The sequence below is a fragment of the Methylopila henanensis genome, from assembly GCF_042681025.1.
Taxonomy (GTDB): Bacteria; Pseudomonadota; Alphaproteobacteria; order Rhizobiales; family Methylopilaceae; genus Methylopila; species Methylopila henanensis.
The window spans coordinates 320,418-375,456 of the sequence record NZ_JBHUER010000002.1 but is presented as its reverse complement, the minus strand read 5'-3'; the positions used below and the strand labels follow the sequence as shown (position 1 = coordinate 375,456).

At 71.1% G+C, this 55,039-nt stretch carries 58 protein-coding genes and 1 pseudogene (1 of these 59 running past the window's edge); 41 read left to right on the top strand and 18 right to left on the bottom strand.

The window, feature by feature from the left end:
- The 7 genes from pbfA to ACFSCV_RS04400 all read right to left on the bottom strand — a co-directional run.
- Positions 1-1,057 carry the 5' portion of a (R)-1-hydroxy-2-aminoethylphosphonate ammonia-lyase gene (pbfA, locus tag ACFSCV_RS04430; RefSeq protein ID WP_378797364.1) on the bottom strand. 323 nt of this gene lie to the left of the window's left edge, so only the first 1,057 of its 1,380 coding nucleotides appear in the window; its start codon is at positions 1,055-1,057; its stop codon lies beyond the left edge, outside the window.
- Positions 1,054-2,775 carry a putative 2-aminoethylphosphonate ABC transporter permease subunit gene (locus ACFSCV_RS04425; RefSeq protein WP_378797363.1) on the bottom strand — a complete coding sequence of 574 codons (1,722 nt, stop codon included), beginning with the start codon at positions 2,773-2,775 and terminating at the stop codon, positions 1,054-1,056. The genes pbfA and ACFSCV_RS04425 overlap by 4 nt, the downstream gene beginning before the upstream one ends.
- The gene (locus ACFSCV_RS04420; RefSeq protein ID WP_378797361.1) at positions 2,772-3,872 is read right to left on the bottom strand and encodes a putative 2-aminoethylphosphonate ABC transporter ATP-binding protein; all 1,101 of its coding nucleotides are present in this window, start codon (positions 3,870-3,872) and stop codon (positions 2,772-2,774) included. Before ACFSCV_RS04420 ends, ACFSCV_RS04425 begins: the two co-directional genes overlap by 4 nt.
- 164 nt (positions 3,873-4,036) lie before the next feature.
- Positions 4,037-5,056, bottom strand: coding sequence for a putative 2-aminoethylphosphonate ABC transporter substrate-binding protein (locus tag ACFSCV_RS04415; protein WP_378797359.1), 1,020 nt, complete (start codon positions 5,054-5,056; stop codon positions 4,037-4,039).
- Positions 5,057-5,177: 121 nt separating this feature from the next.
- Positions 5,178-6,632 (bottom strand): phosphonoacetaldehyde dehydrogenase, encoded by a 1,455-nt coding sequence (phnY, locus tag ACFSCV_RS04410; RefSeq protein WP_378797477.1) that lies wholly within the window; start codon positions 6,630-6,632, stop codon positions 5,178-5,180.
- Entirely contained in the window at positions 6,632-7,876 is a 1,245-nt protein-coding gene (phnA, locus tag ACFSCV_RS04405) for a phosphonoacetate hydrolase (RefSeq protein WP_378797475.1), read from the bottom strand. The genes phnY and phnA overlap by 1 nt, the downstream gene beginning before the upstream one ends.
- 150 nt (positions 7,877-8,026) lie before the next feature.
- A complete protein-coding gene (locus ACFSCV_RS04400; RefSeq protein WP_378797357.1) occupies positions 8,027-9,169 on the bottom strand; it encodes a 2-aminoethylphosphonate--pyruvate transaminase in 1,143 nt (380 codons plus the stop codon).
- A 109-nt stretch (positions 9,170-9,278) separates the two neighbouring features.
- On the opposite strand from ACFSCV_RS04400, the gene ACFSCV_RS04395 reads away from it, so the two are divergent.
- Positions 9,279-10,154: a LysR substrate-binding domain-containing protein gene (locus tag ACFSCV_RS04395; RefSeq protein ID WP_378797355.1), complete on the top strand. Its 876-nt coding sequence runs from the start codon at positions 9,279-9,281 to the stop codon at positions 10,152-10,154.
- 1 nt (position 10,155) lies between these two features.
- On the opposite strand, the gene ACFSCV_RS04390 is transcribed toward ACFSCV_RS04395, so the two are convergent.
- Positions 10,156-10,764, bottom strand: coding sequence for a TetR/AcrR family transcriptional regulator (locus ACFSCV_RS04390; RefSeq protein ID WP_378797353.1), 609 nt, complete (start codon positions 10,762-10,764; stop codon positions 10,156-10,158).
- A 94-nt stretch (positions 10,765-10,858) separates the two neighbouring features.
- Here ACFSCV_RS04390 and ACFSCV_RS04385 point away from each other — a divergent pair, with 94 nt between their 5' ends.
- Complete coding sequence (locus ACFSCV_RS04385) at positions 10,859-11,689, top strand: oxidoreductase (RefSeq protein WP_378797351.1); 831 nt, start codon at positions 10,859-10,861, stop codon at positions 11,687-11,689.
- Between the two features lies 1 nt (position 11,690).
- Here the strand turns inward: ACFSCV_RS04385 and ACFSCV_RS04380 are convergent, their stop codons facing one another.
- The 4 genes from ACFSCV_RS04380 to ACFSCV_RS04365 all read right to left on the bottom strand — a co-directional run bounded on the left by ACFSCV_RS04380 (position 11,691) and on the right by ACFSCV_RS04365 (position 16,578).
- Positions 11,691-12,536 carry an EamA family transporter gene (locus ACFSCV_RS04380; protein WP_378797349.1) on the bottom strand — a complete coding sequence of 282 codons (846 nt, stop codon included), beginning with the start codon at positions 12,534-12,536 and terminating at the stop codon, positions 11,691-11,693.
- Between the two features lie 256 nt (positions 12,537-12,792).
- A complete protein-coding gene (locus ACFSCV_RS04375) occupies positions 12,793-15,267 on the bottom strand; it encodes a GcvT family protein (RefSeq protein WP_378797347.1) in 2,475 nt (824 codons plus the stop codon).
- Between the two features lie 75 nt (positions 15,268-15,342).
- Positions 15,343-16,119 (bottom strand): DeoR/GlpR family DNA-binding transcription regulator, encoded by a 777-nt coding sequence (locus ACFSCV_RS04370; RefSeq protein ID WP_378797345.1) that lies wholly within the window; start codon positions 16,117-16,119, stop codon positions 15,343-15,345.
- 267 nt (positions 16,120-16,386) lie between these two features.
- A complete protein-coding gene (locus ACFSCV_RS04365; protein WP_378797343.1) occupies positions 16,387-16,578 on the bottom strand; it encodes a DUF2735 domain-containing protein in 192 nt (63 codons plus the stop codon).
- Between the two features lie 457 nt (positions 16,579-17,035).
- On the opposite strand from ACFSCV_RS04365, the gene ACFSCV_RS04360 reads away from it, so the two are divergent.
- The 7 genes from ACFSCV_RS04360 to ACFSCV_RS04330 all read left to right on the top strand — a co-directional run bounded on the left by ACFSCV_RS04360 (position 17,036) and on the right by ACFSCV_RS04330 (position 23,211).
- A complete protein-coding gene (locus tag ACFSCV_RS04360; RefSeq protein ID WP_378797342.1) occupies positions 17,036-18,073 on the top strand; it encodes a glutamine synthetase beta-grasp domain-containing protein in 1,038 nt (345 codons plus the stop codon).
- Between the two features lie 157 nt (positions 18,074-18,230).
- A complete protein-coding gene (locus ACFSCV_RS04355) occupies positions 18,231-18,656 on the top strand; it encodes a DUF2147 domain-containing protein (protein WP_378797340.1) in 426 nt (141 codons plus the stop codon).
- A 120-nt stretch (positions 18,657-18,776) separates the two neighbouring features.
- Entirely contained in the window at positions 18,777-19,409 is a 633-nt protein-coding gene (gene queE / locus ACFSCV_RS04350) for a 7-carboxy-7-deazaguanine synthase (protein ID WP_378797338.1), read from the top strand.
- Positions 19,406-19,762: a 6-carboxytetrahydropterin synthase QueD gene (gene queD, locus ACFSCV_RS04345; protein ID WP_378797336.1), complete on the top strand. Its 357-nt coding sequence runs from the start codon at positions 19,406-19,408 to the stop codon at positions 19,760-19,762. Before queE ends, queD begins: the two co-directional genes overlap by 4 nt.
- Complete coding sequence (queC, locus tag ACFSCV_RS04340) at positions 19,759-20,463, top strand: 7-cyano-7-deazaguanine synthase QueC (RefSeq protein ID WP_378797334.1); 705 nt, start codon at positions 19,759-19,761, stop codon at positions 20,461-20,463. Before queD ends, queC begins: the two co-directional genes overlap by 4 nt.
- A 187-nt stretch (positions 20,464-20,650) precedes the next feature.
- Positions 20,651-21,823: a hypothetical protein gene (locus tag ACFSCV_RS04335; RefSeq protein WP_378797332.1), complete on the top strand. Its 1,173-nt coding sequence runs from the start codon at positions 20,651-20,653 to the stop codon at positions 21,821-21,823.
- Complete coding sequence (locus ACFSCV_RS04330; protein WP_378797330.1) at positions 21,820-23,211, top strand: hypothetical protein; 1,392 nt, start codon at positions 21,820-21,822, stop codon at positions 23,209-23,211. The genes ACFSCV_RS04335 and ACFSCV_RS04330 overlap by 4 nt, the downstream gene beginning before the upstream one ends.
- Before the next feature lie 67 nt (positions 23,212-23,278).
- Here ACFSCV_RS04330 and minE read toward each other — a convergent pair whose 3' ends face one another.
- From minE to minC, 3 genes are read right to left on the bottom strand one after another with little or no spacing between them, the layout of a single operon-like run.
- Positions 23,279-23,548, bottom strand: coding sequence for a cell division topological specificity factor MinE (gene minE / locus ACFSCV_RS04325; protein ID WP_271201914.1), 270 nt, complete (start codon positions 23,546-23,548; stop codon positions 23,279-23,281).
- On the bottom strand, positions 23,545-24,360 hold the full coding sequence (gene minD / locus ACFSCV_RS04320) for a septum site-determining protein MinD (RefSeq protein ID WP_378797328.1): 816 nt from the start codon (positions 24,358-24,360) through the stop codon (positions 23,545-23,547). Before minD ends, minE begins: the two co-directional genes overlap by 4 nt.
- A gap of 37 nt (positions 24,361-24,397) precedes the next feature.
- Entirely contained in the window at positions 24,398-25,114 is a 717-nt protein-coding gene (gene minC, locus ACFSCV_RS04315; protein ID WP_378797327.1) for a septum site-determining protein MinC, read from the bottom strand.
- 389 nt (positions 25,115-25,503) lie between these two features.
- On the opposite strand from minC, the gene ACFSCV_RS04310 reads away from it, so the two are divergent.
- The 7 genes from ACFSCV_RS04310 (at position 25,504) to ACFSCV_RS04280 (ending at position 31,709) form a co-directional block, all read left to right on the top strand.
- Positions 25,504-26,406 (top strand): hypothetical protein, encoded by a 903-nt coding sequence (locus ACFSCV_RS04310; RefSeq protein WP_378797326.1) that lies wholly within the window; start codon positions 25,504-25,506, stop codon positions 26,404-26,406.
- A 7-nt stretch (positions 26,407-26,413) separates the two neighbouring features.
- The gene (locus ACFSCV_RS04305) at positions 26,414-27,592 is read left to right on the top strand and encodes a glycosyltransferase (RefSeq protein WP_378797325.1); all 1,179 of its coding nucleotides are present in this window, start codon (positions 26,414-26,416) and stop codon (positions 27,590-27,592) included.
- A 129-nt stretch (positions 27,593-27,721) separates the two neighbouring features.
- Positions 27,722-28,822, top strand: coding sequence for a phytanoyl-CoA dioxygenase family protein (locus ACFSCV_RS04300; protein ID WP_378797324.1), 1,101 nt, complete (start codon positions 27,722-27,724; stop codon positions 28,820-28,822).
- A 4-nt stretch (positions 28,823-28,826) separates the two neighbouring features.
- Positions 28,827-29,873 (top strand): FkbM family methyltransferase, encoded by a 1,047-nt coding sequence (locus ACFSCV_RS04295; RefSeq protein ID WP_378797323.1) that lies wholly within the window; start codon positions 28,827-28,829, stop codon positions 29,871-29,873.
- Positions 29,874-29,972: 99 nt separating this feature from the next.
- Entirely contained in the window at positions 29,973-30,578 is a 606-nt protein-coding gene (locus ACFSCV_RS04290) for a hypothetical protein (RefSeq protein ID WP_378797321.1), read from the top strand.
- Positions 30,575-31,138, top strand: coding sequence for a hypothetical protein (locus ACFSCV_RS04285; RefSeq protein WP_378797319.1), 564 nt, complete (start codon positions 30,575-30,577; stop codon positions 31,136-31,138). The genes ACFSCV_RS04290 and ACFSCV_RS04285 overlap by 4 nt, the downstream gene beginning before the upstream one ends.
- Positions 31,128-31,709 (top strand): hypothetical protein, encoded by a 582-nt coding sequence (locus ACFSCV_RS04280; RefSeq protein ID WP_378797317.1) that lies wholly within the window; start codon positions 31,128-31,130, stop codon positions 31,707-31,709. The genes ACFSCV_RS04285 and ACFSCV_RS04280 overlap by 11 nt, the downstream gene beginning before the upstream one ends.
- On the opposite strand, the gene ACFSCV_RS04275 is transcribed toward ACFSCV_RS04280, so the two are convergent.
- Entirely contained in the window at positions 31,706-33,001 is a 1,296-nt protein-coding gene (locus ACFSCV_RS04275) for a hypothetical protein (RefSeq protein WP_378797315.1), read from the bottom strand. The genes ACFSCV_RS04280 and ACFSCV_RS04275 overlap by 4 nt on opposite strands.
- 183 nt (positions 33,002-33,184) lie before the next feature.
- Here ACFSCV_RS04275 and ACFSCV_RS04270 point away from each other — a divergent pair, with 183 nt between their 5' ends.
- Both ACFSCV_RS04270 and ACFSCV_RS04265 read left to right on the top strand, forming a co-directional pair.
- On the top strand, positions 33,185-33,658 hold the full coding sequence (locus tag ACFSCV_RS04270; RefSeq protein WP_378797313.1) for a hypothetical protein: 474 nt from the start codon (positions 33,185-33,187) through the stop codon (positions 33,656-33,658).
- A complete protein-coding gene (locus ACFSCV_RS04265) occupies positions 33,579-34,934 on the top strand; it encodes a DNA-packaging protein (protein ID WP_378797311.1) in 1,356 nt (451 codons plus the stop codon). Before ACFSCV_RS04270 ends, ACFSCV_RS04265 begins: the two co-directional genes overlap by 80 nt.
- Positions 34,935-34,937: 3 nt before the next feature.
- On the opposite strand, the gene ACFSCV_RS04260 is transcribed toward ACFSCV_RS04265, so the two are convergent.
- Complete coding sequence (locus ACFSCV_RS04260; RefSeq protein WP_378797310.1) at positions 34,938-35,285, bottom strand: hypothetical protein; 348 nt, start codon at positions 35,283-35,285, stop codon at positions 34,938-34,940.
- 148 nt (positions 35,286-35,433) lie between these two features.
- Between ACFSCV_RS04260 and ACFSCV_RS04255 the strand changes: the two genes are divergently transcribed.
- From ACFSCV_RS04255 to ACFSCV_RS04175, 17 genes and pseudogenes are all read left to right on the top strand, one after another.
- On the top strand, positions 35,434-36,591 hold the full coding sequence (locus ACFSCV_RS04255; RefSeq protein ID WP_417568601.1) for a phage portal protein: 1,158 nt from the start codon (positions 35,434-35,436) through the stop codon (positions 36,589-36,591).
- 73 nt (positions 36,592-36,664) lie between these two features.
- On the top strand, positions 36,665-37,069 hold the full coding sequence (locus ACFSCV_RS04250) for an antitoxin Xre-like helix-turn-helix domain-containing protein (protein WP_378797306.1): 405 nt from the start codon (positions 36,665-36,667) through the stop codon (positions 37,067-37,069).
- On the top strand, positions 37,066-37,746 hold the full coding sequence (locus ACFSCV_RS04245) for an RES family NAD+ phosphorylase (protein WP_378797304.1): 681 nt from the start codon (positions 37,066-37,068) through the stop codon (positions 37,744-37,746). Before ACFSCV_RS04250 ends, ACFSCV_RS04245 begins: the two co-directional genes overlap by 4 nt.
- Before the next feature lie 82 nt (positions 37,747-37,828).
- Positions 37,829-38,419, top strand: coding sequence for an HK97 family phage prohead protease (locus tag ACFSCV_RS04240; protein WP_378797302.1), 591 nt, complete (start codon positions 37,829-37,831; stop codon positions 38,417-38,419).
- 5 nt (positions 38,420-38,424) lie between these two features.
- A pseudogene (locus ACFSCV_RS04235) lies at positions 38,425-39,693 on the top strand (phage major capsid protein).
- Positions 39,694-39,814: 121 nt separating this feature from the next.
- Positions 39,815-40,348, top strand: coding sequence for a head-tail connector protein (locus ACFSCV_RS04230; RefSeq protein ID WP_378797300.1), 534 nt, complete (start codon positions 39,815-39,817; stop codon positions 40,346-40,348).
- Positions 40,345-40,680, top strand: coding sequence for a phage head closure protein (locus ACFSCV_RS04225; RefSeq protein ID WP_378797298.1), 336 nt, complete (start codon positions 40,345-40,347; stop codon positions 40,678-40,680). Before ACFSCV_RS04230 ends, ACFSCV_RS04225 begins: the two co-directional genes overlap by 4 nt.
- Complete coding sequence (locus ACFSCV_RS04220; RefSeq protein ID WP_378797296.1) at positions 40,677-41,090, top strand: DUF3168 domain-containing protein; 414 nt, start codon at positions 40,677-40,679, stop codon at positions 41,088-41,090. The genes ACFSCV_RS04225 and ACFSCV_RS04220 overlap by 4 nt, the downstream gene beginning before the upstream one ends.
- A 14-nt stretch (positions 41,091-41,104) precedes the next feature.
- A complete protein-coding gene (locus tag ACFSCV_RS04215; RefSeq protein ID WP_271201896.1) occupies positions 41,105-41,515 on the top strand; it encodes a phage major tail protein, TP901-1 family in 411 nt (136 codons plus the stop codon).
- A 131-nt stretch (positions 41,516-41,646) separates the two neighbouring features.
- Positions 41,647-42,009, top strand: coding sequence for a gene transfer agent family protein (locus tag ACFSCV_RS04210; RefSeq protein WP_378797294.1), 363 nt, complete (start codon positions 41,647-41,649; stop codon positions 42,007-42,009).
- Positions 42,006-42,191 carry a phage tail assembly chaperone gene (locus tag ACFSCV_RS04205; RefSeq protein WP_378797473.1) on the top strand — a complete coding sequence of 62 codons (186 nt, stop codon included), beginning with the start codon at positions 42,006-42,008 and terminating at the stop codon, positions 42,189-42,191. Before ACFSCV_RS04210 ends, ACFSCV_RS04205 begins: the two co-directional genes overlap by 4 nt.
- Positions 42,184-42,726: a phage tail tape measure protein gene (locus ACFSCV_RS04200; protein WP_378797292.1), complete on the top strand. Its 543-nt coding sequence runs from the start codon at positions 42,184-42,186 to the stop codon at positions 42,724-42,726. The genes ACFSCV_RS04205 and ACFSCV_RS04200 overlap by 8 nt, the downstream gene beginning before the upstream one ends.
- A gap of 3 nt (positions 42,727-42,729) precedes the next feature.
- The gene (locus ACFSCV_RS04195) at positions 42,730-43,353 is read left to right on the top strand and encodes a phage distal tail protein, Rcc01695 family (RefSeq protein WP_378797290.1); all 624 of its coding nucleotides are present in this window, start codon (positions 42,730-42,732) and stop codon (positions 43,351-43,353) included.
- A gap of 136 nt (positions 43,354-43,489) precedes the next feature.
- On the top strand, positions 43,490-44,362 hold the full coding sequence (locus tag ACFSCV_RS04190; protein WP_378797289.1) for a DUF2163 domain-containing protein: 873 nt from the start codon (positions 43,490-43,492) through the stop codon (positions 44,360-44,362).
- Positions 44,355-44,816 carry an NlpC/P60 family protein gene (locus ACFSCV_RS04185; protein WP_378797287.1) on the top strand — a complete coding sequence of 154 codons (462 nt, stop codon included), beginning with the start codon at positions 44,355-44,357 and terminating at the stop codon, positions 44,814-44,816. Before ACFSCV_RS04190 ends, ACFSCV_RS04185 begins: the two co-directional genes overlap by 8 nt.
- Positions 44,817-44,845: 29 nt before the next feature.
- A complete protein-coding gene (locus ACFSCV_RS04180; protein ID WP_378797285.1) occupies positions 44,846-48,784 on the top strand; it encodes a baseplate multidomain protein megatron in 3,939 nt (1,312 codons plus the stop codon).
- A 35-nt stretch (positions 48,785-48,819) separates the two neighbouring features.
- Positions 48,820-50,334, top strand: coding sequence for a DUF2793 domain-containing protein (locus ACFSCV_RS04175; protein WP_378797283.1), 1,515 nt, complete (start codon positions 48,820-48,822; stop codon positions 50,332-50,334).
- Positions 50,335-50,341: 7 nt separating this feature from the next.
- On the opposite strand, the gene ACFSCV_RS04170 is transcribed toward ACFSCV_RS04175, so the two are convergent.
- The gene (locus tag ACFSCV_RS04170) at positions 50,342-50,611 is read right to left on the bottom strand and encodes a hypothetical protein (RefSeq protein ID WP_378797281.1); all 270 of its coding nucleotides are present in this window, start codon (positions 50,609-50,611) and stop codon (positions 50,342-50,344) included.
- Between the two features lie 82 nt (positions 50,612-50,693).
- Between ACFSCV_RS04170 and ACFSCV_RS04165 the strand changes: the two genes are divergently transcribed.
- From ACFSCV_RS04165 to ACFSCV_RS04140, 6 genes are all read left to right on the top strand, one after another.
- Positions 50,694-51,035, top strand: a complete 342-nt coding sequence (locus tag ACFSCV_RS04165; RefSeq protein ID WP_378797280.1) for a hypothetical protein — start codon at positions 50,694-50,696, stop codon at positions 51,033-51,035.
- Positions 51,032-51,517, top strand: a complete 486-nt coding sequence (locus ACFSCV_RS04160; RefSeq protein WP_378797278.1) for a hypothetical protein — start codon at positions 51,032-51,034, stop codon at positions 51,515-51,517. The genes ACFSCV_RS04165 and ACFSCV_RS04160 overlap by 4 nt, the downstream gene beginning before the upstream one ends.
- 72 nt (positions 51,518-51,589) lie before the next feature.
- Complete coding sequence (locus tag ACFSCV_RS04155) at positions 51,590-52,144, top strand: PepSY domain-containing protein (protein ID WP_378797276.1); 555 nt, start codon at positions 51,590-51,592, stop codon at positions 52,142-52,144.
- Positions 52,145-52,172: 28 nt separating this feature from the next.
- A complete protein-coding gene (locus ACFSCV_RS04150; RefSeq protein WP_378797274.1) occupies positions 52,173-52,841 on the top strand; it encodes a response regulator transcription factor in 669 nt (222 codons plus the stop codon).
- Positions 52,838-54,280 (top strand): ATP-binding protein, encoded by a 1,443-nt coding sequence (locus ACFSCV_RS04145; RefSeq protein ID WP_378797272.1) that lies wholly within the window; start codon positions 52,838-52,840, stop codon positions 54,278-54,280. The genes ACFSCV_RS04150 and ACFSCV_RS04145 overlap by 4 nt, the downstream gene beginning before the upstream one ends.
- 101 nt (positions 54,281-54,381) lie before the next feature.
- The gene (locus ACFSCV_RS04140; RefSeq protein ID WP_378797270.1) at positions 54,382-54,858 is read left to right on the top strand and encodes a glycine zipper 2TM domain-containing protein; all 477 of its coding nucleotides are present in this window, start codon (positions 54,382-54,384) and stop codon (positions 54,856-54,858) included.
- The last annotated feature ends 181 nt before the right edge of the window (positions 54,859-55,039 follow it).

Sequence of the window (55,039 nt, the reverse complement as noted above, 5' to 3'; positions counted from 1 at the left end):
CCAGCCCTTCGTCCTCGATGATCTCGATGGTGGTGAGCGCCGCCCGCGTCGTGACCGGGTTCTTCTCGTGGGTGTAGTGGCCGAAGGCCCAGTCCTGCGCGACGTCGAGCTTCGGCCGCGCGACCAGCGCCGCGATCGGCAGGACGCCGCCGCCGAGCGCCTTGCCGAGCACGAGAATGTCCGGCGTGACGCCGTCATGCTCGCAGGAGAACATCCTGCCCGTCTTGCCAAGCCCGGTCGGGATCTCGTCGAAGATCAGCTTGACGCCGTGCCTGTCGCAGATCCCGCGCACGCTCGCCCAGAAGCCGGGCGGGGCGATGTAGGGCACCGCGCGGGTCGGCTCTGCGATCAAGGCGGCCACGTCTGGGTCGCGCGAAAGCACATAGTCGATCATGCGGGCGCAGGCGGCGCCGCTTTCTTCCGCGCTCCCGGTTCCGTAGGGGCAGCGGTAGCCGCCGAAGGGCGCCACATGCAGAGCGCCCGCCACCAGCGGAGCGGCCGGCCCTGAGCGGAACAGCGTCTCGCCCGACAGCGCCCCCGCGCCGACGCCCGCGCCATGGAAGGCGTCCCAGAACGACAGCGTCTTGAACCGGCCGGTCGCGATGCGCGCCATCTTGACTGCGAGTTCGATCGCGTCGGAGCCGCCGGTGGTGAACAGGACCTTGGACAGCGTCCCCGGCGTGATCTTGGCCAGCTTCTCGGCCAGCAGCGTCGCCGGCTCGCAGGCGTAGCGCCGCGGGGCGAAGGGCAGGGCGTCCATCTGCGCGGCGATCGCCTGCTTCAGGCGCGGATGGCCGTAACCGACGTGGTGGACGTTGTTGCCGTGGAAATCCATGTAGCGGCGGCCGCCGACGTCCTCGATCCAGATCCCTTCCGCCTTCGCGATGGCGTTGAGGCATGGGGTCGAGACCGATTGGCGCAGGAAGGCGCGTTCGTCGCGCGCCAGCAGGGAGCGGGTCGGCTCGTCCAGCGCCGCCTTCTGCCAGGCGGCGCGCCGGTCGGTCAGGTTGGTGTCGCTTTCCGATTCCGCGACCAGACGGAGGGACGAGCCGCTCATCGCCGCCGCCACCGCTGTAGCCGGCCGAACACGAGCGCGGTCAGCGCCACGTGCAGCGCCTTCACGCCGATCGCGGTCGCCATGATCACCGTGCCCATGGCGGCCGCGGAGGCGACCGCGCCGGCTTCGTCCATATGCACGATCGAGATCGAGGCGAGCTTGGTGTCCGCGCCGTAGAGGAAGATCACGGCGGACACCGTCGTCATGGCGTTGACGAACATGTAGACGGCGATGTCGAGGATCGTCGGCGCGCAGATCGGCGCGGTGACGCGGCCGAAAAGCGTCCAGAACGGCCTCTTGAGCGAGGCCGAAACCGCCTCGAACTCGTGGTCGAGCTGCTTGAGGCTCGTCAGGGCGGTGATGTGGGCCACGGTGTAGTAATGCGCCACCGTGTTGATCACGAGCACGGTCAGCGTGCCGTAAAACACATTGAGCGGGTTCCACGACGCGTTGAAGAAGAACACGTAGCCGAGGCCCAGCACGAGGCCGGGCACCGCCATCGGGAGCATGGCGAGGAAATGCGCGAAGCCGCGCAAGGCCCGGTAGGGCTTGATCTTCTCGATAAGGTACGCGCCGACGAAGACGAGCGTGGTGCCGAGGACCGCGGTGAGCGCGGCGAGCTTCAGCGAGTTGAAATAGCCGCCCCAGCCGGTCGGCTCGACCTCGGCGAAGTCGTAGTTCGCGAGCGTCAGCGAGAGGTTGTAGGGCCAATAGCGCACGAACGAGCCCCAGGCCGCGACGCCGTAGGTGGCGACGATGGCGACGGCGACGAGGCATGAGAACGCGAACAGGGCGGCGTCGCGCTGGCGGTCGGGCTTCGGCTCATAAGGGACCGCGCGCGCCGAGAGCAGGGCGGTCTGGCGCTTCTGCGCCCGGCGGTCGACGAAGAAGGCGGCGACCGCCGGCAGCAGCAGCACGATGCCGACCACCGCGCCCATCGGGAAGTTCTGCTGGCCCACGACTTGGCGGTAGGCGTCGGTCGCGAGCACGTCGAACTGGCCGCCGATCACCTTGGGGATGCCGAAGTCGGTGATGACGAGCGTGAACACCACGAAGGCCGCGCTGACGAGGCCATAGCGGGCGCCAGGCAGGGTGATGGTCCAGAAGATGCGCCGCCGGGTCGTGCCCATGGCGTCGGCCGCTTCGCGCAGCCGCCCGTCCGACAGCGACAATGCGGTGGTGATGATCAGCAGCGCGTGCGGGAACGCATAGAGCGCCTCGGCCGCGACGATGCCGATCGGGCCGTAGAGCGAATTGCCCATCATCCACGAGCGGAGCATGCCTTGGTTGCCGAAGAGATAGATCAGCGCGAGCGCCGAAAGCAGCGAGGGCGCAAAGATCGGCAACAGGGCGGCCGCGGTGAACAGGCCCTTGAGCGGCATGCGGCTGCGCGTCAGCGCGTAGGCGTAGACGAACGCGATCGGGATCACGATCGCCGTGGCGAGGCCGGCGACCCACACGCTGTTGACGAGCGAGGCCATCAGCGTCGGCGTCGAGGCGTAGGTGACGAAGTTCTGCAGCCCGACGAAACGGCCATCCACGGACTGCAGGCTTTTCGACAGCAGCGCCCAAAGCGGCAGCGCGATGATCAGAACGAGAACCGCGGCGACGGCCGCGATCAGAAGGCCCGCGACCTGGGTCTCGCCGATCGCGAAGCGGCGGCCGGCCGCAGCCCGCGGGGCGGCTGCGGCCGGGATGGCGTCGACCGCCTCGCTCATCGCGGCGCGTCCGCGAACACGCGCAAAGCCTCCGGCGGGAAGGCGACGGCGCGGACCTCGCCTTCGGAGATGCCGAGGTCCCGCATGGCGTTGGCCGAGATGTCGGCGGCGATCGGCGCCGATCCGTCGGCGACCGGCGTGAGGTGGGCGCGGCAGAAGGCGCCGAGGAACGACAGTCCGCCGACCTTCGCCTCGAAGCGGTTGGGCGCGTCGGGCGCGACGCTGCGGGTCTGCACGGCCTCCGGGCGGAGCGCGAGCCGCACCGCCGCGCCGACGGGCGCGCCGGCGTCCTCCGCGACGACGAAATCGAGCGGGCCGACCTTCACGCTGCGCGGGCCGGTCACCACGGCGTCGAGGAACGTCATGTGGCCGACGAAGTCGGCGACGAAGGGGGTCGCCGGCCGGTGATAGATCTCCTCGGGCGTCCCCACCTGCTCGATCACGCCGTGGTTCATCACCACGATGCGGTCGGCCATGGCGAGCGCCTCCTCCTGGTCGTGGGTGACCATGATGGTGGTGACGCGCAGCCGCTGCTGAAGTGCGCGCATCTCGGCCCTGAGGCGGATGCGGACCTTGGCGTCGAGCGCCGACAGCGGCTCGTCGAGCAGCAGCAGGCTGGGGGAGGTGGCGAGCGCGCGGGCGAGGGCGATGCGCTGCTGCTGGCCGCCCGAGAGCTGGCTGGGAAACTTCGCGCCCTGGTCGGGCAGGCCGACGAGCGCGAGCAGTTCGTTGACGCGCTCCTCGATCTCGCGCCGCGGGCGCGAACGGTTGACGAGGCCGTAGCCGACGTTCTTCGCGACCGTCAGGTTGGGGAACAGCGCGTAGGACTGGAATACGATGCCGAAGTCGCGATCGGACGGCGGCGCGTGGGAGACGTCGCGGCCGCCGATCAGGATCGTCCCTTCGTCCTGCGGGTCGAGGCCGGCGATCGCGCGCAGCAGCGTGGTCTTCCCGCAGCCGGAGGGGCCGAGGAAGCAGACGAACTCGCCGCGCGGCACCTCAAGGTCGATGTCTTTCAGCGCGGTGAAGCCGCCGAAGCTCTTCTTCAGGTCCCGCACCTTCAGGAAGGGCGGATCGATCGTCGGAGATGAGGTCATCGAACCCTCCGGTGTGCCTGGCGTATCGGCCCGACGCCTTGTCCCGGCCTTGAGCCGGGACCTAGAACCGCGACGGTCCGGAAAAACCCTTGGTCCGTCGCGGTCGGGTCTGGAAGCGCAGCGCGTCTGGGTCCCGGCTCAAGGCCGGACAAGACGCGGGCCGCTCACTTCTTCGGCGCGGCCTTGGACTCGTAGCGCCGGGACCATTCGGCCAGCACGCGCTCGCGGTTGTCCGCCATCCAGCCGAGATCGTTCTTGATCATGGCCTTGTCGGCCCCCGCGGGATAGTTCGCAGGCGGGTTGTCCGCGCCGGGATAGGCGACCACGGCGTAGGTCTTGGCGAAGAGCTTGTTGGCGTCCTCGGTGGCGACCCAGTCGGCGATCTTCTTAGCGACTTCGAGATTCTTCGAGCCCTTGACGACGGCGCTCGCCTCCATCTCCCAGCCGACGCCTTCGGTCGGGAAGATCACCTCGATCGGCGCGCCCTTGGTCTTCTCGGAGGCGCCGCGCATGTCGAGGGCGAGGCCGACGAGCTGCTCGCCGCGGGCGGCCTGTACGCAGGGCGCGCTGCCGGAGTGCAGATAGGCCGCGATGTTGTCATGGAGCCCGTCCATGAATTTCCAGCCTTCCTCCTCCCCCATGCCCTGGAGCCAGCCCGCCACCAGCAGGTACCCAGTGCCGGACGAGGCGGGATGCGGCATCACGATCTTGCCCTTGAAGCCGGGCTGCAGCAGGTCCTTCCACGACTTCGGCGCCGCGAGGCCGCCGGCCTCGGCGGTGTTGAAGCAGACGGCGCCGAGGAAGGCGTCCATGCCCGTCCAGGTGTAGGGCTCGGTGTTGTCGCGGAAGACCTCCTTGAGCTTGTCGACGCCGGCGGGCTTGTAGGTCTCGAGCAGGCCGGCCTTCTCGAACATCAGCAGCGAGGAGGCCGCGAGCCCGACCACCATGTCGGCGCGCGGATTGTCTTTCTCAGCGAGGAAGCGGGCGGTGATGACGCCGGTGGAGTCCCGGACCCAGACCACGTCCGCCTCGGGCACGGCGGTCTCGATCGCAGCCTTGAACGGCTTGAGCTGGTCGTTTTCGAGGGCCGTATAAACCGTCACCTTGGTCTTGTCGGCCAGCGCGACGCCCGGCGTCGCAAGAGCAAAAGCAGCCGCTATACCGGCCGTGAGCCAAGTCTTCACCGTCTATCCCCTTGCGCGAGCGCTAGCCGTTTTAGGCTGTTATCAAAATCGACGTCCTTTTATATTTGACAGGCGTGACATTTCATTGACAAGAACTGATTTTCGCCACTGGCGCCTAAACTTAAGTCGCCCAGGGCATCGACCAGGTGCGGACGTTGGTGAAGCTCTTCATCGCCTCGACGACGCCTTCCTTGTAGCCGAGACCGGAATCCTTGATTCCGCCGAAAGGCGACATCTCGATCCGGTAGCCCGGCACTTCCCAGACGTTGACGGTGCCAACCTCGAGCTCGGCGACGAAGCGCGCCACATAGTCGAGCCGGTCTGTGCAGACGCCCGAGGACAGGCCGTAATCGGTCGAGTTCGAGATGCGGATGACCTCCGCGATGTCGTCAGGGCAGCGCACGATCGGGATCACCGGGCCGAAGGTCTCCTCGTGCACCAGCTCGCAATCGTACGGCACGCGGTCGACGACCGTCGGGGCGAATAGCGCCCCCCGGCGCGGCGCGCCGTGCAGAACCTCGGCGCCCCTGGCCACGGCGTCGTTCACCCGGGTCTCGAACAGGATCGCGGAGCGCTCGTTGATCACCGTGCCGACGTCCGTCGCCGGGTCCATCGGGTCGCCGGACTTGAGCTTCTTCGCCTTCTCGACGACGAGCTTGGAGAATTCGTCCGCGACCGCGCTAACCACGAGGATGCGCTTCACCGCCGTGCAGCGCTGGCCGGAGTTCTTGGTCGCGCCGGCGACCGCAAGCTCCGCGGCCTTGTCGAGATCGGCGTCCTCCATGACGATCAGCGGGTCGTTGCCGCCGAGCTCCAGCACGATGCGCTTGTAGCCGGCGGTGTTGGCGATGTGCTTGCCCACCCGCACCGATCCGGTGAAGGTCACGAGATCCGCGTCCGGGTCGGTGATCATGGCGTCGCCCATGGTGGACGGGTTGCCGGTCACGACCGAGAGCATCTCCGGCGGCAGGCCCGCCTCGTAGAGCACGTCGGCGAGCGCGAGCGCGGTCAGCGGCGTCAGTTCGGTGGGCTTCAGCACCAGCCGGTTGTTGGTGGCGATTGCGGGCGCGAGCTTGTGGCTCACCATGTTGAGCGGGTGGTTGAACGGCGTGATCGCCGAGATAACCCCGAGCAGCGGCGTGCGCGTCGTGAAGATCTTGCGCGCCTTGCCGTTCGGCGAGATGTCGCAGGAGTAGATTTCGCCGTCGTCCTTGATCGTGAGCTGCGCCGCGAAGGACCAGACGTCGTAGGCGCGGGACGCCTCGTAGAGCCCGTCCTTCCAGCAGAGGCCGGTCTCGGCGACGATCAGGCGCGCGAACTCTTCGCGACGGTCGCGCAGCAGTTCGGCCGTCTTCTGTAGGATTTGCTGGCGCTCGTAGCGGGTGAGCTTCGGCTTGAAGGCGCGCGCCTTGGCGAAGGCCTCTCGGACGTGTTCGGCGCGGGCGGCTGGAACAGTGCCGACGACCGAGTTGTCGTACGGATTGAAGACCTCGACGAAGTCGTCCGTCTGGACGAGCTTGCCCGCGATCCGCATGGATTCCTTGCGGAAGGGCGGCTTGACGTTGGCGTTCATGATCAGCGCACCAGGTTGAGCGCGACGTCGAAGACGTCGAAGTTTCGGAGCGTCCGGCCGGCCGGAACCTCGATCGCGCGGTTCGCGATCATCGGCACCGTCTGCTCGGTGAGCCCGCCATGGCTGCGCAGCGGCTCCGTCAGGCCGGAAAGATCGTGCTTCGCCGCAGACGTGCCGAGCACCTTGTGGCGGTCCGAGAGCACCACGACGTCGCCGATGCGGTCGGCCGGCAGCTCGAAGCGGTCGCAGGCTTCCGCCGCCGTGATCGCGACGGTGACGCCATCGATCGCCTTGGCGATGTCGATGACGGCAGGCGCCGTGTCGGCGTCCACATAGACGGTGGCGAACGAGCCCAGCGCGCCGTGATGGGCGACGTAAGGATCGGTGATCGGCAGGATGACGCGGGCGACGCCGGCGCCGAGCTTCTCGTCGAGGATCTCCTGAAGGTAGATCACGTCGGGCGAACCGTCGGCGAGATGCTTGTCGTTCATGCCGTGGTCGGCGGTCATGACGAGCGTGCAGCCGGCGGCGTCGAGCGCGCCCACATAGACGTCGAACATCGCATAGAAGCTGTTCGCGACCTCCGATCCCGGCGCCGCCTTGTGCTGCACGTAGTCGGTCGTCGACAGGTACATCACGTCCGGGCGGAAGCTCCGGAGCAGCTCGACGCCGGCGGCGAACACGAACTCGGACAGGTCGGCGGAGTAGACCTCCGGCAGCGGACGATCGACGAAGTCGAGCACGTTCTCGATGCCGTTCTCGGCCATGTTCGCCTTGTCGGCCTTCTCGGAGGAGAAGGCGATCGCCGTTCCGCTCGTGAAGTCGAGGCCCTTGCCGAGCAGGGTCCGGAGCTTGTCCTTCGCAGTCACCATGGCGACCTTGAGCCCGGCCTTCTGGAACTCGGCGAGGATGGTCGGGGCGCGCAGAAACTTCGCGTCGTTCATCATGACTTCGACGCCCGCCTCGCGGTCGTAGAAGAAGTTGCCGGCGATGCCGTGCACGGCCGGCGGGCGGCCGGTGATGATCGAGAGGTTGTTCGGGTTGGTGAAGCTCGGGATCACCGAGAGCGCGGTGGTGTTGGCGCCTGTTTTCATCAGCCGGTCGAGGTTCGGCGCGAGGCCTGCCGCGATCGCCTCCTCGATGTAGCCGGGCTCGGACCCGTCGATGCAGATCACGACGACCGGCTTTTCGGGCCTCCGGTAGCTCCGGCCGTTGACGACCACGTCCGCGCCGACGTTCACGTGCATGTTCATGGGGCCTTGTCCCTCTGGCCTCGCCCGTCATCCCGTACGGCCGCAGGCCGGGTCGGGATCGTCTTCCGGGAGAAGCGTCCAATCCTGCTCACGATCCTGGCGCGCCGCGGCTGACGCCGCTGTCGCCGGGACGACGCCATTGCCTCACGCCGCTGACTTCAGGCCGACGCCCATGTCCTTCAGCACCTCGGACACCACGCCGACGAAGGCCTTCATGTCCTTCGCGTGCAGATCGCCGATGCAGCCGATGCGGAAACTGTCCGCCACCGTCAGCTTGCCGGGGTAGATCACATAGCCGCGGTCCTTCAGCGCGTCGTAGAAGCGCTGAAACGCGAAGGCCGGGTCCTTGGGCATGTGAAAGGTCACGATGATCGGGGCCTGCCGCGCCTCGGGCAGCAGCGGTTCGAAGCCGAGCGCCCGCATGCCGTCGATCAGGATGCGGGCGTTGTCGGCGTAACGCTCGCCGCGCCCGGCCACGCCGCCCTCGGCCCAGAACTCCTTGAGCGCCTCATGAAACGCGACGATGACGTGGATCGGCGGCGTGAAGCGGTACTGGCCGGTCGTCGAGATCGCCTGGTGCTGGTCATGGAGATCGAGCACCAGCGTGGTGGCGTTGCCCTTGGTCTCCGCCAGCGCCGTCTTTCGGGCGAGCACGAAGCCCAGTCCCGGAACGCCCTGGATGCACTTGTTCGAGGAGGCCGCGACCGCGTCGAAGGCGACCTCGCGGGCGTCGAGCGGCAGCGCCCCGAAGGCGCTCATGGCGTCGATCAGCAGGCGGCGGCCGTGCCGGGCGACCAGCGCCGCGATCGCCTCCACCGGGTTGCGGATGCCGCTCGTGGTCTCGCAGTGGACGGCGAAGACATGGGTGATCGCGGGATCGGCCTCGAGAATCCGCTCGATCTCCGCGAGGTCCGGGGGCGTGTCCTCGGGCGTCTCGTGCATCACGCTGGCGCGCCCGGCGACGTCGAGGATCTTCTTGGCGCGCAGGCCGTAGGCGCCGTTCACCAGAACGAGGACCTTGCCGGAGCGGGGCACGAAGGTCGTCAGCATCGCCTCGACCGCGAAGGTGCCCGAGCCCTGCATCGGCACGGTCACGAACTCCGCCTCGCCGTGGATGATCTTCGGCAAACCGTCGAGCACCGCTTTGTTGATCGCGATGAAGGTTGCGTCGCGCGAGCCCCAGTCGTGGAACATGACTGCTTTGACGGCCTTGGAGGTCGTCAGCGGGCCGGGCGTCAGCAGCAGCGGGTCGCCGGTTTCGGATCGGGCGATGGAGGCGGAGGCCATAAGCGTCTCGTCCAGCTCGTCGTTGATGACGAGAGGGAGGCTAGCCGCTCGGTCTCGAATAGGTCCAATATGGAGTTTGCATCGCATCTATAGATAGGATCTATGCACTGTGGCGATCAGTTCTTCTGGCCTCGCCGCCTTCCACGCCGTCGCCCAGGCCGAGAGCTTCACCAAGGCGGCCCGCGCCCGCAACGTCAGCCAGCCGACCCTGTCCGCCCAGGTCCGGGCGCTGGAGGAGGCTTACGGCGTCCGCCTGTTCGACCGCGTCGGGCGGAGCGTGAAGCTGACGCCGCTGGGGCAGAGCCTGTTCGTCATCACCGCGCGCCTGTTCGCCGCCGAGGACGAGGCCGAGGCGCTGCTCGCGGGCGTCCGCACGCTGTCCCGCGGGCATCTCCGGATCGCGGCCGACAGCGCCGCCCATGTGATGCCGGCGCTCGGCCGCATCCGCGAGCGGCATCCCGGCCTCACCTTCTCGCTCTCCATCGGCAATTCGTCCGACGTGCTGAGCCAGCTGATCGACTACGCCGCCGACGTGGCGGTGACGGCCAAGCAGACCTCCGACCCTCGCATCCGCAGCGTGCGGCTGAGCGCGGACCGCCTCGTGGGCTTCGTCCGCGCCGACCACGCCTTCGCGGGCCGGCCGTCCGTTCCGATCGAGGCATTCGTCGGACAGGACGTGGTTTTGCGCGAGCGGGGCTCCGTGACCCGCGAGGTGTTCGAGCTGCGGCTGGCGGAGGCCGGCGTGCGGCCCGGCCATCTGCTTGAGGTGCAGACCCGCGAGGCGGTGCGCGACGCGGTCGCCACCGGCTTCGGGATCGGCGTGATCTTCGGCGCCGAGTTCCGCGACGGCGAAGGTCTCGCCCGCGTCGAGATCACGGGCGCGGACCTCGCCGTCGCCGAATACGCCGTGTGCCTGGAGGAGCGCCGCCGGATCCCGTTGGTGCGCAGCTTCATGGAGGCGGTGCAACAGATGGACGAGCGCTGAGTCACGGATCGGAGGCGCCGGACGCAGCTTCGAGAAGCGCCAGAAGCTCGCGCCGGCCGTCGCGCTCGACGAACCCGAGAAGCACGGCCGCCGCCGCGGCGCGGGCGCGTCGTGTCAGTTCGGCGGCCGGAATTTCGCCCGCCGTCCAGAACGACAGCACGCCGCGGAAGGCGACGGCGAGCTGATCCGGGAGCGCGGCGATCGCGACAAGCCTCGTCCCGGCGGCCAGCCCGGCGCCTGCGCCAAGCGCCTCGGTCCAATAGGCGCTCGAATTCGAAGACACTCCGCCCGGCTCGGCGCCCGGCGAGCCGATCGCCGCCATCACGGCGCGGTTCACATCCGGCGCGCCGAGCATGACCTCGACGGCGATATCGACCGCGACGAGAACGCGCCCGCCCGCGTCGTCAGGCAGCGCGGCCGTCGCGAGACGCTGGCGCATCGCGTCGATGCGGCGCGCCGACAGCGCGAGCATGATCGCGGCCTTGCTTCCGAACTGGTTGAAGGGCGTCGCGAAACTCACGCCGGCCTCCTCCGCGAGGTCGCGCATCGAGAACGCCGCGGCGCCGCGCCCGAGGAGGCGCTCGGCGGCGTCCAGGACGCGCTCGCGCATGTCCGGCTTCGGCCGCTCTGGTCGAGGCTTGTTTTGAACCATGGAATTTTATATCTTGATATAAATCATAGGTCGATCGCCAAGCGAGGCTTCCATGGCCAGATCAAAAACCTTTCTCATCACCGGCGTCAGCTCCGGCCTCGGCAAGGCCTTCGCCGCAGCCGCTCTCGCCGACGATCATCGCGTCATCGGCGTCGTCCGTCGACACGAGGATGCGGCGCGCTTCGGCGCATCCGACGGCGCGTTTCCGCTCGTGCTCGACGTGACGGACTACGCGGCGGTCCCGGCGGCGGTCCGCGCGGCGGAGCGTGAGGCCGGTCCGATCGACGTGCTGGTCAACAACGCCGGCTACGGCCACGAAGGCGCTTTGGAGGAGTCCTCGATCGACGATCTGCAGCGGCAGTTCGCCGCCAACGTCTTCGGGCCGGTCGCGATGATGAAGGCCGTCCTGCCCGGCATGCGCGAGCGGCGGAGCGGCCACATCATCAACGTCACGTCGATGGGCGGATTCGTGGGCGTGCCCGGCGTCAGCTTCTATTGCGGCAGCAAGTTCGCGCTCGAGGGCATCTCGGAGTCTCTCGGCAAGGAGCTGGCGTCGTTCGGCGTAAAGGTGACCGCGCTCGCGCCCGGGCAATTCCGCACGGATTGGGCGGGCCGCTCGATGGATCGCACCGCCCGCAGCATCGACGACTACGACATGGTCATGGACCCGCTTCGCGCGGCGCGCCGGGCGAAAAGCGGGAATCAGCCGGGCGATCCCGACAAGGCGGCGCAGGCGCTGCTTCGGCTGGTCGAGGCCGACAACCCGCCCTCGCGCCTGTTCCTGGGCGAGGACGCGCTCGGCCTGGTCGCGCAGAAGCTCGAACAGCTGAAGGCGGAGATGACGGAATGGGACGCCGTTTCGCGCTCGACGAATTTCGCCTGAGCTAGCCCATCCGCATCAGCGCCAGCGCGCCGACGATAAGCACGGCGGAGACCGCGCGGCTCCACTGCAGCGGCTCCTTGAGCAGGACCACCGCGATCAGGGCCGCGAACAGCACGCTCGACTCCCGCACCGCCGCCACCAGCGGGATCGCGGCCACCGTCATCGCCCAGATCGCGATCCAATAGGAGCCGAGCGACATCGCCCCGCCCGCGAGGCCCTGCAGCAGGTACGGCCGCATGGGCGCGAGGCCCGAAAGGCCGCGCCGCCAGAGCGCGAACAGCAGGAGCGGGAAAGCGTCGATCACGAACAGCGTCGCGGAATAGGCGTGCGGATCGCCCGAAACCCGCGCCCCGACGCCGTCGACCAGCGTGTAGCCGCAGATCATGAGCGCGGTCAGCCCGGCGTAGCCGAGCGCGACAGGATCGAACGCCGCGCCCTTCCGGCGGCCGAGGACCGAGATCATCATCACGCCGCCGCCGAGCGTCGCGACGCCCGCGATCTGCAGCGGGGAGAGACTCTCGCCCAGCAGCAGCAGGCTCGCGGTGACGGTGAGCAGCGGCGCGCCCCCGCGGGCGATCGGGTAGACCTGGCTCATGTCGGCCCGCTCGTAGGCCTTGGTCAGCGCGATGTAGTAGCCGAGGTGCAGCGCGATCGAGCCCAGCAGCCACGGCCAGGCTTCGAGCTTCGGAACGCCGAGGAACGGCCAGACCGGCAGAGCCACGAGCCCGGCGCCCGCGGTGACCAGCGTCATCGCGAGGAAGGGCTCGATCCGGAGCTTGAGAAACGCATTCCAGCCGGCGTGCATGGCGGCCGCGGCCAGCACGGCGAAGAAGACGTGGAGCTCCATCAGGCGGGCCAAGCGACGAAGGAGGAGGCGCATGACAACCCGTCATGCCCGGCGAAGCCGGGTATCCGCGACGTGGACGTCAAACGCGTCCCATCGTCTTGGATACCCGCGCGAATGCGCGGGCATGACGGCGCGCTTGATCCAAACCTGTCGGGCTTAGGATGCCCCGGAGAGGCCGGGGCATGACGAGCTTTATCCTGCCAAGGTCGCGGGTCTGGGTCCCGACTCGAGGCCGGGACAAGAAGGACGGCGCGTCTCATCCCACGCGCCTCAAAACGTCGGGCGTGGAGGTCTCAACGCCTTGCGGACCGAGGAACGGCGTCAGGCTCGCCCGCACCGGCAGCCTCTCCCCGCCAGCGTCGATCGTGAGCCGCAGCGCGTCCAGCGCGCCCTGGTCCGGCGCGCGGCCGGCGTCGATCCACGCGAGCGCGACCACGCCGCCAAGCGTCGCGCCATAGGCGGCGGAGGTGACCTCGCCGACGGCGACGTCGTCCGCCAGCAGAAGCTCGCCGCCCCAGGCCATCTGCGCGCCCGGCTCCGGACCAAGCAGCGAGACGAGGCGCCTCGTCGGCGCAGGCCCTGCTCGAGCGGCGAGCACCGCGTCGCGGCCGATGAAGTCGCCCTTGGCGAGGTCGATCACGCAACCGAGGTCGCAGGCGTCGGGCGTGAGGTCCGGCGACGTCTCGCGGCCCCACGCACGGAACCCCTTCTCGATGCGCAGCGCGTCGAGGGCGTAGTAGCCGGCGTCGCGCAGGCCGAAGGCTGAGCCCGCGGCGGTCAGCGCGTCGTAGACGCCCGCTGCGAACTCGGTCGCGACATAAAGCTCATAGCCGAGCTCGCCGGCGTAGGAGCGGCGGGCGGCGAGCACGGTCGCGAAACCCACCGCCATCTCCCGCACGGCGTTCGGCGGAAACGCCGCGTCGTCGAGGGCGGCGTCGGTCAGCGTCGCCAGCAGGTCGCGGGAGCGCGGCCCCATCAGGCCCAGCACGGCGTAGGCCGAGGTGACGTCGGTCAGCGTCGCCCGCGCGTCGTCAAGGTGTCGGCGGATCCAATCGGCGTCCCGGACCGGCTGGCCGGACCCGGCGACGATAAGGAAGGCCTCGGGGCCAAGCCGCGCGACGGTGACCTCCGCTTCGATCCCCCCGCGGACATTCAGCATCGGCGTATAGGCGCTGTCGCCGACGGCGAGCGCCACGTCGGCTGCGCAGAGACGCTGCAGCGCGGCCTCGGCGTCGGGACCCTCCAGCCGTAGCTTGGCGAAGGAGGTCATGTCGAACAGAGCGACCGCCTCGCGCGCCGCGCGCTGCTCCGCGGCGCAGGCCTCCAGCCAGTTCGGCCGGCCGAAGCCATAGGCGATCTCGCGGTCGTGGGGGCCGGTCGCAAAGTAGTTCGCGCGCTCCCATCCCATCTTGGAACCGAACACCGCGCCTTTCGCCTTCAGCCGCTCGTAGACCGGCGAGGTGCGGAACGGCCGCGCCGTGACGAGCTCCCGGTTCGGCCAAGGCATGGCGTAGTGCAGGCCGAGCGTCTCCTTCACGCGCTCCTTCAGCCAGACTGGGTTGGCGTTGAAGGCGGCGAAGCGGCGGATGTCGACCGGCCAGAGGTCCTGCGTCGGCTCGCCCGCGACGATCCATTCCGCGAGCGCCCGCCCCGCTCCTCCCGCGGAGGCGATGCCAGCGGAGTTGAAGCCGGCGCCCACGAACAGGCCCCGGACCTCCGGCGTCTCGCCCAGCAGGAAGTTGTTGTCCGGCGTGAAGCTCTCGGGGCCGTTGACGGTGGTCCGGATCGCGGCGGTCTCGAGCGCCGGCACGCGCGTCAGCGCGTTCTCCATCAGGATCTCGAACTGATCGTGGTCGTCCGGCAGCAACTGGAACTCGAAGTCGTCCGGAATCCCGCCCATGCCCCAAGGCTTCGCGTCCGGCTCGAAGCCGCCCATCACCAGGCCGCCGACCTCCTCCTTGAAGTAGATGAAGCCGTCGGGGTCGCGCATGACGGGCAGGTCGGGATGCACGCCCTCGATGCGCTCGGTGACGAGGTAGAAGTGTTCGGCCGAGTGCAGCGGGATCGAGACGCCGCACATCTTGCCGAACTGGCGCGACCACTGCCCGGCGCAGATTGCGACCGTCTCGCAGGCGATCGCGCCGCGCGAGGTCGCGACGCCCCGGATGCGGCCCTCGGTGATGCTGACGCCGGTCACCCGCGTCTTCTCGAAGATCCTGGCCCCGCCGGTCCGCGCGCCGCGCGCCAGCGCTTGGGTGAGGTCGGTCGGGTTGGCCTTGCCGTCGCCCGGCAGCCAAACGCCGCCGACGAGGTCGTCGGTGCGCATGACAGGCCACTTCTCGCCGGCCTCGGCGGCCGAGAGTTCGTGAATCTCGACGCCCTGCGCCCGCGCCGAGGCGATGGTGCGGCGGAGCTGTGTCATGCGGTCGGTCGTGCGGGCGACGGACACCGAGCCGCACTGCTTCCAGCCCGTGCCGAGTCCTGTCTCGGCCTCGAGCCGCGAATAGAGCTCGGTGGAATAGCGGATCAAACGGGTCATGCTGGCCTGCGCGCGCAGCTGCCCCACGAGCCCCGCCGCGTGCCAGGTCGTCCCGCTCGACAGCCGCCCCTGCTCCAGCACCACGACGTCGCGATGCCCGAGCTGCTTCAGATGGTAGGCGAGCGAGCAGCCCACGATGCCGCCGCCGATGACGACGATTTCAGCCTGGGTCGGGAACGGCGCGAGCGACATGGGGAACCTCCAGCGTAGGGAGGACGCTAGCGGCGGCGAGCCTCGCGATCAAGCAAAAAACCACAAAAAATCACATTATGCCTCGTCGGCGACGAGGCAGGCGACGCCCTTGGCGCGCAGCGCGGCCTTAAGCTTCGGCGGCGGCGCGACGTCCACCAGCAGCGCCGCGGGCGGACGCGTCCAGGGGATGCGGGCGGGGCCGGCGCGGCCGAACTTGGCGTGGTCGGCGACGAGGTAGCCGGCCCGCGCCGCGTCGAGCATCACCGCCCGCGTCTCAGCCTCGACGCGTGAGAACACGGTGACGTCGCCCTCCGGCGTGACGCCGCCGACGCCGACGAAGGCGAGGTCGAGCCGGTAGCGCGGCAGCATGGCGAGCACGTCGAGGCCGACCGTCGCCTCGTCGTCCGGGTCGACCTCGCCGCCGAGCATGGTGACCTTCACGCCCGCCCGCACCAGCGTCAGCGCGTCGGCGAGCGAGGTGGCGCATATGGTGACGCCCTTCGGCGGACGCGCGGCGAGCGCCGCGGCGATGGCGTGGGTGGTGGCGCCGGAATCGAGCAGGACCACCATGCCGTCCTCCACCATGGCGGCGGCGGCGCGGCCGATCGCGGCCTTGCCCTCGGCGTTCTCGCGGGCGCGCTCGGCGAAGGGCGGATCGCCCACGCCGCGCTTCAGCGCGCCGCCATGGGCGACGTCGAGCCGTCCCTGCGCCGCGAGCGCCTTGAGGTCGCGCCGGATGGTTTCGCGCGAGACGCCGAAGCGCGCGGCGAGCTCCTCGACGCTGGCGCTGCCGGCGGCTTCCACGCTCTCCAGGATTTCGTGCAGGCGCCGGGCGGCGATCGGGCGGGCCATGAAGCGTCCGTGAGCGGTGAGGGCGACAGAACATGCGGAGGCGCGCCGCGGGTGGCAAGAACGCGGTCGGATGGCGATGATGGAAAAGGGGGGGCGGCTCTACGCGCTGCGGCGCGGCTCTTGCCCGAAACGCTTCGGTCGAGACCAAGCGAAGATTGTCGGCTGGTACAAAGAATTCGGACGGGGGCGCGGCTCAATCGAGCGCGTTGTCCCTCGTCCGCAGGTCATGCTGGATCGGAAGAATTACGCTGGCCGTGTCGTCCGATGTCACCGGGTGCGCGCCGGCTGCGTGCTGGACACCGCTTCGGCGTGGTACCAGGCTCCGGCGTCGACCACCGGCAAGGATGCGGTCGCAAGCGCTGCGGCGAGCGCGCCGTTATGGGGATTGGAGGACGCGAAACGCCCCCGGGCGGGGAAGGCCAGGATCGTCGCCGATCCCGTGGTCTGGACTGTCTGCATCGGTCTGCTCCTTTCAGTGATGCCTTGACGCTCTAATGTAGCAGACGGTGCGCTCTTTTTAAGCGATCTGCCTAGTAAAAAAGCACAAATCGCTCACAATATCAGCATTGCCCCTGGCGCCGATTTGCGCGCCAAGTCGCCGGCTTCTCGTGCGGGGCGGGTATGCGCTGGTCGCCCGTCGGCGCGCGGCGCGGGACCCGCGCCGCGTGCGTCGGCGCCGCGGCGGGCTGGCCTCGTCCGCAGATTTCACGGTCGGCAGGCCTCGCCGGTGCCTCGGATTTCCGCATGCCTGGGCGGACGGCCGCGGCCCGGCGCCGTGGGTAGTCACGCGCCTAGAGGGCTATCTGGCACGAGACATGCTTTTGGCAGGCTGGCGGTTGCGCGCGGAGCTGATCCGGCGTCAGGCGCCGCCGACCGGATTTTCCCCGCAGCTCGGATCCACGCTGAGAGAGACGCGATGACGAAGTACAAGCTCGAATACATCTGGCTCGATGGCTACACGCCGGTGCCGAATCTCCGCGGCAAGACCCAGATCAAGGAATTCGAGTCGTTCCCGACGCTCGAGCAGCTGCCGCTCTGGGGCTTCGACGGCTCCTCGACGATGCAGGCCGAGGGCCACAGCTCGGACTGCGTGCTGAAGCCCGTCGCGGTCTATCCCGACCCGGCCCGCACCAACGGCGCGCTCGTGCTGTGCGAAGTCATGATGCCGGATGGCGTCACGCCGCATTCCACCAACAAGCGCGCCACCATCCTTGACGACGAAGGCGCCTGGTTCGGCTTCGAGCAGGAATACTTCTTCTACCAGAACGGCCGCCCGCTCGGCTTCCCGGAGCAGGGCTACCCGGCCCCGCAGGGCCCGTACTACTGCGGCGTCGGCTACGCGGCCGCCGGCGGCATCGCGCGCGAGATCGTCGAGGAGCATCTCGACCAGTGCCTCGCGGCCGGCATCAACCACGAGGGCATCAACGCGGAAGTCGCGAAGGGCCAGTGGGAGTTCCAGATTTTCGGCAAGGGCTCCAAGAAGGCCGCCGACGAGATGTGGATGGCGCGCTACCTGCTGCAGCGCCTGACCGAGAAGTACGAGATCGACATCGAGTATCACTGCAAGCCGCTGGGCGACACCGACTGGAACGGCTCGGGCATGCACTGCAACTTCTCGACCGAGTATATGCGCACGGTCGGCGGCAAGGACTACTTCGAGGCCCTGATGGCGGCCTTCGACAAGAACCTGATGGACCACATCGCCGTCTACGGCCCGGACAACGACAAGCGTCTGACCGGCAAGCACGAGACCGCGCCGTGGAACAAGTTCTCCTACGGCGTCGCCGACCGCGGCGCGTCGATCCGCGTGCCGCACTCCTTCGTTAAGAACGACTACAAGGGCTATCTCGAGGATCGCCGCCCGAACTCTCAGGGCGACCCCTACCAGATCGCCTCGCAGGTGCTGAAGACGATCTCGGAAGTTCCGACCGAGAAGGCCGCCGCCGCGGCCTGATCCGGGAGCTTCTGCTTTTCGACGCCCGGGCCTTGCGCCCGGGCGTTTGCGTTTCCGCACGCCGCCATGGACTTTCTTTCGCCGCGGACCGCTCCTACTTGGGCCTTGAGACCAAATGCGGCGTTTCCGCGCCGCGACCCGTGGAGACGCTTCGCCGATGATCCGCCTCGCCGCCCTCGCTTTCGCAAGCCTCGTCACCGCAGCCTCGGCGCAAGCCACGCCGGTTCCCGAGGGCCTGTGGAGCCTGTCCAAGGGCAAGGTCCAGGTGCGGATCGTCGCCTGCGGCGAGGCGCTGTGCGCCACTGTGGCCGGCCTCGCCAAGCCGAACGACAAGCAGGGCCGTCCGAAGGTCGACAAGCGCAACCCGAACCCGGCGCTGCGAGAGCGCCGAGTGATCGGCATCTCGCTGCTGTCCGGCATGAAGGCGGACGCCGGCGGCTGGTCCGGCAATTTCTACAATCCTGACGACGGCGAGACCTACGCCGGCCGTATCGAGCAGGGCGGCGACGGCAAGCTCCGGCTTAAGGGCTGCGTTCTTGGCGGCCTGATCTGCAAGACGCAGGTGCTGACGCGCATCAGCTGACGACGGCGGGAGCGACCGCGCCCCGCACTTGAGCCGGGGCGGGAACTGGCGTATCGCGCCCGCTTCAGGCCTCGTGGGTCCGCGCGACGCGGGCCGGGGCTTTCCGGCATCCGGAACGGCATGGCGTACGCGGTCAAGGAAGTCTTCAAGACGCTGCAGGGCGAGGGCGCGCAGGCGGGCCGCGCGGCGGTGTTCTGCCGTTTCGCGGGCTGCAATCTCTGGTCCGGTCGCGAGCAGGACCGCGCGACGGCCGCCTGCCGCTTCTGCGACACCGACTTTGTCGGGCTCGACGGCGAGGGCGGCGGCCGCTTCGCCGACGCCGATGCGCTCGCCGACGCCATCGCGGGCTGCTGGGGTCCGGCGCTCGAAAGCCGCTTTGTGGTGTTCACCGGCGGCGAGCCCCTGCTGCAGCTCGACGACGCGCTGCTCGCGGCCGTCCGGGAGCGCGGTTTCGAGAGCGCGGTCGAGACCAACGGCACGCAGGACGCGCCAGAGGGCGTCGACTGGCTCTGCGTCAGCCCCAAGGCGGGAGCCGATCTCGCGCTCACCGCAGGCGACGAGCTCAAGCTGGTCTATCCGCAGCCGGGGCTCGATCCGGCGACGCTTGAAGCGCTCGCCTTCCGCCACTTCTTCCTGCAACCGATGGACGGGCCGGACCGCGAGGCGAACACCGCAGCCGCCGTCTCCTATTGCCTCGCGCATCCGCGCTGGCGGCTCAGCGTCCAGACCCACAAGGCGATCGGCATCCCGTGAAGATCACGCAGGCATTCCATTTCGAGGCGGCGCACCGGCTGCCGAACGTGCCCGCCACGCACCGCTGCCACCGCATGCACGGCCATTCCTACCGCGTCGAGCTGACTATCGAGGGACCGGTCGACCCCGCGACCGGCTTCGTGGTCGACTTCTTCGACGTGGAGGCGGCGTTCGACCCGCTGCTGAAGCGGCTCGACCATTTCTGCCTGAACGATGTCGAGGGGCTCGAAAACCCGACGGCCGAAAACATCGCCGTCTGGATCTGGGAGCGCACGCGTCCGGCGCTGCCGCAGCTCGCGACCGTCAGGGTGTTCGAAACCCCGCACTGCTGGGCGGAGTTTGCGGGCTCATGAGCGCGGCCTCGGACGGCGCGCTGGTCCTGTTCTCGGGCGGCCAGGACTCCGCGACCTGCCTCGCCTTCGCGCTCGACCGCTACGAACGCGTCGAGACGCTCGGCTTCGCCTATGGCCAGCGCCATGCCGTGGAACTCGACCGCCGGGCCGCGCTGCGTGAGGGCATGGCGCGGCTGAACCCGGACTGGGCGGCGCGGCTGGGCGAGGACCACACCGTCGATCTCTCCGCCCTCGGGCGGCTGTCGGAAACCGCGCTCACCCGCGATGTCGCGATCGCGATGGAGGAGGGCGGGCTGCCCAACACCTTCGTGCCCGGCCGCAACATCGCTTTCCTCACCTTCGCCGCCGCGTTGGCCTACCGGCGCGGCTTGCGCCGCATCGTGGGCGGGATGTGCGAGACCGATTTCTCCGGCTATCCCGACTGCCGCGACGACGCCATCAAGGCGCTGCAGGTCGCGCTGAACATCGGGATGGAAAGCCGTTTCGTGCTGGAGACGCCGCTGATGTGGCGCGACAAGGCCGCGACCTGGGCGCTGGCCGAAGAGCTCGGCGGCGAGGCGCTGGTGGCGCTGATCGTCGAGGAGAGCCACACCTGCTACCTCGGCGACCGCGGCGAGCGCCATCCCTGGGGCTACGGCTGCGGGACCTGCCCCGCCTGCGCGCTGCGGGCGCGGGGGTGGGAAAGCTATCAGGAGCGGTGACGGAGAAGCCTCGCAGGCTACGAAGGGCCGTAGCCGGGTGCAGAACCCGACGGAAGTCGTGTCGCCCGTAAGTAGTTGTGTCTATTGAGGCCAATGCATGGTTGCGCTTGGATCGAGCCTCGACGGGACGTTCGCCCCGCCGTCCTGATGTTGCCCACCCGTCCCGATGCCGCCTATCCGATCCACGATGCCGCACGACGAGGCCTTCGGTTCACCACTGTACTTCGCCCGCGTGGCCCGGACAATCGCCCGCCGCGGGTCGTTGACGCCCCAGCAGGACGCCGACTTCGCGCAAGCCGTCTGGAGAATGAGCTTCATCGCCCAGAAGCGGGATGAAGGTCGATGGCTCGAGGCTCACAAAGTCTATATCGGCTATCTGACCAATTTTATTAATTCAAAAGAAATATTCGTTCCCTTTTATCTTGCGTGCGTGTTTCCCGGGCGGGCTGTTCTCGAGGATGCGATGACCATCGCCGATGCGATCGTGCTGGAACCCGGTCATGCGCTGTGCCTCTCCGGCAGCACGACATTCCTCGGCAGGCTCGCCAGTGGATCGGACCTGGACTTCTGCGAGTACTATACCAGCGCCGCCGATGGCATTTGCGCCGCCATTGAGACCAAATCGGGCGGTTCCGGGCCGATCTGGCTGACGAGCTTCAAAGCCGGCGGCGAGCCGATCCGCGTGCCTTCCAGGGGCCACGCGGCGCGGATCGCGACGGCTCTGGCTGATTGCCCGCCCGATCGGCCGGCGCAGCGCTTCAAGCTCAATTTCGTCAGCATATTCGGCTCGTTCGGCGACATGCCGGTGACGAGCGTCGTCCTGCCTATGGCGGCGGACGATCCGGAAGGCGGCAACGCCGAGCACAGCTTCGCCTTCCAGGAGGCGGTGATCTCTGGCGCGGCGCCGGGCCGTTCGCTGCTGAACGCGGCCGCGTTCGCTCGCTACGCGTTGTGGCTGAAGAATGAAGTCCGCGTATGGTGCGATGAGCCCGAGCGGAAGGCGCCGCTCAAAAGCCTCAAAAGGGCGCTATCGGTATTTTTGTTACTGGGATATCCGCTCGACCATTCCCATTACGGCGGCGAAACGTCCGAGGATCTCGTTGACGTCATTCTCGCGCGATTGAACGCGCGCGAAATGATCTGGCTCGCGAATTCGCTGCGCATCCATGATCTTAGAATGCAGGTCGCCGACTTCGACGACGAGACATTCGACGGTCTTCGCAGCCGGCTCGACGTAGAGGCCGAGGAACAGTTGGACGCCGCGGACGTTGACGGGATGCTTGCCGGCGTCCGCGAAATCGCCGAGGCTCTGATGTTGATCCTGAACGATCTGTTTGACCGAGCCGGTGAACTCCCATGACGACGCTCGATCGCGACGAGACCATCGACGCGATATTGCGGCTGATCCCGCACCGTCCGGGGGACCGTGCGGGCGCGGTCGAAAATCTGCGGACGCTCGATGACCGGGCGCTCTCTGCCGAACTGATGACGCTGCGCCAGGCGGTCGACAGACTCGCCCCGGCGGCGGGCACTGTCGGACGGGGCGACCCGGAAGCCCGCGCGCGCGCCGGCGCCATGATCCGCTCAGGTCTGAGAAAGATCGAGGCCGTCCGCGAGCAGGTCGAGGCTCGCCACGCGCGATCGGCGGGAGCGAATGAGGGTTCCGCTGCCGCGCGTGAGCGAAACGTGCTTCCCCAAGTTTCCATCCCATCGGCTGCGTCTCGCGACCTGTCAATGGACAACAGCGACCTTGCCACCGTCGAGGGAGAGGGGTGGCCGTGGAGCCGTCCGATGGCGATCGAGCTGCCGGTGTCGCCGCCGCTTCGCCGTGGCGGAGCAGCGCGGGAGCGCGTTGTGATTGGCGAGGATGTCGCCCATTACGCCGAAATCCAACGCGCGATGCTAACGGCCGCGATCGATAACGTGATGGGCGCGCCGCTGCTCGATGTATTCGGGTATAAGCAAGGAGCGGACGCTGGCGACCTGGTCGATTTGGCGCTGCGGGACGAGGCGGTTCAGGAGTACTTCCACACGCGCCTCGCGCCCATGTCGCATGAACTGCTTCGCGTGATCCGCCGCCGGTTCGCGCAGGGCTCCTGGGTTCCCGACGAACAGTCCGCGGAAATCTGGCGGCGCGCGGCAGCGGAGGTGTTCGAGGGCCTCAACGTGCCGTCGTCAATGACGGACCCGGTCTTCATGAGCGACGATCCTGCCTTCGTCAGCGAGGCGACTGCCTTTACAGGGCTCGCCAAGCTGGTGTCGACGATCAGGCGTTACCGGCCGGACCTGATCGTTATACCGGATGGTGCGGGCGCCATCACCGGATCGTTGATCGCCGCCGAGTGCGGTGTTCCGAGCATCATGAGCGCCGACGACCTGGCGGCAGCGCGCGGAGGGCCGAAAATCGTTCGCGTCGCCGTGGTCGACGACATCGTGCGGAGCGGCCGAACCATGGATGAAACGCTGGAGCTTTGCCGCAAGGTGTTCGGCGGCGGCGGACGCGTCGTCGGCGCGGCGCTCGTGGGCAGCGTCGACGGTGTACGGATGTTGGGCGATCAGGTTTTTCTGCCCAACATTTCGCCAGACCGCAACGTGCGGTTGCCGTGGGACCCCTTCGGCGAGTACCGGCGAACCGATAGCGATCACATACTCGGCGATGGCAGGCCGGATCGGCTTACCGTCGGGCGTGACCTGCTGCGCCGGGCCGCCGACCGAATGCTCGCCTGGGGGGCCGCCGCATCGCCCTAACGCGCGGAAGGCGCCGGCCACGGGGACCGGCGCCTTTTAGCAGTGACGTCGCTGCGTCCGGCCGGACTCACCCCGCGAGCTTGAGCCCGCCGTTCGGGGTGCGGATCTCGATGTCGACCTCCAGGGTCGCCAACGTGTCCTTGGTGTCGGTGGTGATGCGCACCTTTTCCGGGTCGATCGCGATGTGCTTGGCGATCACCGCGAGGATCTCGTCCTTGAGCTGGGCGACGAGATCCGTGCGGCCGAACACGGCGCGCTCGTGGGCGAGCAGGAGCTGCAGGCGCTCCCTCGCCGCCGGCGCTGACGAGCGCCGGGAGAAGAACCGCAGAACGCTCATGCCGCCCTCCGACCGAACAGGTTGCCGAAGAAGCGCTTCTTCTCGCTCGGCACCGTCATCTCGATGGTCTCGCCGCGCAGACGTCGCGCCGCGTCGAGATAAGCGCGCGACGGGGCGGAGATCGGGTTCGCGAGCGTGACCGGCGAGCCGAGGTTCGAGGCCTTCAGCACTTCGGGGCTCTCGGGGATGATGCCGAGCAGCGGGATCGAGAGAATCTCGAGCACGTCGTCGACCTTCAGCATATCGCCGCGCTCGGCCCGGACCGGGTCGTAGCGGGTGAGCAGCAGCAGCTTCTCGATGGTCTCGCCGCGCTCGGCCTTCTCGGTCTTCGAGTCCAGCAGGCCGATGATGCGGTCCGAGTCGCGCACCGAGGAGACTTCCGGATTGGTGACGATCACCGCGAGGTCGGCGTGGCGCATGGCGAAGTAGGCGCCGCGCTCGATGCCGGCCGGCGAGTCGCAGATGATCCAGTCGAAGCGCTCCTTGAGCTGGTTGATCACCCGCTCGACGCCCTCGGCGGTAAGGGCGTCCTTGTCGCGCGTCTGGCTCGCCGGCAGCAGGTAGAGGCTCTCCACCCGCTTGTCCTTGATCAGCGCCTGGTTCAGGTTCGCGTCGCCCTGCACCACGTTGATCAGATCGTAGACCACGCGCCGTTCGGCCCCCATCACGAGGTCGAGGTTGCGCAGGCCGACGTCGAAGTCGATGACGACGACGCTCTGCCCGGTCTGGGCCAGGGCCGCGCCGAGAGCGGCGGTCGACGTGGTCTTGCCGACGCCTCCCTTGCCCGACGTGACGACCAGAACCTCTGCCATGTGTGTGTCTCCTTGGAACGGATGATCGCGCGGGTCGTCAGTCGAGGGCCGCGACGCGTAGGGTTTCGCCTTCGAGGCGGGCGAGAGCGGGCTTGCCCTTGAGCGCCGGGTCGAGCTCGTCGGTGGTCATGTAGACGCCGTCGATCGCGAGCAGTTCGGCGTCGAGTTTGCGGCAGAAGATGCGGGCCTTGGCGTCGCCGGCGGAGCCCGCGATCGCCCGGCCGCGCAGCGCGCCGTAGACGTGGATGGAGCCGGCCGCGACGACCTCCGCGCCGGAGGCGACCGAGCCGCAGATCGTGACGTCGCCGTCGGGGAAGGAGATGGTCTGGCCCGACCGCACCGGCTGGTCGATCACCAGCGAGGTGGCCTTGCGCGCCGGGGCCTCCGGCGCCGAGAGGTCGCCGGCGGCGCGACCGCCGATCGGCATGGCGAGATGGGCGTGGGCGCCCTCGAAATGGGTCGGGGCGACGCCCTCGACGCCGATCACCCGCACCTTGCGCGCCTCGAGCTCGGCGAGCAGGGCGGTCATCGCCCGCGGCGTCGGGCGCATCGCGGACAGGTCGAGCACCACCGGCCGGCCGCCGAAGAAGCCGGGCGAGCGGGCGGTGAGCTGGTCGAGCTCCGCCAGCCATTCGTCCGCCGGGGGCTCGGGCGCCAGCACCAGCGCCATGAACGACCGCCCGCGAAAACGGATCGGGCGACGCTTGGTCTGGGAGGCGGCTTTGGGAACGATCTGCAGAGCGGCTTGCGACACGTGAGGAGCGCCCGGTGACGGAGGTTAAGTTAACGAAGCGTTGCTCCGACCAGTTGAGCGGCGCGTGGTTAACGACCCGTTAATCGACCGGCAAAATGTGCCGGGCGTCCCCTGCGGCCGCGCGTTCTGCAATGTTTCCGACGTCGCTACCGCCCTCGACCGTGACCGCCGCGCCACGCTCCGGTCCCGAGCGGAGGCGATCCGGCCCGGCGATCGTTCCTCTGGCGATTTATTGGTATGGTCGGATCGAATCGGCGACGACAGTTCGAGTTGTCGATTGATCATGTGAATCTGGTCCCCTGCGCCGGGGGACGCCGGTCCGGCCGGCGCGGCGCGGTCTGGACCGGACGCGGTCCTCAAGGGGCCAAATGGGGGATGATAAGATGCGGATGAGCATGAAGGCGGCGCTGCTGTCGAGCGCCGCCATGTGGTTCGCCGTCTGTCCGGGCGCGGCCCCGGCGGCGGATTTCGCGGTCGAGGCCGGGGCGAAGCCCGCCGTCGACGCGATCAACGGCAAGCTCGAAGGGTTCGGCGGCTGGGCCGACGGCCGATTCGGCCGTGACGGGTTCTCCGGCGGCGCGCTCGGCTCGTTGACGGTCCCGCTCGGCGAGCGCTTCGGCGCGCAGATCGACGGCCTGGCGGCGGTCAAGGACGGCGATTTCGTCGGCGGCGGCGCGGGCCATCTGTTCACCCGCGATCCCGACCGCTTCCTGTTCGGTCTCTATGGCTCCGGCGTCGGCTTCGACGACCGCGTCAACAGCTGGAACGCCAAGGTCGGCGCCGAGGGCGAGCTTTATTTCGACCGCTTCACGCTCTCGGCCGTGCTCGGCTACGAGCGTCTCGGCGGCGGCTCCGACCGTGTCGGCGCGCGCCGGATCGAGCGCGCGTCCAGGGGCGGCTCGTTCTTCGACTACGCCGACCTCAGCTACTACGTCACCGACGACTGGAAAGTCTCGGTCGGCCACCGCTACACCGGGCGCAAGCACGCGGCGGCGTTCGGGACCGAGGCCCGGCTGCCGTTCGGCGCCGTTCCGGTCTCGGCCTTCGTCGAGGGCCGCCTCGGCGAGGACGACTACAAGGCGGTCTGGGGCGGCCTGAAGGTCTATTTCGGCGGCGAGGACAAGCCGCTGATCGCCCGCCACCGCGAGAGCGACCCGCCGAACTGGCTGAAGGACGACCTGTTCTCCACCCGCACGAAGCGCCGCTCGCTGGGCGCTGCGCCGACTCCGCCCACGGAGCCGGAGCTGCCCTGCGGCTGCGGCGGCCCGTGCCCCTGCGGCCCGGAAACCTGAGCCCGGCGTGAGGCGGGCGCTCCTCGCCTGGGAAGGCGGGGGCGGGCGCGGCCATCTCGTGACGCTTAAGACGGTCGCCGAAGCCCTCGGCGACCGTTTCGAGTTCGACGCCGCGCTCTGCCGGATGGACCACTCCGGCGAGATCGAGGCCTTGTGCGAACAGGTCTTCCCCGCCGCCTATCTCTGGCTGCGCGACGAGCCGCGCCGTTCGAGCGGGGTCGGCTGCGCCACCTGGGGCGAGTACCTTGGCGACATCGGCTTCCGCGACCAGGCCTTCCTCGCACGGCAGATCGCCTGGTGGCAGGAGGTCATCCGCGTGCGGGACATCTCGCTCGTGGTCGGCGACTTCGCGCCCTGCGCGCTGCTCGCGGCGCGGGGGCTCGGCGTGCCGGCCTGCGGCGTCGGCACCGGCTACAGCTGTCCGCCCGCGGCGATGGCCGAATTCCCGGTGCTGCTGGGCTCGCATCCGAAGCGCATCTACGACGAGGCCGAGATGCTCGCGGTGGTCAACGCCGCCGCGACGCCGCTCGGCGTGCCCGAGCTCGACCGGCTGCCGGCGATCTACGAGGGCGTCGACCAGCTCGTGCGCACGCTGCCGATGCTCGACCCCTATGTCGCCCATCGTCGGGGCGATCTGCTGCCGCCGGTCGCCGACGTGCCGAACGGGATCTCGGACGGCTCGGGCGAGGAGATCTTCGTCTATTTCTCGACCACCGAGCGCGACAATCCCTCGCTGATGGAGGCGCTCGAGGATCTCGGCGCGCCGACGCGGCTGTTCATGCCCAACATTCCCGAGGACCTCGCCGCGCGGCTCGCCTCCCGCGGCGTCATCGTCGAGCGCGCGCCCGTTCCGGTCGACCTGATCGCGCGCCGGTCGCGGCTGATCCTGCACGCCGGCCAGCACGGCATCCTCTGCCTCGGCCTCGCCTGCGGCCTGCCGCAGGTGGCCGTGCCCCAGCATATGGAGCAGCTCTACCACGCGCGCCGGGCCGAGGAGGCCGGCGTGCTGCGCGTCGCGCTCCACCGGGAGATCGACGTCGCCGCCTTCCGCGATCTGGTGCGCGCCTGCCTCGCCGACGAGGAGATGGGGCGGCGCGCCCGCGATCTGGCGCGCGACCTGCGGCCGCTGCTGACGCGCGACCCGCGACGACTGATCCGCCGCCGCGTGCTGGCCGCGGCGTGGTGAGGCGGCCGCCGCGCACAGCGTTGACGGCGTAAGGGGGCCGCGCTAGCGTCCTAGAGTTAAGTTGTCGTCTCGTTTATAATCGTTTGGATTGTGTCGTTACGACGTAAATCCGAAGGCAAGAGGGTTGAGATGCTGAACGTTCGACAGTATTTCGGCGGTTCGAGCGCTCCGGCCGCGGAGCCGCCAGCCGCGCCCGTCGAAAGCCCCGCCGCCGCGCGCCCACGCGCCTACAACGCCGTCGTCGGCCAGCTCTACGCCCGGATCGACGAGCTGCGCGCCAAGGCGCAGGGCGGCGCGCTCGCCGCGGCCGACCTCGACGCGTTCGAGCATCAGGTCGCGCTGTTCGTCAGCAAGTTCTCGTCCTACGCCACGATCAACACCAAGATGAAGGAAGACTACGACCGGCTGACGCTCGAGGCGATGAGCCGCCGCGGCGTGCCGGACGCCATCGCCTTCGACTACGCCTCGGCCGCCTCCGATCCGGCCGTCCGGCAGGCCGCCATCGATGCCTTCCGCGAGCATGGCGCGATCGTGCTGAAATCGGCGATCGGCCATGACCACGTCGCGTCGATTTCGACCGCGCTGCTCGACCTGCTGCAGAGCAACGCCGCCGACATCGCGCGGATGGAGTTCATCGATCGCGAGCTCTATTCGATCGACGGTCAGGGCACCGCGGTCAAGGGCTACCGCGCCAAGGCGAACTACCCGAAGACGCTGATCAGCCAGCGCACCGGCCTCGACCGCGGGCTGGTCGACATTTTCAATATCGACTTCATGATGCCCGACGTAGGCAAGGCGCTGTCCGACGCGGTGCGCAGCCCGCTCGTGTTCGACGTGCTCAAGGGCTCGTTCGAGACGGTCGAGTTCGAGAACCTCAACATCTATTACAACAACGGCGTCACCGACACGCGCGGCTTCCACGTGGACGCTTACACGCCCAAGGCCAAGATCTTCCTCTATCTCACTGACGTCGAGATCGAGGACGGGCCCTATTGCGTGGCGCTCGGCTCGCACAAGAACTTGCCGCTTCTGAAGCACAACCGGCGCGCACATGGCATGGCGCCTTTCAAGGAGACGGACGTGATCTACACGCCCTCCGAAGGCGCCACGGCGTTCCGCGGGCTCAAGGGCGACGTCATCATCTCCTGCCAGCACGCCTCCCACCGCGGATATCCGCAGCAGGCAGGGCATGTTCGCATGATGGGCGTGCAGTCGGTGCGGATCGGTTGACCGCGTGACGCGCGCGAGCATCTTCAAGGCTGCACTGAGCCGCGACTGGTTCCGGCGCGCCAGCGGCGACTCACCTGCCGTTCCCGCACCCCCCTCCCGAGCAAAACAGCCGATGCCGCAACAAAGCCGCAAGCTGCTGATCACCGACAACAAGACCTTCTCCCAGTTCGGCGTCTCGCCGGTTCGCCTGTGCGACGTTGGAGCCCGCGATGACATCGTCGAGCCCTGGAAGCGGATCGAAGCCAAGGCTCCCGACGTCATCCGCGTCGTCGGCTTCGAGCCTGACCCTCGTGAATGCGCGCGGCTGAACGCGCGTCAGGGCGAGAGGCGGCAATACTACGCCACGGCGTTATGGAGTAGCGTCGGAGAGATCGAATTCAACATCACCCGGTCGCCGGCCCAGTCCAGCGGCTTCGAACCCGACATCGAGACCCTTACAAGGCTGTTCCCGGTCGAGCGCTGGCGCGGACGCCAGGTGCGCCGCAAGGTGACGGTGCAGGCGGACACGCTGGACCGTGTCTGCGCGCGGGATGGGCTCTCGATCGATTTCATCAAGCTCGACACCCAAGGGGCCGAGTACGAGATTCTGGCGGGCGCGACGGAGACGCTGAAGACCTGCTTCGGCGCTCAGGCCGAATGCTGGCACTACCCGGCCTATCGCGGCCTCAGACTCGCTCAGGACGTGATGCGTCTGATGGCGGACAACGGCTTTTCGGTGTTCGCCTACTCCGAAGGCGGGAGCTGGAGGCGTGGCGCCGACGAGGTCGCGCGCAACGATCGTTCCCAGCCGGTGCAGGCCGACATCCTCTTCCTGAAGAACGTCGAGACGCTCGATTTGGGCGGTACGCCGTTCGAGCGCGCGGTTAAATGGGCCGCGATCGCCGAACTCTGGGGGTTCGCGAGCTACGCCAAGGACATCCTCAAACGCTGGGCCGAGACCAATCCCGACGCTTCCGAGAACTTCCAAGGCGTGATCACCCGGATCGAGAAGAACGCCGTCGCGAACTTCGAGGTCTTCGGGAGGTCCGGCGGATTTCCCTCGCTGCGCTGATCAAGGCCGGGCGTTCGGTCGCCCGGCCTTGATCTGTTGGACTGATCGCTTCCGGTATGGCGGCGTGGCGCGTCGCAGCGTTCCTAGACGGTCGAGCCGATGACCGAGTCCTCCAAAACCGTAGAGCCTCCGTCGCGGCGTAGACGATTCCTGAGCCGCGTAGCGGCGGGGGTCGGGGGCTTCGCGGCGGCCGCCGCCGCGACCGTCGCGGCCGTTCATGACGCGCGCACGCCGAAGGCCGCGCCGGCGGTCGCGCCCGGCGCCGCGATCGAGACCGGACGCTGGCGGGTCTCCGCGTCGAACGCCCGCGTGATCGCCGAGACGCCGGACGGGCTGCGCCTGCTGAACGGCAAGACCGCCTTCGCCGCCGATCTCGCGCTCGAAAATCTCACGAGCGTCACCAGCAACGCCTTCTACCGCCTCGTGGCGCTGAAGGACCCGCCCGCCGGCGTGGACCCGAAGCCGTCGTTCTACCTCGCCCGCGACGGCGCGCTGCTCTGGTCGCTGCATCCGCGCATGGCCGAGACGGTCACGGCCGTGTGGACGCTGCCGCCGGGCGTCGCGCCGCCGAGGGAGGCGCGCCTCGCGGTGACGGGCGAGACCTTCAAGCCGAAGGACAATCTCTACGCCGCGCCGGGCTGGTTCGACCCGAAGGTGGTGGCGGAGGTGACGCTTCCGGTCGCGGGCGGGGAGGCCGCGCGGTGACCGGCCGGCGGCTCGCGACCGTCGCGCTCGTGCTGGCGGCGGTTCCGCTGCTCTGGGCGCTGCGCTGGACCACGCCGGTATATGCGGAGCTGACCGGCCCGATCCCCGTTCACGGCGCGCCGGGCGAATGGGTGGAGGGCCGCCAGCTCGGCGCGAAGGTCTCGGGCGTGCGTCTCGCCGGCCGGCTGAGGGCGGAGGTCTTCGGCAGGAGGATCGAGCGCACGACGTCCGGCGTCTGGGCGGTGGTCGATCTCGAACTGCGCGCGACCGTCGACAGCGTCATGCTCCATGGCGCGCGCTGGGTCGGCCCGTCCGGCCGCGCCTACGCCGCCTCCCGCAGGGTCGAGGGGCCGCCGAACCTCGCCACCGGCCTGACGCTGCAGCCGGGCCTCGCGCGCAAGGCGATCCTCGTGTTCGAGCTGCCGGCGGACGAGGTCGCGGATGGCGAGCTGCGGCTCTCGGCGCTCCCCGAACCCCGGCTCGACAGCGAGATTCGCATCGCGCTCGGGGCGCCGCCGTCGTCCCGCGCGGTGACGCTGGAGCTCAGCCGTGGCGGCTGAGCCGACGCCCGCTGAACGGCGCGCGCGGCGCTGGAGCCTCGCCGCGCTTCTCCTGCTCGCGCCGGCGGCGCTCGCCGCCGCGGGCTGGCGGCAGGCGATCGACCTCGCCCATGGCCGCGAGCTTCGGGTCCGCGAGGTTGCGGCGGGCGAGGCCGCCGACTACGCCGGCGCGACGTGGCGGGTGTCGGATTTCCGCGTGCTCGCCGACGAGCCGGACCCGCGCCTGCGCACCCCGCCGGACCGCGCGCTGGCGCTGCTGCGTCTGAAGGGCCGCGTCGCGCGCGACATTGGCGAGGACTGGTCGGTCTGCCAGCTCACGCTGGTCGACGGGGCGGGGCGGCGCTGGCGGCCGGGCGACGTCACGCTGCCGCGCGACCTGCAGCGGCTGATCGAGCCCGGCGGCGTCTCCGCGCCCACGTGCGGCTCGGTGGCGTTCTCGCAGCCGAAGGCGGGCGCGGAGGTGGAGTTCGGCGCGATCTATGTCGTGCCGCGCGACGCGCTGCCGACGCTCCGGGCGCGCTTCAGCGTCCTGAGCGAGCGGCCCGAGGCGCTCGCCTTCGCGAGACCCTAGACGCGCCGCCGGAAGGCGCGGCCGCTCGCGAAGGCGAGTTCGAGCGCTGCGGCGAGCAGGCAGATTTTCAGCGGCTGAACGAGCGCGCCGTCGCCGGGCTGGCTCGGCGCGCCGAGCGCCAGCGAGACGCCGGACGCGATCACCTGCCAGAGATCGAGGCCGTGCGGGCCGATCAGGCGCGCGGCGCCGAGCCAGGCCCAGGCCGACAGCCAGTCGATCAGCCGCCAGATCACCACCACGCCGACCGCGAGCGTGACGCCTGCGCCAAGCGTCAGCCGCACGCCGTTCGCGATCGCGCGGTACCGTTTCCAGGTTCCAGCGACGAAATGGCCGACGAAATCGCGCACGGCCCGCGGCGCGCGCTCGAGGCGTCCGATCAGCCGGGCGACGCGGCCGTCCTTCGGCGTCTCCGCGCCATGCACGTCGTAGCCGTAGACGATCGCCGCCAGCGTCAGCCAGACGAGCGGGTAGAGCGCATAGAAGAACAGCCCGCGCGCCTCCTGCGCGAGATCCGGCCCGGCCGCCTCGACGGGAGGCGGGATCGCGGCCGCGGCCGCCGCCGCGCCGGGCCAAAGCCCGTCCCACAGCCGGAGCAGCAGCTCGGGCAGGCCCGCCGCGAAAGCGGTCGCCTCGTCCTTCCAGCCGGAGATGACATAGAGGCCGATGAAGGCCCAGGCGGCTTCGCAGACGACTATCGCGACGTCCCAGCCGGCCTTGCCCGTGCGCGCCTTCAGCGCCTTGGCGGCGCGCCGCACCGCCCAGATCGCGGCGACCGAGGCGACCAGCCAGGCTCCTCCGGAGACGTTGAGCAGCATGCCGCCGCCGAAGGGCGCGACCGACAGCGACAGCTTCGAGTAGTCGCGCACCGCGTCGCCGAGGAAGCCCCAGGCGGCGTAGACCGCGAAGAACGGCACGAGCGCCAGCGCGACGCCGCCCATGAAGCCGGCGAGGCCGCGGCGCTCCTCGCGGGTCGCGGCGTCGGCCGCGCTGATCGAGGCGGCCTGCGCGGCGCCAAGCGCCGGCAGGCCGGGGCGCAGCGCCTCGAACATCGCGACCGTCGCGACCAGCTTCACCAGCACGACGCTCGTCAGCGCGACGAGGCCCGCGAGCGCGTTGAGCCGGCCGAGCGCGACCGAGCCTTCAAGCAGCAGATCGCGCAGCAGCATGTCGAGCAGGGCGAGCGCCAGGAGCTGCGGCCAGAACCGCCTGAGAAAGGCGGTCGCGAGCGCGACCAGCGCGACGCCCGCGCTGAGGGGCTTCAGGGGAGGCACGGCGTCGGCGGCGGCGGTCATGGCGGGCGCGGTGGCGGCTGCGGGAGGGCGACCCTAACGTGAGCCCGGCGGGAGAACCACCCCAAGTCTTGAGCTAAAAATCCTAAATAGGAAAATAAGCATTGACAGCGTGACGCTCGTCGGGTAGGTTTCTCCCATGCTCCACAGTTGCGCCCGAGGATGGCGACGGGCGAGGGAGGCCTGATGACGGAGGAGACGCCGCCCGGACGGCGGCCGGCGCCACCGGCCTCCGCCGAAACCATCGCGAAGGCGCGACGGCTGGTGGAGACCACCGAGCTGAAGCAGGTCGAGATCTGCCGACTGGTCGGCCTCGCGCCGCCCTCGCTCAGCCGCATGATCCGGCGTGAGGGCTGGATCCGGCCCCACGCGCTCGCCCGACGGCGCGAAACGGTGCGCGGCGTCCGCGCGAAGGTGGACGAGGCGCTGGAGCGGGTCGAGCCGTGGCTCGCCGGCGGCGGCGCGGAGCTCGCCGAGGCGGAGCGCGCCGCGAAGACGCTGGCGAGCCTGGTGCGGACGCTCCGGGAGCTTGCGCGCTACGACGCCGAGCAGGCGGCGAGGGACGGAGGCGCGGCCGACGATGACGCTCCCGCCGACCTCGACGCCCTCAGGGACGAGCTTGCGCGACGCCTTGCTCGCCTCAGAGCCGAAGCTGATTGAGCGCCTGCTCGCCACGCTGAGGCCGTCGCAGATCAAGGGTTTCGAGGCGCTTTGGGACGTGTGGGGCCGGCCGGACCAGACCCCGCCCGCCGGCGACGGCTGGACGACCTGGCTGATGCTCGGCGGCCGCGGCGCTGGCAAGACCCGCGCCGGCGCCGAATGGGTGCGCGGTATGGCCGCCGGCCGCGCCGGCTTCGCGGACGCTCCCGTCGGCCGCATCGCGCTGGTGGCGGAGACCTACGCCGACCTGCGCGAGGTGATGATCGACGGCGTCTCGGGCCTGCTCGCCGTGCATCCGCGCGCCGAGCGCCCGGCCTACGAGCCGAGCCGCCGCCGGCTGACATGGCCGAACGGCGCGGTGGCGCAGGGGTTTTCGGCCGAGGATCCGGACGCGCTGCGCGGACCGCAGTTCGAGGCCGCCTGGTGCGACGAGATCGCCAAGTGGCGGCATGCGGAGGAGACCTGGGACATGCTGCAGTTCGGACTTCGGCTCGGCCGCCGCCCGCGGCAGGTGGCCACCACCACGCCGCGCGCCGCGCCGCTGATCAAGCGGCTGCTGGCCGACCCCGCGACCGTGACGAGCCGGGCGACGACGCGGATGAACGCCGCCAATCTCGCCCCGCGCTTTCTGGAGGCCGTGGTCGGGACCTACGCCGGCACGCGCCTCGGCCGGCAGGAGCTCGACGGCGAGCTGCTGGAGGAGCGCGAGGACGCGCTCTGGACCCGCGACGTGATCGAGCGATCGCGCGTCAGGACCATGCCGGCGCTGAAGCGCGTCGTCGTCGCGGTCGATCCGCCGGCGGGCGGAGGCAAGCGCTCCGACGCCTGCGGGCTGGTGGCGGCGGGGCTCGGCGAGGACGGCCGGGCCTATGTGCTCGCCGACGAGACCATCGCCGCGCCGCGCCCCGAGCTCTGGGCCGCGCGCGCGGCCGCGCTGTGGCGTCGGCTCGAGGCCGACGCGCTGGTGGCGGAGGTCAACCAGGGTGGCGAGATGGTGCGCGCCGTGATCGCGCAGGTCGATGCGGAGATCCCCGTCATCGCGGTGCGCGCCACACGCGGCAAATGGCTGAGGGCCGAACCGGTGGCGGCGCTCTACGCGCAGGGCCGCGTCGCCCATGCGGGCGCTTATCCGGAACTCGAGGACGAGATGGCCGCCTTCGGCCTCGACGGCCTCGCGAACGGCCGCAGCCCCGACCGCGTCGACGCCCTCGTCTGGGCGGTCTCGCATCTGATGCTGTCCGCACGGGGCAGGGGGCCGCGGGTGCTGGGGTTGTAGCCGTCAGCGCGGCTCCCGCGTCGCCTTGTTCGGGTCGCGGTAGATGCCTTGGTTGAGCGACGGGTCGTCGGCCTTGTTCTCGGTCGCGCCTGCGGCGCCGGTTCCGTCGCGCCCCGCGGGGCGGCCGGCCGAGCCGCGCTCAAGGCCGCCGGGCGTGTCCGGGGCGGTCGCGCCTGTGCGCGCCGAGGGCGTCGCCGGGGTCGTGGAGCGGGTGCCGCCCGACGGCGAGCCTGTGGACGAACTGCCGCCGCCTGTGGAGCCGCCGCCCGAGGAGCCGCCGGTCTGGGCGGCTGCGGGGGCGACGATCGCGGCGAGAGCCGCCGCGGCGATCGCAAGTTTGAACGGGCTCATGTGACAAGCCCTCCCTGACGCTGCGGATCGGCCGCGCATGCGGCCTCCTGTCAGGAACGCAAGGCCGGCCGCCATCGTTCCGGTCGCCGCGCGCCCGCGGGTCCCTGCGCGGCCCGAACATCGTCTTCATCGCAGAAGGATGCGGCGGATGGCTTTCGCCCTCGCAACGCTGTTCGGCCGCGCGCCGGAGCGGAAGTCCCACGGCTCCGGCCTCGTCGCCTTCTCCGGCGGCGGCCGGCCGCTCTGGAGCGCGCGCGACCCCGCGAGCCTTGCGCGGGAGGGGTATCAGCGGAACCCGGTCGCCCACCGGGCGGTGCGCATGGTGGCGGAAGCCGCGGGCGGCGTGCCTCTGGTGCTGTCGGAGGCCGGCCGCGAGCTCGACGCGCACCCGCTGCTGCGGCTGCTGGCGCGGCCCAATCCGCGGCAGGGCCAGGCCGGCTTGATCGAGGCCGTGATCTCGAACCTGCTGATCGCGGGCAACGCCTATGTGGAGGCGGCCTCGGTCGACGGCGAGCCGCGCGAGCTGCATGTCCTGCGGCCGGACCGCATGCGCGTGATCGCCGGGCCGGACGGCTGGCCGGAGGCCTACGAGTACCGCGTCGGCGCCGAGGTCGCGCGCTTCGACCAGCGCGCCGAGCCGGTCGCGCCGATCCTGCACCTGACGCTGTTCCATCCGCTCGACGACCATTACGGCCTCAGCCCGCTGGAGCCGGCGGCGGCCGCGCTCGACCTGCACAACGCCGCCACCGCCTGGAACAAGGCGCTGCTCGACAACGCCGCGCGCCCCTCCGGCGCGCTGGTCTACAAGGGACCGGAGGGCGGCGGTCTGACCGACGATCAGGTGGAGCGGCTGAAGGAGGAGCTGGAGGCCCAGTTCTCCGGCGCCGCCAACGCCGGCCGTCCGCTGCTGCTCGACGGCGGGCTCGACTGGAAGCCGCTATCGCTCAGCCCGCAGGAGATGGACTTCCTCGCCGCCAAGAACGGCGCCGCCCGCGAGATCGCGCTCGCCTTCGGCGTGCCGCCGATGCTGCTCGGCATTCCGGGCGACGCGACCTACGCCAACTACCAGGAGGCGAACCGCGCGCTGTGGCGGCAGACCGTGATCCCGCTGCTCAACCGCGCGGCGCAGAGCCTCGCCGGCTGGCTTGGTCCCGCCTGGGGCGCCGAGCTCAACCTCGCGCCCGACCTCGACGCCGTCGAGGCGCTCGGCCCCGAACGCGAGGCGCTGTGGCACCGCGTGACCGAGGCGGACTTCCTCAGCGTCGACGAGAAGCGCGCCGCGGTGGGGTACGGCGCGGAGGAATGAGCGCCGCGCTTGCCGCGGCGGTTGCACCATCCATATCATATGATACGATCTGGCGTATCAAAGGAGGCGGTCGTTGGAGCGCGCTGCAATCGTCCAGGCTTCGCTCGAGGCGGACGCAAAGGACCGGACCGCGACGATCGTGAAGGCGGTCGTGCGCGCCTGCGCTTTCTGGGGTCTGACCAACCGGGAGGCGGCGGACCTGTTCGACGTGCCGATCGCCACGTGGAGCCGGATGAAGGCGGGGCAATTCCAGGGGCGGCTCGACCATGACAAGATCACGCGGGCGAGCCTGATCGTCGGCATCTTCAAGGCGCTGCGGCTGCTGTTCAACGGCGAGATGGTCGGCGGCTGGCCCAAAAGCCCGAACGCGGGCGCGCTGTTCCGGGGCCGGACGCCGGTCGCCGCGATGATCGACGGCGGCATCCCCGCGATGCTGAGGACGCGCCGCTACCTCGACGGCCTGCGCGGCGGGCTGTGATCCCGGAGATCGACTTCGTCGAGGGCCGCACCGTCCGCCTCGTGCCGACGCCTTACATCGACGAGCCGGCCGTCGCGCCGCTCGCCGACGACGCCAAGGAGCAGGCGATCCTGAACGAGTTGGAGGGGCTGACCTCCGCCCGGCTGTCCGTCGCGGCGCTGCCGATCGGCGTCGATCCGTCGGAACTGCTGACCGAAGCCTATGGCTACGGCTGGACCTATGTGAACGCCGCCTTCTGCCACGCGAAACCGCCGGGCAACCGCTTCAACGACGAGGACCGGGGCTGCTGGTACGCGGCCTTCGGTCCGGACGACGCGGCGACGGCCGAGGCGGAGGTCACGTTCCACATGGCGAACGCGCTGCGCGAGGCGGGCGCGACGAGCGAATTCGTGTCCTACCGGCAGGTGCTGGCGTCGTTCGCGTCGCGGTTCCACGATCTGCGGGCGGAGCCGGATCACCCGGCTCTCGCGCCGGACCCGTCCTTCGGCTACCTCGCCGGCCAGGCGTTGGCGCTCTCGATCAGGGCGGCCGGCGGAGCAGGCGTGCTTTATCCCTCGGTGCGCTTCGCCGGCGGCTTCTGCCTCGCCGCGTTCCGGCCTTCGGTCGTCCAAAACGTGCGGCTGGGGGAGCAGGTGGGCTTCCGCTGGGACGGATCGCGCATGACCAAGGTCGCCTGAGCGCGTTCCGCCTGCTGACGCAAACCCCGCTCCGGCGGGGTTTTTCATGTTCCCCGCGTCTCCCGTTCCCGAAGGTCCGCCCATGCCCGAAACGCTTCTCCGGCGGGTCGTCGCCCCGTCGCGCCCGCCGCGCGCGTTTGCGCCGGAGCGGAAGCGGCTGCCGTTCGCGGCGGCCGTGGCGGCCGACGGGCGGATCGAGGGCTACGCCAGCCTGTTTGGCGTCGTCGATCTCGGCCGCGACCGGGTCGAGCGCGGCGCCTTCGCGGCGAGCCTGAAGGCGCGCGGCGCTTCCGGCGTGCGCTTCCTGTTCCAGCACGATCCGGCCGAGCCGATCGGCGCCTGGGAGGGGATCGCCGAGGACGAGCGGGGTTTGCGGGTCGCGGGCCGGCTGAACCTCGCGGTCGCCCGCGCCCGCGAGCTGCACGCGCTGCTGCTGCAGGGCGCGCTCGACGGCCTGTCGATCGGCTTCCGTCCCGTCCGCGCCGTCCGCTCCGCCGGCGGCGTGCGCCGCCTGATCGAGGTCGATCTCTGGGAGGTCTCGATCGTGACCTTCCCGATGCTGCCCGACGCCCGCGTCGCGAGCGTCAAGCGCGCCGGCTCGTCGCTCGCGCGTCCGTTCCTGCGCTTTCCGTTCCATCCCGCCGCCGGAGCGCGGCGTCACGCCCGAGGCTGAACACGATGACCGAGCTTTCCCTGCGCTCCCCCGAGACCAAGGCGGTCGAGGCCGCGCCCTCGAGTCTCGAGGTGGTGACCGCCTTCGACGACTTCATGCGCGCCTTCGAGGCGTTCCGGGAGACCAATGACGAGCGGCTCGCCGAGATCGAGGCCAGGCTGTCGCCCGACGTCGTGACGAGCGAGAAGCTGTCGCGGCTCGACGACGCGCTCGACCGCCAGCAGAAGCTGCTCGACGATCTCGCGCTGAAGGGCCGCCGGCCGGCGCTCGCCGCGGGCGAGGGGCCCTCGGCCGTGGCCGGGCGCGAGCGCAAGACGGCGTTCGACGCCTATGTCCGGCGCGGCGACGCCGCCTCGCTGCGCGGGCTCGAATCCAAGGCGCTCATCGCCGGGACCGATGGCCAGGGCGGCTATCTCGTGCCCGACGAGACCGAGCGCGAGATCGGCCGCCGCCTCGCCGAGGTGTCGCCGATCCGGGCCATCGCCACGGTGCGGGCCTCGACCGCGTCGGTGTTCCGCAAGCCGTTCGCGACCGCGGGCTTCGCCTCCGGCTGAGCGGCGGAGACGGCCGCCCGCGCCCAGTCCGCGACGCCCGCGCTCGACGAGCTCGCCTTCCCGGCGATGGAGCTGTTCGCGATGCCGGCCGCGACCCAGACCCTGCTCGACGACGCCGCGGTCGACCTCGACCAGTGGATCGCCGAGGAGGTCGAGACCGCCTTCGCCGAGCAGGAGAGCGTCGCCTTCGTCACCGGCGACGGCGCCACCCGGCCGCAGGGCTTTCTCACCCCGCCAGCGGTGGCGAACGCCAGCTGGAGCTGGGGCAGCATCGGCTATGTCGCCACCGGCGCGGCCGGCGCCTTCGCGGCCTCGAACCCCTCCGACCGGCTGCTGGACCTCGTCTACGCCCTGCGCGCGGGCTACCGCCGCAACGCCCATTTCGTGATGAACCGGCGCACCCAGGCGGCGGTCCGCAAGCTGAAGGACGGCGACGGCCGTTACCTGTGGGAGCCGCCCGCGACCGCCGGCGGCGAGGCCACGCTGATGGGCTTCCCGCTGGTGGAGGCCGAGGCCATGCCGGACATCGCCGCCGACGCCCACGCCATCGCCTTCGGCGACTTCCGCCGCGGCTATCTGGTGGTGGACCGCGTCGGCGTGCGCATCCTGCGCGATCCCTTCACCTCCAAGCCCTACGTGCTGTTCTACACCACCAAGCGGGTCGGCGGCGGCGTGCAGGACTTCGACGCCATCAAGACCCTCCGCTTCGCCGCGAGCTGAGGGGCGCATCCGCTCTCACGTCATGCCCGGCGACCGCCGGGCATGACGGCGAGCCCCGCGCCGCATTCGCGCTTCAGGAAGCCGATCCCGCATCGGCGTGTTGGTCTGCGAGGCCTCTTCCATGCCCGCCGTTCTTCTCACTGCGCCCGCGGCCGCTCCGATCGGCCTGGCGGACGCGAAGGCCTTTCTGCGCCTTGAGCACGACGCCGAGGACGCGCTCGTCGCCGGCCTGGTCGCGGTCGCGACCGCGCAGGTGGAGAAGGCGACCCGCCGCGTGCTGGTCGCCCAGCGCTGGCGGCTCGACGTGGCCCAGCCCGCGCCGGGCGCCGCGATCGCGCTCAGGCCGCGCCCGGTGCGCGAGGTCGAGGCGGTGCGGCTGCGCGAGCGCGACGGGACGCTGCACGCGCTGCAGCCCTCCGACTGGCGCTTCGACTGGGCGGCGGAGAGGCTCTCTCTCGTGCGCCACGACCCGGCGTCGCGCGTGGTCGAGATCGACCTCGCGGTCGGCTACGGCGACCCGGCGGACGTGCCGGAGACGCTGCGGCTCGCCGTGCGCCGGCTCGTCGCGGACGGGTTCGAGCGCCGCAACGGCGCCGACGGCCCGCCCATCGACGTCGGCGCGCTCGTCGGCCCCTATCGCGAGCTCTCGCTGTGACCGCGGCCGTCGTCGCGCTCGGGACGCTGCGCCACCGCGTCGCGATCGAGCGGCCGGCGGACGCGCCGGACGGCTCCGGAGGCGTCACGCGCGGCTTCGAGCCGCTGACGGTGGCTTTCGCGCGCGTGGAGCCGCTGTCGGCGGAGGAGACCATGCGCGGCTACGCGCTCGGCCTCGCGCGGCTGCATCGCGTCACCATCCGCGCCCGCGGCGACGTTTCGGGCGGCTGCCGTGTGCTGTGGCGCGGCCGGACCTTCGACGTGCTTTCGGTGCGCGAGCGGGACGACCATGGCCGCTTCGAGGAGCTGCTCTGCGAGGAGATCAGGTCGTGACCGCCTCCGCCGCGCTCAGCCTGCGCGCCGCCGTGTTCGCGCGGCTGTCCTCCGACGCCGCGCTCAGCGGCCTGCTCGGCGGCGCGAAGATCCATGACGAGCCGCCGCGCGCGGCCTTGCCGCCCTACGTCGCGCTCGGTCCCATGACGGCGCGCGACGTCTCGGGCGATCTCGTCCCGGCGGTCGAGCACGAGCTCGCGCTCGAGCTGTGGTCGCGCGAGGGCGGGCTCGCCGAGGCGCTGAAGGCGGCCGACCGCGTCGTGCGCCTTCTCGACGGCGCGGAGCTCGCGCTCGACGGCCACCGCCTCGCGAGCCTCGCCTGGCGCTTCACCGCCGCGGACCGCGCCACCAACGCCGACTTCCGCCGCGCCGAGATCGCCTTCCGCGCCGTCACCGAACCCCTCGACTGAAGGACCGATCCGCCATGGCCATCCAGAAGGGCAAGGACCTGCTCGTGAAGGTGCAGAGCGCGCCCGGCGTGTTCACCACCGTCGCAGGGCTTCGCACCCGCGCGCTGTCGTTCAACGCCGAGACGGTCGACGTCACCCATTCCGAAAGCGCGGGCCGCTGGCGCGAGCTGCTCGCCGGCGCCGGCGCGAAGCGGGCGAGCGTCGCCGGCGCCGGCGTGTTCCGCGACGAGGCCTCCGACGCGTTGGTGCGCGGCCTCGCCTTCGATGGCGCGGTCGAGACCTTCCAGATCGTCATTCCCGACTTCGGCCGCGTCGAGGGGCCGTTCCAGGTGACGGGCCTCGAATTCCGCGGCGACCACGCCGGCGAGCTGACCTTCGATCTCGCGCTCGAAAGCGCCGGCGCCCTGAGCTTCACCGCGGCCTGACGCGCGAGCGTCATCGTGGCGAAGCCGCGCCGAGCCGGGATCGTCCTTAGGTCTGCGTCTCATCCGGAGCACGATCCCGGCTCTCCGCTTCGCTGCCGCCGGGATGACGGCCCCTTCTGAAGGATCACCCCATGCCCGCAAACCGCCGCCGCGGCGAGGTCGAGGCCACGTTCGACGGCCGGCCGCGCCGCCTCGCGCTCACCCTCGGCGCGCTCGCCGAACTGGAGGGCGCGTTCGGCGTCCCGGACCTCGTCGCGCTCGCCGAGCGGTTCGAGGCCGGGCGGCTGTCGGCGCGCGACGTGACGCTGATCCTCGGCGCGGGGCTCCGCGGCGGCGGCGCCGAGACCGGCGACGACGAGGTCGCGCGGATGACGCATGCGGACGGCGCCGCTGGCTTCGTGCGCGTGGTCGCCGACCTCCTGGCCGCGACTTTCGGCCCGGCCGGGGAGGGCGGGCGGGCGGAGGCCTCCGGCCCTTTCCCTGGGACGAACTGACCGCCTTCGGGCTCGGCGTTCTCAAGCTCTCTCCGCACGCGTTCTGGCGCGCGACGCCGCGCGAGATCGCCGCCGCGGCGCGAGGCCTGCGCGGCGGGCGCAGCTCCGCTCCGCCGCTGGCGCGACCCGAATTCGACGCGCTGATGGCGCGCTTTCCCGACGAGGCCGAAACCCATGGCTGACGATCCGATCGCGATCACCGTCGACATCTCCGGCTTCCGCCGCGAGATCTCCGAGGCCGACCGGCTGACGCGCGGCTTCGGCCGGGCGCTCGGCGACGCGCTGGAGGGCGGCGTCGTGAAGGGCCGCTCGCTCTCCGACGTGCTGCGCGGGCTCGGCGGCCGGATGTCCGAGATCGCGCTGTCGGCCGCGATGCGCCCGGTCGAGACCGCGCTCGGCGGACTGTTCGCGGGCGTGACCCGCAGCCTGCTCGGCGGGATCACGCCCTTCGCGAAAGGCGGGGTGCTCGGCGCGCCGACCGTGCTGACCGACGGCTCGGCCGCGCTCGCGCTCGCCGGCGAAGCGGGACCGGAGGCGGTGCTGCCGCTCGCCCGCGGCGCCGACGGGAGGCTCGGCGTCGCGAGCGCAGGCGGAGGCGGCGCCGGGCCGATCACGATCAACATCGCGACGCCCGACGTCGAGAGCTTCCGTCGCTCCGAGGCGCAGGTGACCGCAGCGCTCGCCCGCGCCGTGGCGCGCGGCCGCCGGGGGACGTGAGCCGTGGCCGCCTTCCATGACGCGCTGTTTCCGACCGACATCGCCCGCGGCGCGAAGGGCGGGCCGGAGCGGCGCACGGAGATCGCGACGCTCGGCTCCGGCTTCGAGGAGCGCAACGCCGTCTGGGCGCATTCGCGCCGGCGCTGGGACGCCGGGCTTGGTGTGCGCACCTTCGCGCAGCTCTCGGCGATCGTCGCCTTCTTCGAGGAGCGGCGCGGCCGGCTGCACGGCTTCCGCTTCCGCGATCCGCTCGACCACAAATCCTGCGCGCACGGCGCGGCGCCGGCCGCGACCGACCAGGTTCTCGGGACCGGCGACGGGGCCACGACGCGTTTCCCGCTCACGAAAACCTATGGCGGCGCGTTCGACCCCTACCGCCGGCCGATCGTCAAGCCCGTGGCGGGCTCCGTGCTGGTCGCGGTCGCCGGCGTCGCGACCACGGCCTTCGTCCTCGACGGCGGCGCGGTGGAGCTCGACGTCGCGCCGCCCGCGGACGCGCCGGTCTCCGCCGGCTTCCGCTTCGACGTGGCCGCGCGCTTCGACATGGACCGGCTGGAGATCGACCTCGCCGCCTTCGAGGCCGGCGCGATCCCGTCGATCCCGCTGGTCGAGATAAGGCTGAAGTAGTCCGAAAACGCTCCGTCATGGTCCGGCTTGACCGGACCATCCATGTCCGACGTCGAGCTCCACGTCGCCGATGGGTCCTCCGGTCAAGCCGGAGGACGACGCGGCGGGGTTCGCGTCGCTGCTCGGGAGGCCCACCATGCGCGACATCCCGGCGCCGATGGCGGACGCGCTTGCGTCCGGCGCGACCACCTTCGCGCGCTGCTGGCGGGTGGAGCGTCGCGACGGCGTCGCGCTCGGCTTCACCGACCATGACGAGGACCTCGCCTTCGACGGCGACGTCTACCGCGCCGCGAGCGGCATGACCGCCTCCGCCGCCACGGCGGCGCTCGGTCTCGCGGTCGGCGGGCTGGACGTGGTCGGCGCGCTCGACGATGCCGGACTGACGGAGGCCGATCTCGCCCGCGGGCTCTACGACGGCGCCGCTGTCCGGCTTTACCTCGCCGACTGGCGCGATCCGTCGGCGCGGCTGCTGCTCTTCGCGGGCGCACTCGGCGAGATCGCCAGGGAAAGCGCGCTGTTCACCGCCGAGCTGCGCGCGCTGACCCATGCGCTGCAGCAGCCGCAGGGCCGGCTCTACCAGCGCTCCTGCGACGCCGACCTTGGCGACGCCCGCTGCGGCGTCGACCTTGCGCTCCCCGTCCACCGCGCCGTGGGGGAGGTCGGGGCGGCCGTCGGCGCGCGCGGCTTCCGCTCCGCGGCGCTGGAGGGGCGCGGCCCGCTTTTCACGCGCGGGCGGATCGTCTGGACAAGCGGGGCGAACGCGGGCGCGGCGGGCGAGATCCGCGCGCAGGACGGCGGCTTCGCCGAACTCGCCGAGACGCCCGCCATGGCGATCGCGCCGGGCGACGGCTTCACCGTCACGGCGGGTTGCGACAAGACCTTCGCGACCTGCCGCAAGCGCTTCGCCAACCACCTGAACTTCCGCGGCTTCCCGCACATGCCGGGCAACGACTGGCTGTCGCAGCCGGCGCGCGCGGACGGCGACAACGACGGAGGCCGCCTTGGCTGAGACGGCGCCTGAACATCGGCAGGCGAGCGTCTCGGCGGACGCGGTCGTCGCCTGCGCCCGCGGCTGGATCGGTACGCCCTACCGGCATCAGGCGAGCCTGCGCGGCGTCGGCTGCGACTGCCTCGGCCTCGTGCGCGGCGTCTGGCGCGAACTGCTCGGGCCGGAGCCCGAACCGCCGCCGCCCTATCCCCGGAGCTGGGCCGAGGACGGCGACGCCGGCCTGCTGATCGCCGCCGCCCGTCGCAATCTCCTGGAGCGGCCCATCGGCCTGATCGCGCCCGGCGACGTGCTGCTGTTCCGGGTGCGGCGGGACGGACCGGCCCGCCACGCCGGCGTCGCCACCGGGCCGGACGCCATGGTCCACGCCTATGACGGCCACGCCGTCGCCGAGACCCCGATCCCCGAAACCTGGCGCCGCCGGCTCGTGGCGCGCTTCGCGTTTCCGGCGGCGTAAGCGCCTTCTTCCATCGCAGGATTCATCCCATGGCCGTGCTCGCCCTGACCGCCGTCGGCTCCGCGATCGGCGGGGCGCTGCTGCCGGGCGGGATCGGCCTGTTCGGCGCGACGCTGTCGGGCGCGGCGCTCGGCGGCGCCATCGGCGGGCTCGCGGGCTCCATGATCGACCAGACGCTGCTGGCGCCGACCGTGCGTCGGACCGGGCCGCGGCTCGACGACCTGCGCGTCACCGCCTCCACCGAAGGCGCGCCGGTGCTCAGGGTCCATGGCCGCATGCGCGTCGGCGGGCAGATCATCTGGGCGAGCCGGTTCCGCGAGACCTCGTCGACCGAAAGCTCCGGCGGCAAGGGCGGCGGCGGCCCGAAGACCGAGGTCCGCACCTACAGCTATTTCGCGAGCTTCGCGGTCGGCCTGTGCGAGGGGCCGATCGACGGGATCGGCCGCGTCTGGGCCGACGGCCGCCCGCTCGATCCCGGCGACTACGAGATGCGGCTGCACCGCGGGACCGACGAGCAGCTCGCCGACCCCAAGATCGTCGCGGTTGAGGGGGCGGACTTCGCGCCGGCCTATCGTGGGCTCGCCTATCTCGTGTTCGAGGAACTGCCGCTCGAAGGTTTCGGCAACCGCGTGCCGCAGATCACCGTCGAGGTGATCCGGCGGCCGCCCTCCGACCGGCCGGCGCTCGAGGACCTGATGACCGGCGTCACGCTCATCCCGGGCTCGGCCGAGTTCGCCTACGCCACCGACGCGATCGAGCGGCGCGAGGGTTTCGGGGCCTGGGAGGCCGAGAACGTCCACAGCGACTATGGCCGCGCCGACATCGACGTCGCGCTCGACGACCTGGAGGCGCTCGCGCCGGGCGTGCGCTCGGTCTCGCTGATCGTCGCCTGGCACGGCACGGACTTGCGCGCGGGGAGCTGCGAGATCCGGCCGAAGGTCGAGACCGACGACAAGGAGACCCGGCCCTGGACGTGGCGCGTCTCGAACGTCACGCGGGCGTCGATGCAGCTCGTCAGCCGGATCGACGGCGCGCCCGCGCTCGGCGGCGCTCCGGCCGACCGCGCGGTCTGGCAGGCGATCCGGACGCTGAAGGACCGCGGCTTCGAGGTGATGCTGACGCCGTTCATCCTGATGGACGTGGCCTCGGACAACGGACTGCCGGACCCCTATGGCGCGGCCGAGCAGCCGGCCTATCCCTGGCGTGGCCGTATCACCTGCCACCCCGCGCCGGGCCGGCCGGGCTCGCCGGACAGGACGCCGGCCGCGGCGGCGCAGGTCGCGGCTTTCTTCGGGACCGCGGCGGCGGGCGATTTCGGCTGGCATGGCGACCGCCGCACGGTCGACTACGATGGGCCGGGCGAGTGGTCCTACCGCCGCTTCGTGCTGCACATGGCCCGGCTCGCCAAGGCCGCGGGCGGCGTCGACGCCTTCCTGATCGGCTCGGAGATGGTCGCGCTCACCGCCGTGCGCGACGGGCCATCGAGCTATCCGGCGGTCGCGGCCTTCCGCGCTCTGGCCGCGGAGGCGCGCGCGGTGCTGGGCGCCGACACGCGCATCGGCTACGCCGCGGACTGGACCGAATATTCCGGCCACCGCCCGGACGACGGCTCCGGCGACGTCCATTTCCACCTCGACCCGCTGTGGGCGGACGCGAACGTCGACTTCGTCGGCGTCGACCTCTACGCCCCGCTCGCCGACTGGCGCGACGGCGGCGGCCATCTCGACGCCGCGGCCGGCTTGCGCGGGCCCTACGACGCCGCCTATCTCGACGCCAATGTCGAGGGCGGCGAGGGCTTCGACTGGTTCTACGCCGGCGCCGAAGACCGCGCGGCGCAGGTCCGCACGCCGATCGTCGATACGGCCCATGGCGAGCACTGGGTCTTCCGCGTCAAGGATTTCCACGGCTGGTGGTCGAACCCGCATCATGATCGTCCGGGCGGCGTCCGGGCGGTGACGCCGACCGCCTGGGTTCCCCAGTCGAAGCCGATCGTGCTGTGCGAGGTCGGCTGCCCCGCGATCGACAAGGGCGCGAACCAGCCCAACGTGTTCGTGGACCCGAAGTCGTCGGAAACCGCCGTCCCGCATTTCTCCAACGGCCGCCGGGACGACGTCGCCCAGCGCGCCTATCTCGCGGCGCAGCTCGCGCACTGGGCGCCCGCGGCCGGGAACAACCCGGTGTCGGCGCTCACGGGCGCGCGCATGATCGACGCGTCGCGCATCTTCTGCTGGTGCTGGGACGCGCGGCCTCACCCCGCCTTTCCCGCCCGGACCGACGTGTGGAAGGACGCCGAGAACTGGAAGCGCGGGCATTGGCTGACCGGCCGGCTCGGCTTCGCGGCCTTGCGTGACGTCGTCGCCGACATCGCCGCGCCGTCCGGCGCCGCGCTCGAACTCGCCGATCTCGACGGGCTGGTGCGCGGCTACGCCATCGACCGGGTGATGAGCCCGCGCGAGGCGATCGAGCCGCTGCTGGAGGCGTTCGGGGCGCAGGCGCTCGCGCGCGGCGCGGCGATCCGGATCGCCAACCGTCCGGCCGAGCCGGTCGCCGAGCTCGGTCCCGACGATCTGGTCGATCCCGGCGAGGGGCGGCCCGCCTTCCGGCTGACGCGCGCGCAGGCTTCCGAAGTGCCGGCGGCGCTGAAGCTGCGCCATGTCGATCCGGACATCGACTACCGCCAGGCGGCGGTGGAGGCGCGCCGGCTCGCGGGCGAGGGCCGGGCGGTCGCGGAGGCGAGCGTCCCCCTCGCGCTGTCCAACGCCGAAGCGCAGGCGCTCGCCGACGGAATGCTGATCGAGGCCTCGGTCGCGCGCGAGCGGGGCGAGTGGACGCTGCCGCCGAGCGGGCTGGCGCTGGAGCCGGGCGACCTCGTGCGTTTCGCCGCCCATGGGCGGACCACGCTGATGCGGCTCGACGAGATCGGCGACGAGTTCGTGCGGCCGGCGAAGGCCGTGCGCGCCGACCCGGACGCGCGCGCCGTCGCGCCCATCGAGGACGATCCGCGGCCCCCGCCGGCGAAGGGGCGGCCGATCGCGCCGGCGTTCGCCGTGCTCGACCTGCCGCTGATCGCGGGCGACGAGCCGGCCCATGCGCCGCGGCTCGCCGCCTATGCGCGGCCCTGGACGCCGGCCGCTGTGTTCCGCTCGCGCGACGGCGCCGGCTTCGCGCTCGACGCCACGCTGCCGCTGCCGGCGACGCTCGGCGCGCTGGCCGCGCCGCTCGGGCCCCATGCGAGCGGACGTTTCGACCGCTTGAACGTGATCGAGGTCGAGGTCGGGCCGGACCGCGCGCTCGAAAGCGTGACCGCGGAAGCGCTGTTCGCCGGCGCGAACGTCGCCGCGGTCCGCGGCGGGGACGGCGTCTGGGAGGTGCTGCAGTTCCGCGACGCGGAGCTAGTCGGAACGGGCCGTTGGCGGCTCTCCATGATGCTACGCGGGCAGGCCGGAACCGAGGACGCCGCGGCGACGCTCAAGTCCGCCGGGGCGGCCTTCGCGCTGATCGACGCCGCGACGCCGGTCTCGACGCTCCCGGAGGCCGAGCGCGGGCTGACGCTGACATGGACGGCGGGGCCGTCCACCCGGCCGCGCGACGACCCGACCTATGTGGCGCTTTCCGAGCGCGCCGGGGCGAGGGGGCTGCTGCCGCTCGCCCCCGTCGGCCTGAAGGCGCGGCGGGGCGGCTCCGGCGACGTGACGCTGAGCTGGATCCGCCGCACGCGGATCGGCGGCGACGACTTCGACGCCCGCGAGGTGCGGCTCGCCGAGGAGGCGGAAGCCTACGAGGTCGAGATTCTTGGCGAGAGTGCGCCCGTTCGCGTGCTCGCCGCAGGAACGCAGATGACTGTGTACACGCACGCCATGCAGATCGCCGATTTCGGTTCGGCGCCCGCCGCGCTGCAGGTCGCTGTGCGGCAACTGTCCGCCGCGGTCGGTCTCGGCCTGCCGGCGCGGACCACGCTCGCGCTCTGACGCGAAACGTCTTCCTCACATCTCCGGAGCGTCCCATGAGCGAGAGCCCGCATCTCGGCCTCGGCTATCTCGCGCCCGCGCAGGCGCAGAAGCACGTCACCGTCAACGAGGCGTTCCGGCGGCTCGACGCGTTGGTGCAACTCGGCGTCCTCGACCGCGACCGGACCGCGCCGCCGGCCGGGCCGGGGGAGGGCGACCGCCATCTGGTGGCGGCGGGCTCGACCGGCGCCTGGGCCGGGCGCGACGGCCGGATCGCCGCCTTCCTTGACGGCGTCTGGGAGTTCATCGAGCCGAAGCCGGGCTGGCTCGCCTATGTGGAGGCGGAAGGCGTGCTGCTGGCCTATGTCGGCGGCGTCTGGGTCGGGGCGCTCGGCGCGCTCGCCTCGCTCGACGGGCTGGCCCGGCTCGGCGTCAACGCCGAGGCCGACGACGACAACCGGCTCGTGGTGGCGAGCGCCTCCGCGCTCTTCACCCATGCGGGCGCGGACGTCCGGCTCAAGCTCAACAAGGCGCTTGCGGCGGACGTGGCGAGCCTGCTGCTTCAGACCGGCTATGGCGGGCGCGCCGAACTCGGCCTGATCGGCTCCGACGCCTTCGCGCTCAAGGTCTCGCCCGACGGCGCGTCCTGGAGCGTAGCGCTGGAGGCGGAGCCTGTAACGGGCGCGGTGTCGTTCCCGCGCTCGCCCCAGCGCACGCAGCTCGACGTCTTCACCGCGGACGGCGTCTGGACGAAGCCGGACTGGGCCGGCCGGGTGGTCGTCACGCTGGTCGGCGGCGGCGGAGGGGGCGGCGGAGCGGCGAGCGGCAACACCGGCTTTCCGCGCGCGGGCGGCGCGGGCGGCGGAGCCGGCGCGGTCGTGACCGAGACCTTTTTGGGCGACGAGATCACGGCGGCCTGCTCGGTCGTCGTCGGTTTGGGCGGCGCGGGCGGCGCCGGCGTCGCGGTCGGCATCACCGCCGGCGGCGGATCGGGCGTCGCGGGGGCTGCGAGCGCCTTCATCCTGAACGGCTCGGGACCGGAGGCGCAGGCGCTCGTCGCGCCGGGCGGCGGCCTCGGCGGCGGCGGAGGCACGACGACCTCGACGGCGGGAACAGGCGGCTCCGGGCTGTTCGGCCCGTCGAACGCCGGCGGTCCCGGATCGAGCGGAGCCGCGGGCATCGCCGCCGTCTCCACTGCGATGCCCATAGGTCCGGGCGGCGGCGGGGGCGGAGGCGGCCTCTCGACCGCCACCACAAGCGGCGGGTTCGGCGGCGGCGCGGGCGGCCCGGGCTACGCTGTCGGCGGAACAGGGCGGCAGGCGGCGGGCGGCGGGGCGGCCGTCGCCGGAGGCGCCGGCGGACATGGCGGAGATCGCGCCTTCTCCCGTGGCATGGGCGGAGGCGGGGGAGGCGGCGGATCGCACGCGGTCACGGCGGGCGGGCAGGGCGGAGACGGCGGCGCGCCGGGGGGCGGCGGAGGCGGCGGCGGCGCAGGCCGCACGACGGGCGGTTCGGGCTCCGGCGGGCGCGGCGGCGACGGAATCTGCGTGATCCTGTCCTACGCCATGTGAGGCGCGGTCAGAGCTGCCCGGACTGGTCGAAGTGCAGGACCGTCATCACGAACAGCGCCAGCGAGTAGATCATGATGCCGAAACTGTAGAACCAGGGTTCGCCCGCGCCCGGCACCGTCGCGACGAGATAATCGAACACGAGCCCGAACACCGCGGTCCAGCCCAGAAGGCTGATGTAGAAGAAACGTCGTGACCGGAAGCGGTGCATGGCCGCGATGATGCCGGCGCGCCGGGCCGCGCGCCAGCGATACGGCGGCCGATCGTGACCGCCGCTCATCAACAACCCGCGATTTCGTGATCGCCCGCGGTCCGCCGCGAGCGATCGCCCCCTGTCGTCTTGCAGCCAAGAGGAGCGCGCCATGCCCCGCGCCACGCCCCCGCACGCCATCACCGAAGCGAAGCTGCGCGCCGCCGTCTCCGACGCCGCGACCGCGCATGACGCCGTCAGCCGCATCGCCGACGAGGTGGTCGCCGACCCGCGCATCGCCGGGGCGCTGAAACCGGTGCCGGCGTTCGAGAGCCAGACGCTGCGCGGCGTCGCGATCGCGGCCGGCGCGCCGCTGCTGGTGGCGCTCGGCCGGCTCGCCGGCGTCGAGATCGCCGAGGGCGACGCCGCGATCGTGGTCTCGACGCTGGTCTCGCTCATCGGCGCCGCCTACGCCTGGCGCGGCCGCGCCACCACCACGCGGCCGCTCGCATGAGCCGCGCGGCGCCCGCCGCGCGCGACGACGCCAAGCTCGCGGCGCTCGAACAGCGCGTCTACGGCCTCGAGCGCGGCGTCCACGACCTCAACCAGCTCTTCACCGGCCGCATCGGCGAGGTCTCGGCGCAGCTCACCAGCCTGTCCGCCAAGTTCGACGACCGCTCGCGCACGCCGTGGGGCACGATCCTCTCGGGCCTTGGCGTGGTGTTCGCGCTGCTGGTCGCGGGCGGCGAACTCGCCCGCGCGCCCATCGTCGACGCGATCGCGCGGCTGGAGCGGGACGTGGCGCGGACCGAGCAGGGCCTCGCGCGCCAGCGCGACGCCAGCGTCGCCCGCGACCTGTTCGCCGAGCGCGGCGCGGCCGACGCCCGCGCCCGCGCCGAACTGCAGCGTCAGATCGACGACCTGAAGCGGTCGACGTCGTCCAGCGTCGTCGTCTCGCGAGGTCGTGCGCTTGCGGAGGAGGGGTCCCGCCCCTAGGACTCCCTGAGGATGGGATGGCCGTCCCCGCATTCATCGCGGGTTCAGGGCCGGGAGGGCACCGTCGCGGCCATGATCAGCGTCCGCGCCATCGGTTTCACGTCGTGCGTCGTCGCGGCGGCCCTGGCCTTCGGGCCGGCCGCGGCGGAGGACGACGCGCGTCCGGACGGCCGCCCGCGGATCGTCGTGCCCGCGCCGGGAGCCGGGGAATATCTGCGCGTGCCGGCGCCGCCGCCGGGCGAGGACGGCCCGCCGCCTGGCGTCTACCGCCGGGTCACGCCGCCGGCCGACGGCGAGCCGCGCGGCGAGCGCTACATGCAGGCGGCTCCGACGCGCGAGCCCGCGCCCAAGGCGCCCGACGCCCGCGACGACGGACGCCGGCTTCCGTCCGGCGGCGGCTGCCTGTCCGCCCGGGACGCGCGCGACGCCATCCGCTCCAAGAAGGCGGTGGCGCTCGTCGTCGCCGCCCGCACGGCCCGCGACGCCTGGGACGGCGAGGTCATCGACTACAAGCTCTGCAGCGTCGAGGGCCTGCTCACCTATGACATCACTCTGCTCAGCCCGGACGGCAAGGTCGCGCGCGCGCGCATCGACGCCGGCACCGGCAAGCTGCTGACGGTCAAGTAGACCGCCGCGGACCACTAGGACCTTCTCCATGCGCCTGCTCGTCGTCGAGGACGACCCCGACCTCAACCGCCAGATCACCGCCGCGCTGGAGGAGGCCGGCTACGCCGTCGACCGCGCCTTCGACGGCGAGGAGGGGCACTTCCTCGGCGACACCGAGCCCTATGACGCCATCGTGCTCGACATCGGCCTGCCGAAGAAGGACGGCATCTCGGTGCTGGAGCAGTGGCGGCGCGACGGGCGCACGGCGCCGGTGCTGATCCTGACCGCGCGCGACCGCTGGTCGGACAAGGTGCAGGGCTTCGACGCCGGCGCCGACGACTATGTCGCGAAGCCGTTCCACATGGAGGAGGTGCTCGCGCGCCTGCGGGCGCTGCTGCGGCGCGCCACCGGCCACGCCTCGAGCGAACTGCTGTGCGGCCCGGTCCGGCTCGACACCCGCGCCGGCCGCGTCACGCTCGACGGCAACGCCATCAAGCTCACCAGCCACGAATACCGCCTGCTGGCCTACCTCATGCACCACCAGGGCCGCGTGGTCTCGCGCACGGAGCTGGTGGAGCACATGTACGACCAGGACTTCGACCGCGACTCCAACACGATCGAGGTGTTCGTCGGCCGGCTGCGCAAGAAGCTCGGCTCCGACCTCATCCAGACCGTGCGCGGGCTCGGCTACGTGCTGGCGTCGCCCGGGGGCGCATGACCATCCCGGCGGACGGCGCGGCCTCTTCGGCGCAGGCGACCCGCGCCGAAGAGGCCGCGCGGCCCGCGAAGACGGCCTCCATCGCCGCCCGACTGTTCGGCTCGGCCGCGCTGTGGACGGTCGCCATGCTGCTGATCGGCGGCGTGACGCTGTCGTCCTACTACACCCGCTCGGTCGAGCGCGGCTTCGACCAGCGCCTGCATGTCTATCTCAAGACGCTGGTGGGCGCGGTTGCGGCCGGCGCCTTCGACAAGGACGACCCCGGCTCCTTCGGCGAGCCGCGCTTCGAGCTGCCGCTCTCCGGCTGGTACTGGCAGATCACCCGGCTCGACCGCGACCCGCCGGAGGCGACGACCTCGAAGTCGCTGTTCGAGGAGCAGCTTCCGCGCCTCGCCGAGCTCGGCGTCGAGGAGACGCTGGTCGGCACGCGCGAGGGCTACGCGCTCGGACCGGAGAGCCAGCGCCTGCGCGTCGTCGAGCGCATCATCGATCTCGGAACGGACGGCCGCTTCCTGATCTCGATCGCGGGCGCCGCCGACGAGATCGACGAGGACATCCAGAACTTCAACGTCGCGCTGCTGGTGAGCTTCCTGCTGCTCGGCCTCGGCCTCGTCACCACCACGGGCTTCCAGGTGCGGTTCGGCCTCAGGCCGCTCGCCGGCATGCGCGCCCAGCTCGCGGAGGTCCGCTCCGGATCGCGCGCCCGGCTTGACGGCGCCTTTCCGGAGGAGATCGCGCCGCTCGTCGACGAGCTGAACGGGTTGCTCGAATCGAACCGCGAGATCGTGGAGCGCGCCCGCACCCATGTGGGCAACCTCGCCCACGGGCTGAAGACGCCGCTCTCGGTGATCGCCAACGAGGCCAACGCGGGCGATGGCGCCTTCGCCGAGAAGGTGCGCGAGCAGGCCGTGCTGATGCGCCGCCAGATCGACCACCACCTCGAGCGCGCGCGACTGTCCGCCGGCGTCGCCTTCGCCGGGGAGACCACTCCAGTGCAGCCGGCGGTGGAGGCGCTCGCCCGCACCATGGCCAAGATCCACCGCGACCGCGATCTCGCCATCGACGTCGCCGTGTCCGACGACAGCCTGCGGTTCCGCGGCGAGCGGCAGGATTTCGAGGAGATGGTCGGCAATCTCGTCGACAACGCCTGCAAATGGGCGTCCGCGCGGGTGGCGATCTCGGTCGCGCCGCTCGCGCCCGCGGCGGCGGGCGGTCGCTCCGCGCTCCGCGTGGTGGTGGACGACGACGGGCCGGGCCTGACGGCAGCGCAGCGCGCCGAGGTGCTGGCGCGCGGCAAGCGGCTCGACGAGAGCAAGCCGGGCTCCGGCCTCGGCCTCGCGATCGTCGCCGACCTCGCGCGCGTCTACGGCGGCGGCTTCGCGCTGTCGGAGGCCCCAGAGGGCGGCCTGCGCTGCGACCTCACGCTGCCGGCGGTGTGACGACGTCGCCGATCCTCCCCGCTTTCGCCAAAATCGCACGGTCACCTCACGACGCCAGCCGAATCGCCATGGGGCGGCGACGGCGGACAACGGGAGGTTCTATGATCATTTCGAAAGCGGCGGCCTTTGCGGCTGCGGGCGTTCTCGCGCTCGGTCTGACCGCCTGCGGCCCCGGCCGCGAGGGCGAGGGCCTCGGCACAGTGGCCGGCGCGATCGGCGGCGGTCTCATCGGCAACCAGATCGGCAGTGGCGGCGGCCGTGTGGCGGCGACGGTGATCGGCGCGGGCCTCGGCGGACTGCTCGGCAACCGCATCGGCGCGGCGATCGACGACGACGCCCGCCGTCGCGCCTCCGAGGCCGAGTACGAGGCGCTTGAGCGCGGTTACGACGGCCGCCCCTATGCGTGGCGCAGCGACCGCTACCGCGGCGAAGTCGTGGTCGGCCCCTACTACCAGCGCGAGAGCTACGAGCGTTGCCGCACCTACACCCGCCGCATCTACATGGACGACGGCCGGGTGATCACCGAGCGCGGCTCGTCTTGCCGCGGCCCGCGCGGCCGCTGGGTGGAGGTCGGCTGACGCCGGCCTGAACCACCGCGCTGACACGTGAGAGCCGCCCGGAGCCGACCGCTCCGGGCGGCTCTTTGCGTTTTCAGCCCTCTGCGAGCGCGGCGCGGGCGGCGAGCGCCCCGAGCGTCAGCCGCGCCGGCGGCGTCGCGAGATCGGTCGCGGTGGTGGCGGACAGCGCCGCGATTTCGTC

Coding starts and splice junctions, on each gene's coding strand:
- ACFSCV_RS04425 (WP_378797363.1), bottom strand. CDS start 2,775: ATGAGCGAGGCGGTCGACGCCATCCCGGCCGCAGCCGCCCCGCGGGCT.
- ACFSCV_RS04420 (WP_378797361.1), bottom strand. CDS start 3,872: ATGACCTCATCTCCGACGATCGATCCGCCCTTCCTGAAGGTGCGGGAC.
- phnA (WP_378797475.1), bottom strand. CDS start 7,876: ATGCACGTGAACGTCGGCGCGGACGTGGTCGTCAACGGCCGGAGCTAC.
- ACFSCV_RS04400 (WP_378797357.1), bottom strand. CDS start 9,169: ATGGCCTCCGCCTCCATCGCCCGATCCGAAACCGGCGACCCGCTGCTG.
- ACFSCV_RS04390 (WP_378797353.1), bottom strand. CDS start 10,764: ATGCGCGAGCGCGTCCTGGACGCCGCCGAGCGCCTCCTCGGGCGCGGC.
- ACFSCV_RS04385 (WP_378797351.1), top strand. CDS start 10,859: ATGGCCAGATCAAAAACCTTTCTCATCACCGGCGTCAGCTCCGGCCTC.
- ACFSCV_RS04380 (WP_378797349.1), bottom strand. CDS start 12,536: ATGGAGCTCCACGTCTTCTTCGCCGTGCTGGCCGCGGCCGCCATGCAC.
- ACFSCV_RS04375 (WP_378797347.1), bottom strand. CDS start 15,267: ATGTCGCTCGCGCCGTTCCCGACCCAGGCTGAAATCGTCGTCATCGGC.
- ACFSCV_RS04370 (WP_378797345.1), bottom strand. CDS start 16,119: ATGGCCCGCCCGATCGCCGCCCGGCGCCTGCACGAAATCCTGGAGAGC.
- ACFSCV_RS04365 (WP_378797343.1), bottom strand. CDS start 16,578: ATGCAGACAGTCCAGACCACGGGATCGGCGACGATCCTGGCCTTCCCC.
- ACFSCV_RS04360 (WP_378797342.1), top strand. CDS start 17,036: ATGACGAAGTACAAGCTCGAATACATCTGGCTCGATGGCTACACGCCG.
- ACFSCV_RS04355 (WP_378797340.1), top strand. CDS start 18,231: ATGATCCGCCTCGCCGCCCTCGCTTTCGCAAGCCTCGTCACCGCAGCC.
- queE (WP_378797338.1), top strand. CDS start 18,777: ATGGCGTACGCGGTCAAGGAAGTCTTCAAGACGCTGCAGGGCGAGGGC.
- queC (WP_378797334.1), top strand. CDS start 19,759: ATGAGCGCGGCCTCGGACGGCGCGCTGGTCCTGTTCTCGGGCGGCCAG.
- ACFSCV_RS04335 (WP_378797332.1), top strand. CDS start 20,651: ATGCCGCACGACGAGGCCTTCGGTTCACCACTGTACTTCGCCCGCGTG.
- ACFSCV_RS04330 (WP_378797330.1), top strand. CDS start 21,820: ATGACGACGCTCGATCGCGACGAGACCATCGACGCGATATTGCGGCTG.
- minE (WP_271201914.1), bottom strand. CDS start 23,548: ATGAGCGTTCTGCGGTTCTTCTCCCGGCGCTCGTCAGCGCCGGCGGCG.
- minD (WP_378797328.1), bottom strand. CDS start 24,360: ATGGCAGAGGTTCTGGTCGTCACGTCGGGCAAGGGAGGCGTCGGCAAG.
- ACFSCV_RS04310 (WP_378797326.1), top strand. CDS start 25,504: ATGAGCATGAAGGCGGCGCTGCTGTCGAGCGCCGCCATGTGGTTCGCC.
- ACFSCV_RS04300 (WP_378797324.1), top strand. CDS start 27,722: ATGCTGAACGTTCGACAGTATTTCGGCGGTTCGAGCGCTCCGGCCGCG.
- ACFSCV_RS04290 (WP_378797321.1), top strand. CDS start 29,973: ATGACCGAGTCCTCCAAAACCGTAGAGCCTCCGTCGCGGCGTAGACGA.
- ACFSCV_RS04275 (WP_378797315.1), bottom strand. CDS start 33,001: ATGACCGCCGCCGCCGACGCCGTGCCTCCCCTGAAGCCCCTCAGCGCG.
- ACFSCV_RS04270 (WP_378797313.1), top strand. CDS start 33,185: ATGACGGAGGAGACGCCGCCCGGACGGCGGCCGGCGCCACCGGCCTCC.
- ACFSCV_RS04265 (WP_378797311.1), top strand. CDS start 33,579: ATGACGCTCCCGCCGACCTCGACGCCCTCAGGGACGAGCTTGCGCGAC.
- ACFSCV_RS04260 (WP_378797310.1), bottom strand. CDS start 35,285: ATGAGCCCGTTCAAACTTGCGATCGCCGCGGCGGCTCTCGCCGCGATC.
- ACFSCV_RS04255 (WP_417568601.1), top strand. CDS start 35,434: ATGGCTTTCGCCCTCGCAACGCTGTTCGGCCGCGCGCCGGAGCGGAAG.
- ACFSCV_RS04240 (WP_378797302.1), top strand. CDS start 37,829: ATGCCCGAAACGCTTCTCCGGCGGGTCGTCGCCCCGTCGCGCCCGCCG.
- ACFSCV_RS04230 (WP_378797300.1), top strand. CDS start 39,815: ATGCCCGCCGTTCTTCTCACTGCGCCCGCGGCCGCTCCGATCGGCCTG.
- ACFSCV_RS04215 (WP_271201896.1), top strand. CDS start 41,105: ATGGCCATCCAGAAGGGCAAGGACCTGCTCGTGAAGGTGCAGAGCGCG.
- ACFSCV_RS04210 (WP_378797294.1), top strand. CDS start 41,647: ATGCCCGCAAACCGCCGCCGCGGCGAGGTCGAGGCCACGTTCGACGGC.
- ACFSCV_RS04200 (WP_378797292.1), top strand. CDS start 42,184: ATGGCTGACGATCCGATCGCGATCACCGTCGACATCTCCGGCTTCCGC.
- ACFSCV_RS04190 (WP_378797289.1), top strand. CDS start 43,490: ATGCGCGACATCCCGGCGCCGATGGCGGACGCGCTTGCGTCCGGCGCG.
- ACFSCV_RS04180 (WP_378797285.1), top strand. CDS start 44,846: ATGGCCGTGCTCGCCCTGACCGCCGTCGGCTCCGCGATCGGCGGGGCG.
- ACFSCV_RS04175 (WP_378797283.1), top strand. CDS start 48,820: ATGAGCGAGAGCCCGCATCTCGGCCTCGGCTATCTCGCGCCCGCGCAG.
- ACFSCV_RS04170 (WP_378797281.1), bottom strand. CDS start 50,611: ATGAGCGGCGGTCACGATCGGCCGCCGTATCGCTGGCGCGCGGCCCGG.
- ACFSCV_RS04165 (WP_378797280.1), top strand. CDS start 50,694: ATGCCCCGCGCCACGCCCCCGCACGCCATCACCGAAGCGAAGCTGCGC.
- ACFSCV_RS04160 (WP_378797278.1), top strand. CDS start 51,032: ATGAGCCGCGCGGCGCCCGCCGCGCGCGACGACGCCAAGCTCGCGGCG.
- ACFSCV_RS04155 (WP_378797276.1), top strand. CDS start 51,590: ATGATCAGCGTCCGCGCCATCGGTTTCACGTCGTGCGTCGTCGCGGCG.
- ACFSCV_RS04150 (WP_378797274.1), top strand. CDS start 52,173: ATGCGCCTGCTCGTCGTCGAGGACGACCCCGACCTCAACCGCCAGATC.
- ACFSCV_RS04145 (WP_378797272.1), top strand. CDS start 52,838: ATGACCATCCCGGCGGACGGCGCGGCCTCTTCGGCGCAGGCGACCCGC.
- ACFSCV_RS04140 (WP_378797270.1), top strand. CDS start 54,382: ATGATCATTTCGAAAGCGGCGGCCTTTGCGGCTGCGGGCGTTCTCGCG.